Annotated in this window: 41 protein-coding genes, 1 other RNA gene and 1 pseudogene (1 of these 43 running past the window's edge); 22 read left to right on the top strand and 21 right to left on the bottom strand. The window is 41.4% G+C overall.

Annotated features, from left to right (window positions below; genetic code table 11):
- The 5 genes from NE535_RS05475 to NE535_RS05455 form a co-directional block, all read left to right on the top strand.
- On the top strand, positions 1-206 hold the end of the coding sequence (locus NE535_RS05475) for a type IV pilus secretin PilQ (protein ID WP_371931164.1). The gene continues 1,813 nt to the left of window position 1, outside the view; only the last 206 of its 2,019 coding nucleotides appear in the window; its start codon lies off the left edge, out of view; its stop codon occupies positions 204-206.
- A 235-nt stretch (positions 207-441) separates the two neighbouring features.
- Positions 442-957, top strand: a complete 516-nt coding sequence (gene aroK / locus NE535_RS05470; RefSeq protein ID WP_188842299.1) for a shikimate kinase AroK — start codon at positions 442-444, stop codon at positions 955-957.
- Between the two features lie 8 nt (positions 958-965).
- A complete protein-coding gene (gene aroB, locus NE535_RS05465) occupies positions 966-2,042 on the top strand; it encodes a 3-dehydroquinate synthase (protein WP_261297661.1) in 1,077 nt (358 codons plus the stop codon).
- Positions 2,043-2,060: 18 nt separating this feature from the next.
- A complete protein-coding gene (locus NE535_RS05460; protein WP_261297660.1) occupies positions 2,061-3,470 on the top strand; it encodes an AAA family ATPase in 1,410 nt (469 codons plus the stop codon).
- Positions 3,471-3,531: 61 nt separating this feature from the next.
- Positions 3,532-4,374, top strand: coding sequence for a Dam family site-specific DNA-(adenine-N6)-methyltransferase (locus NE535_RS05455; protein ID WP_261297659.1), 843 nt, complete (start codon positions 3,532-3,534; stop codon positions 4,372-4,374).
- Positions 4,375-4,383: 9 nt separating this feature from the next.
- Here the strand turns inward: NE535_RS05455 and NE535_RS05450 are convergent, their stop codons facing one another.
- Together NE535_RS05450 and NE535_RS05445 are read right to left on the bottom strand one after the other, a co-directional pair.
- Positions 4,384-4,563 carry a DUF2970 domain-containing protein gene (locus NE535_RS05450; RefSeq protein WP_261297658.1) on the bottom strand — a complete coding sequence of 60 codons (180 nt, stop codon included), beginning with the start codon at positions 4,561-4,563 and terminating at the stop codon, positions 4,384-4,386.
- Between the two features lie 2 nt (positions 4,564-4,565).
- The gene (locus NE535_RS05445; protein WP_261297657.1) at positions 4,566-4,931 is read right to left on the bottom strand and encodes a hypothetical protein; all 366 of its coding nucleotides are present in this window, start codon (positions 4,929-4,931) and stop codon (positions 4,566-4,568) included.
- A 306-nt stretch (positions 4,932-5,237) separates the two neighbouring features.
- Between NE535_RS05445 and rpe the strand changes: the two genes are divergently transcribed.
- From rpe to trpS, 3 genes are read left to right on the top strand one after another with little or no spacing between them, the layout of a single operon-like run.
- The gene (gene rpe / locus NE535_RS05440; RefSeq protein WP_261297792.1) at positions 5,238-5,906 is read left to right on the top strand and encodes a ribulose-phosphate 3-epimerase; all 669 of its coding nucleotides are present in this window, start codon (positions 5,238-5,240) and stop codon (positions 5,904-5,906) included.
- Positions 5,907-5,947: 41 nt separating this feature from the next.
- Positions 5,948-6,628, top strand: coding sequence for a phosphoglycolate phosphatase (locus tag NE535_RS05435; protein ID WP_261297656.1), 681 nt, complete (start codon positions 5,948-5,950; stop codon positions 6,626-6,628).
- 33 nt (positions 6,629-6,661) lie between these two features.
- Positions 6,662-7,660: a tryptophan--tRNA ligase gene (gene trpS / locus NE535_RS05430; protein WP_261297655.1), complete on the top strand. Its 999-nt coding sequence runs from the start codon at positions 6,662-6,664 to the stop codon at positions 7,658-7,660.
- Between the two features lie 34 nt (positions 7,661-7,694).
- Here trpS and NE535_RS05425 read toward each other — a convergent pair whose 3' ends face one another.
- Positions 7,695-8,594 carry a LysR substrate-binding domain-containing protein gene (locus tag NE535_RS05425; RefSeq protein ID WP_261297654.1) on the bottom strand — a complete coding sequence of 300 codons (900 nt, stop codon included), beginning with the start codon at positions 8,592-8,594 and terminating at the stop codon, positions 7,695-7,697.
- A gap of 228 nt (positions 8,595-8,822) precedes the next feature.
- On the opposite strand from NE535_RS05425, the gene NE535_RS05420 reads away from it, so the two are divergent.
- Positions 8,823-9,725: a DMT family transporter gene (locus NE535_RS05420; protein ID WP_261297653.1), complete on the top strand. Its 903-nt coding sequence runs from the start codon at positions 8,823-8,825 to the stop codon at positions 9,723-9,725.
- A 63-nt stretch (positions 9,726-9,788) separates the two neighbouring features.
- On the opposite strand, the gene NE535_RS05415 is transcribed toward NE535_RS05420, so the two are convergent.
- From NE535_RS05415 to NE535_RS05400, 4 genes are all read right to left on the bottom strand, one after another.
- Positions 9,789-10,370 carry a BON domain-containing protein gene (locus NE535_RS05415; RefSeq protein WP_261297652.1) on the bottom strand — a complete coding sequence of 194 codons (582 nt, stop codon included), beginning with the start codon at positions 10,368-10,370 and terminating at the stop codon, positions 9,789-9,791.
- The gene (locus tag NE535_RS05410) at positions 10,367-10,960 is read right to left on the bottom strand and encodes a phosphoheptose isomerase (RefSeq protein WP_188842316.1); all 594 of its coding nucleotides are present in this window, start codon (positions 10,958-10,960) and stop codon (positions 10,367-10,369) included. The genes NE535_RS05415 and NE535_RS05410 overlap by 4 nt, the downstream gene beginning before the upstream one ends.
- Positions 10,961-11,074: 114 nt before the next feature.
- Entirely contained in the window at positions 11,075-11,401 is a 327-nt protein-coding gene (locus NE535_RS05405; RefSeq protein WP_261297651.1) for a YraN family protein, read from the bottom strand.
- Positions 11,398-13,224, bottom strand: a complete 1,827-nt coding sequence (locus NE535_RS05400; RefSeq protein ID WP_261297650.1) for a penicillin-binding protein activator — start codon at positions 13,222-13,224, stop codon at positions 11,398-11,400. Before NE535_RS05400 ends, NE535_RS05405 begins: the two co-directional genes overlap by 4 nt.
- A gap of 89 nt (positions 13,225-13,313) precedes the next feature.
- Here NE535_RS05400 and rsmI point away from each other — a divergent pair, with 89 nt between their 5' ends.
- The 5 genes from rsmI to NE535_RS05375 all read left to right on the top strand — a co-directional run bounded on the left by rsmI (position 13,314) and on the right by NE535_RS05375 (position 22,399).
- The gene (gene rsmI, locus NE535_RS05395; RefSeq protein ID WP_261297649.1) at positions 13,314-14,156 is read left to right on the top strand and encodes a 16S rRNA (cytidine(1402)-2'-O)-methyltransferase; all 843 of its coding nucleotides are present in this window, start codon (positions 13,314-13,316) and stop codon (positions 14,154-14,156) included.
- Positions 14,157-14,230: 74 nt separating this feature from the next.
- Positions 14,231-14,576, top strand: an RNA gene (gene rnpB, locus NE535_RS05390) — RNase P RNA component class A.
- Between the two features lie 235 nt (positions 14,577-14,811).
- Positions 14,812-19,713: a PAS domain S-box protein gene (locus tag NE535_RS05385; protein ID WP_261297648.1), complete on the top strand. Its 4,902-nt coding sequence runs from the start codon at positions 14,812-14,814 to the stop codon at positions 19,711-19,713.
- A complete protein-coding gene (locus tag NE535_RS05380) occupies positions 19,713-20,648 on the top strand; it encodes a diguanylate cyclase domain-containing protein (RefSeq protein WP_261297647.1) in 936 nt (311 codons plus the stop codon). The genes NE535_RS05385 and NE535_RS05380 overlap by 1 nt, the downstream gene beginning before the upstream one ends.
- 284 nt (positions 20,649-20,932) lie before the next feature.
- Positions 20,933-22,399: a carbon starvation CstA family protein gene (locus NE535_RS05375; RefSeq protein WP_261297646.1), complete on the top strand. Its 1,467-nt coding sequence runs from the start codon at positions 20,933-20,935 to the stop codon at positions 22,397-22,399.
- A gap of 392 nt (positions 22,400-22,791) precedes the next feature.
- On the opposite strand, the gene NE535_RS05370 is transcribed toward NE535_RS05375, so the two are convergent.
- Positions 22,792-24,465: a BamA/TamA family outer membrane protein gene (locus tag NE535_RS05370; RefSeq protein WP_261297645.1), complete on the bottom strand. Its 1,674-nt coding sequence runs from the start codon at positions 24,463-24,465 to the stop codon at positions 22,792-22,794.
- Between the two features lie 240 nt (positions 24,466-24,705).
- On the bottom strand, positions 24,706-25,926 hold the full coding sequence (locus NE535_RS05365) for a threonine/serine exporter family protein (RefSeq protein WP_261297644.1): 1,221 nt from the start codon (positions 25,924-25,926) through the stop codon (positions 24,706-24,708).
- Between the two features lie 315 nt (positions 25,927-26,241).
- Here NE535_RS05365 and NE535_RS05360 point away from each other — a divergent pair, with 315 nt between their 5' ends.
- From NE535_RS05360 to NE535_RS05350, 3 genes are all read left to right on the top strand, one after another.
- On the top strand, positions 26,242-26,637 hold the full coding sequence (locus NE535_RS05360; protein ID WP_261297643.1) for an MAPEG family protein: 396 nt from the start codon (positions 26,242-26,244) through the stop codon (positions 26,635-26,637).
- Positions 26,638-27,194: 557 nt separating this feature from the next.
- The gene (locus NE535_RS05355) at positions 27,195-29,525 is read left to right on the top strand and encodes a YgiQ family radical SAM protein (RefSeq protein ID WP_261297642.1); all 2,331 of its coding nucleotides are present in this window, start codon (positions 27,195-27,197) and stop codon (positions 29,523-29,525) included.
- 175 nt (positions 29,526-29,700) lie between these two features.
- A complete protein-coding gene (locus NE535_RS05350) occupies positions 29,701-30,294 on the top strand; it encodes a hypothetical protein (RefSeq protein WP_261297641.1) in 594 nt (197 codons plus the stop codon).
- 373 nt (positions 30,295-30,667) lie between these two features.
- On the opposite strand, the gene NE535_RS05345 is transcribed toward NE535_RS05350, so the two are convergent.
- On the bottom strand, positions 30,668-31,636 hold the full coding sequence (locus tag NE535_RS05345) for a DUF4862 family protein (RefSeq protein ID WP_261297640.1): 969 nt from the start codon (positions 31,634-31,636) through the stop codon (positions 30,668-30,670).
- A gap of 421 nt (positions 31,637-32,057) precedes the next feature.
- Between NE535_RS05345 and nagA the strand changes: the two genes are divergently transcribed.
- Positions 32,058-33,194 carry an N-acetylglucosamine-6-phosphate deacetylase gene (gene nagA / locus NE535_RS05340; protein WP_261297639.1) on the top strand — a complete coding sequence of 379 codons (1,137 nt, stop codon included), beginning with the start codon at positions 32,058-32,060 and terminating at the stop codon, positions 33,192-33,194.
- 17 nt (positions 33,195-33,211) lie between these two features.
- A complete protein-coding gene (locus NE535_RS05335; RefSeq protein ID WP_261297638.1) occupies positions 33,212-34,144 on the top strand; it encodes a dihydrodipicolinate synthase family protein in 933 nt (310 codons plus the stop codon).
- A gap of 474 nt (positions 34,145-34,618) precedes the next feature.
- Here NE535_RS05335 and NE535_RS05330 read toward each other — a convergent pair whose 3' ends face one another.
- The 4 genes from NE535_RS05330 to NE535_RS05315 all read right to left on the bottom strand — a co-directional run bounded on the left by NE535_RS05330 (position 34,619) and on the right by NE535_RS05315 (position 39,850).
- A complete protein-coding gene (locus NE535_RS05330) occupies positions 34,619-35,491 on the bottom strand; it encodes an ROK family protein (protein WP_261297637.1) in 873 nt (290 codons plus the stop codon).
- A complete protein-coding gene (locus NE535_RS05325; protein ID WP_261297636.1) occupies positions 35,488-36,207 on the bottom strand; it encodes an N-acetylmannosamine-6-phosphate 2-epimerase in 720 nt (239 codons plus the stop codon). The genes NE535_RS05330 and NE535_RS05325 overlap by 4 nt, the downstream gene beginning before the upstream one ends.
- Positions 36,208-36,249: 42 nt before the next feature.
- Positions 36,250-38,934, bottom strand: coding sequence for a sodium:solute symporter (locus tag NE535_RS05320; protein ID WP_261297635.1), 2,685 nt, complete (start codon positions 38,932-38,934; stop codon positions 36,250-36,252).
- 205 nt (positions 38,935-39,139) lie between these two features.
- Complete coding sequence (locus NE535_RS05315) at positions 39,140-39,850, bottom strand: transcriptional regulator NanR (protein ID WP_261297634.1); 711 nt, start codon at positions 39,848-39,850, stop codon at positions 39,140-39,142.
- Between the two features lie 200 nt (positions 39,851-40,050).
- On the opposite strand from NE535_RS05315, the gene NE535_RS05310 reads away from it, so the two are divergent.
- A complete protein-coding gene (locus NE535_RS05310; protein WP_261297633.1) occupies positions 40,051-40,860 on the top strand; it encodes an alpha/beta hydrolase in 810 nt (269 codons plus the stop codon).
- Between the two features lie 125 nt (positions 40,861-40,985).
- On the opposite strand, the gene NE535_RS05305 is transcribed toward NE535_RS05310, so the two are convergent.
- The 3 genes from NE535_RS05305 to NE535_RS05295 all read right to left on the bottom strand — a co-directional run bounded on the left by NE535_RS05305 (position 40,986) and on the right by NE535_RS05295 (position 48,538).
- Positions 40,986-43,844 carry an exo-alpha-sialidase gene (locus tag NE535_RS05305; RefSeq protein WP_261297632.1) on the bottom strand — a complete coding sequence of 953 codons (2,859 nt, stop codon included), beginning with the start codon at positions 43,842-43,844 and terminating at the stop codon, positions 40,986-40,988.
- Positions 43,845-44,297: 453 nt separating this feature from the next.
- Positions 44,298-45,515 (bottom strand): cyclically-permuted mutarotase family protein, encoded by a 1,218-nt coding sequence (locus NE535_RS05300; RefSeq protein ID WP_261297631.1) that lies wholly within the window; start codon positions 45,513-45,515, stop codon positions 44,298-44,300.
- Positions 45,516-45,631: 116 nt separating this feature from the next.
- Positions 45,632-48,538: a TonB-dependent receptor domain-containing protein gene (locus NE535_RS05295; protein WP_261297630.1), complete on the bottom strand. Its 2,907-nt coding sequence runs from the start codon at positions 48,536-48,538 to the stop codon at positions 45,632-45,634.
- Between the two features lie 1,418 nt (positions 48,539-49,956).
- Here NE535_RS05295 and NE535_RS05290 point away from each other — a divergent pair.
- Positions 49,957-52,650, top strand: coding sequence for a TonB-dependent receptor domain-containing protein (locus NE535_RS05290; protein WP_261297629.1), 2,694 nt, complete (start codon positions 49,957-49,959; stop codon positions 52,648-52,650).
- Positions 52,651-52,776: 126 nt separating this feature from the next.
- Here the strand turns inward: NE535_RS05290 and NE535_RS05285 are convergent, their stop codons facing one another.
- The 4 genes from NE535_RS05285 to NE535_RS05270 form a co-directional block, all read right to left on the bottom strand.
- The gene (locus tag NE535_RS05285; protein WP_261297628.1) at positions 52,777-53,355 is read right to left on the bottom strand and encodes a lipid-binding SYLF domain-containing protein; all 579 of its coding nucleotides are present in this window, start codon (positions 53,353-53,355) and stop codon (positions 52,777-52,779) included.
- Between the two features lie 324 nt (positions 53,356-53,679).
- Entirely contained in the window at positions 53,680-55,752 is a 2,073-nt protein-coding gene (locus NE535_RS05280; protein WP_425347442.1) for a S9 family peptidase, read from the bottom strand.
- Between the two features lie 23 nt (positions 55,753-55,775).
- A complete protein-coding gene (locus tag NE535_RS05275) occupies positions 55,776-56,675 on the bottom strand; it encodes a hypothetical protein (protein WP_261297627.1) in 900 nt (299 codons plus the stop codon).
- An 84-nt stretch (positions 56,676-56,759) separates the two neighbouring features.
- Positions 56,760-57,146 (bottom strand): nitrous oxide-stimulated promoter family protein, encoded by a 387-nt coding sequence (locus NE535_RS05270; protein ID WP_261297626.1) that lies wholly within the window; start codon positions 57,144-57,146, stop codon positions 56,760-56,762.
- Positions 57,147-57,466: 320 nt separating this feature from the next.
- Between NE535_RS05270 and NE535_RS05265 the strand changes: the two are divergent.
- Positions 57,467-57,671: pseudogene (locus tag NE535_RS05265) on the top strand (hypothetical protein); the annotation flags it as partial.

The raw sequence follows: 57,671 nt of genomic DNA, 5'->3' as shown, positions 1-57,671 counted from the left end.
TCGGTACTCAAGTATTAGTTGATAATGGCGAAACCATTGTTTTGGGTGGTATCTATCAACAAAACTTAATCAGCAGAGTGAGTAAAGTACCTGTTTTGGGTGATATTCCTCTGGTTGGTTTCTTATTTAGAAACACAACAGACCGAAATGAGCGTCAAGAACTACTGATTTTCGTGACACCAAAGATTATTTCTGAAAAGTTATAATCAATAATCAAATGATAAAGGCCAGCTAAATCAAGCTGGCTTTTGTTTTTGGCGTAAGCTATAACACTTTTATTTAATAAAATTGTTATAAATTGCCAGCATCGCTTGCCAGCAATGGCCCTAAACTGAGATAATCCTCCGTCAAGTCTCAATAGAGCAAGGTAATATTTTAAGCGGTCGGCTGTCTCTTTAGTCGATCAGGCATTCTTTTATATAAGATTCAGACGTATACGAAATGGCTGAAAAACGTAATATTTTTCTAGTAGGCCCTATGGGCGCAGGTAAAAGCACAATTGGCCGTCATTTGGCTCAAATGCTGCATTTAGAATTCCACGATTCTGATCACGAGATCGAGCAAAGAACAGGCGCTGATATCGCTTGGGTGTTCGATGTTGAAGGTGAAGAAGGTTTCCGTCGTCGTGAAGCACAAGTCATTGCTGATCTTTCAGAAAGGCAAGGTATTGTACTCGCAACAGGCGGTGGTTCGGTTCAGAGCAAAGATATTCGCAACTATCTTTCTGCTCGCGGTATCGTGGTGTATTTAGAGACGACTATCGACAAGCAAGTTGCTCGTACGCAACGTGATAAACGTCGTCCATTACTGCAAGTTGATGACCCACGCGAAGTTCTTGAGAACTTAGCAGAATCGCGTAATCCTTTGTACGAAGAGATTGCCGATGTCATCGTTAAAACAGACGAACAAAGTGCGAAAATTGTCGCAAATCAAATAATTGAGCAACTCGGTTTTTAGGTAAAACAATGCAACAAATTCAGGTTGATTTAGGTGATAGAAGTTACCCCATTTATATAGGCCAGAATTTGATGCATGAAAGCGAAATATTTAATCGCTACCTTGCAAACAAGAACGTACTCATCGTTAGCAATGACACTATTGCCCCTTTGTACTTAGCGACATTGGAAAAGGCAATGGTGTCTTGTGCGTCAATTAAAAAAGTTATTCTTCCTGATGGTGAAAAATATAAAACTCTAGAGTATTTAGATGTCATTTTTTCAGCATTATTGGAACATAATTTTGCCAGAGATTCAGTGTTGGTCGCGCTGGGTGGGGGTGTTATCGGTGATATGACCGGTTTCGCTGCTGCATGTTACCAGCGTGGAGTGGATTTTGTGCAAGTACCAACTACATTACTATCTCAAGTAGATTCATCTGTAGGCGGTAAAACGGCAGTAAACCACCCATTGGGTAAAAACATGATTGGGGCATTTTATCAGCCGCAAAGTGTTATTATCGATACCGAATGCCTAAAAACATTACCTGCAAATGAATTTTCAGCAGGTATGGCCGAAGTGATCAAGTATGGCATTATTTGGGACAGTGAGTTTTTTGTTTGGTTAGAGCAAAATGTTGAAGCGTTAAAAGCTCTTGATACACGAGCATTAAGCTACACAATTGCTAAATGTTGCCAAATTAAAGCTGATGTCGTCAATCAAGATGAAACAGAACGAGGAGTGCGTGCGCTACTCAATCTAGGTCATACATTTGGTCATGCAATTGAAGCTGAAATGGGCTATGGTGCATGGTTACATGGTGATGCGGTTGCTGCAGGCACAATTCTTGCTGCAGAAACAGCACATAAGTTAAATTTGATCGATGAGTCAATTGTTTGTCGAATTAGAGACTTGTTTGTAGCTTTTGATTTACCTATTGAAGCTCCTAGCTCAATGGATTTTGATAGCTTTATTAAGCATATGCGGCGCGACAAAAAAGTATTGGCAGGTAAGATTAGATTGATTTTACCTACCGGTTTAGGTCAGGCAGACGTGTTCAGTGATGTCAGTGAAGATCTACTTGAACAGGTGATCAGCCGCGCATAAAGGACGTGTGGTGGATCTTTGACTTCAGCATTATTACTACTTCCAACTCAAGAAGCACTTGTACAGCGTTTACAGCATACGGCCAGTTACAGTGGTCAACTGTTACTGCTATCTGGTCTAAAGGGATCAGGCAAGTCTACCCTGAGTTTGGCTCTAGCAAGCGAGTTAGATGAGCACAATTCTGCTTTAGTTCTGTGCCCGTTGCATGCTGACCCTGCCGAAATTCGCCGAAAAATCTTAGTTCAATTAATTTCATCGCCTATATTTGATGATGAAATGCCCCTTATGGATACCGTTATGCGTATCCAATCAACTCTTACTAAGCCGCTACATATCATTATTGATGATGCACATTTATTGCCTAAATCGCTGTGGGCTGAATGCATTTTATTATCTCAGATGCGCTGTGCAGGTACTAATATTGCAGTGACAATGGCAATAGATTCAGAATATTTAACAAAAGTAATGGCAGAGCTGTCTGAAGAAAGGCAGCAAATGCTATTGCCAATCAGCATTGAACCTTTACCAATCGCAGAACGAGACGGTTTATATCAAAGCTTACTGCTGCGAAGTGGCTGTACCCCCTTTATTCCACGAAGCATAATTCATCAACAACTTGAAAAGCAATCTGGTACACCTGAAGAGGTGGTTGAGCTATTAAATCTTGCTATTGCTGAACCTAAAGATGCACCAACCAAGGGTGCCAAGATGCTCAAATTCGCTATTGCTATGATTAGCTTATTGATAGTTGGTGGCACAGTTTATGGTGTGCTTAACAGTTCTGTATTTAAAGCGAATAATGAACCGCGATTTAGTCAACAACTCACTGCTACGCAACAACAGCAAAAAGATCAGGCTAACGTATTTTTAGCTCAATACGGTAAATTATTAGTGGCGCCTATGCTAACAGCACATAAGCGTTTTTTAGTGTTAGAAGAGGCTATTGATTCGAGGGAATTACCCATTCCGAAGCAACAAGCACCGGCTTTGATAAACACAATTAATGTTAATCAAGCCCAATCAGCGGATGAGAATGTCGCAGAGTCTACCGACATTCAATCCAGTAACACTATCGCGATATCATCTCAATCAGCGTCACTTGTCAAAAGCACTGAACCAATCAGTGTCCCCGCGGATGTGACGTCAAAAGTGACAGAAGTCGTTAAGCCTCAAGGCTATACTTTACAATTGGCAAGTGTGGTCGATAAGCAATCATTGGTTTCAATTACCAACAAATTGGTTCATGAAAAAGATGTCTATATTGCACGTTATAAAAATCGTTATGTCATTTTGTTTGGCCAGTTTGCTTCAACCACACAAGCGCAAAATCAGGCAAATAGACTTCAAGCAGAATTGGGCTTGAGTGAGCCTTGGCTAAGAAAATGGAGCGATTTGAGTGAACACATCATTGAGCAGGAAAATCGATGATAAACATGATTAAACAGAGTACAATCATCAGCTTTAATTTTGGCAGCAAGTAGCTCACTTTATGACAAAAAAACATAGAGCCTTTCTCAAATGGGCGGGTGGAAAGTTTAAACTCGTTGAAGAATTGTCTAAACATTTACCTAAGGGACAGCGCCTCGTTGAACCTTTTGTTGGTGCTGGCTCGGTTTTTTTGAATACAGATTATGACGAATACTTGTTGTGCGATATTAATCAGGATTTAATTAACCTCTATCAAATTGTGCAGCAGCAACCGGAAGCTTATATTACGGCAGCAAAAGCTATGTTTGTTGCAGATATGAATAATAAGGAAGCGTATTACCGCATAAGAGCAGATTTTAATCTAAGCCGAGATCCTTTTACACGCTCAGTGTATTTCTTATATTTAAATCGTTTTGGTTTTAATGGCTTATGCCGCTATAACCGTAAAGGTGGCTTTAATGTCCCTTTTGGTTCATACAAAAAACCTTATTTTCCTGAAGCTGAAATACGATATTTTTCAGAAAAAGCTCAAAAGGCAACATTCAAATGCATCGGGTATGAGGGAGCCTTCGGTTTAGCCAATGACGGTGATGTGATTTATTGCGATCCACCTTATGCCCCATTGTCGACAACCGCAAGCTTTACCACTTATGCCGGACCTGGTTTTAGCCTTGATGACCAAGCATTATTAGCGCGTCATTCACGTCATACTGCCCATAAGCGCAATATTCCAGTATTGATCAGTAATCATGACATTCCACTGACTCGAGAGTTATATCGAGGGGCGAAATTAGCTACGATAGCCGTTCAGCGAAATATCAGCCAAAAAGGATCATCGCGAAATAAAGTGGATGAAATTATGGCACTATACGATCACCATTATTTTGATGATGAAGTTTATTAGCGCAAGGGGCTAACTCAAAACTTGATTAACGATGGCCACAAGTGTCAGCACCAGAAAAACCGTTAGCATTATGCCCATTAGAATGAAAGGAATTGGCGAAGTGGTTTTAAAATCTCTTTGGCGATTTTTATCTGTTTGCACGCCGAAAAATGCCGCTATAGTGCTACTAAATACCTGCCACAAAGACAATTTTAAATTTGCTCAGGTTTTTTAGAGGTAGGTATATCAGTAATAGGCTTATCTTTATGTCCGTATAGCAGTTCAATTAAATCAATAAAGTGAAATTGACTTGAGCGGCTGTTACCTGTAATCCAATTTTTCCAACTGACATCATGCCCTTGAACAGCACAGCGATTATTGGGATGGCTGCTAGGTAAGCTGCTATTGTAATTGACATTTGCTTCGCAGGCACAGGCTTGAGTTGACGCCGTTTCGCCAGTCGTTGAAAACGACAAGCTGATGAACACTACCAAAGATGATGTTGTCACCGTAGCCACAATTGCTTGTAATGGCTTAGTGTTAAAGTATGACAATAAACGATTTGGACGCAGTTCCATGTTGGGGATCCTTTCCATTAATAACGTCAGTATCACAGTGAATACTATTCGCTTTATCTTCATCAACGTTTGATATAACAATATGTTAGTCATTAAAACACAAATAAAATTGCTTAATATCTGACTAAACACGGCGTAAAACTTTGTCGATTATATCAAACTAGTACAGTTTATGAACACCTATTAGTTATTTATTTTCAAAATCAAACTTCTGGCATACCCCTGGGTATTTTTTCATGGTTTGACTAGAGCCAAGCTGTTCCAAAGGGTAAACTACAGCCACACCCATTTTGCTGCGAGACCATGATGCAACCTTATTTAATTGCTCCATCAATCTTATCTGCTGATTTTGCCCGTTTAGGGGACGACGTTAAAGCTGTACTCGATGCCGGTGCAGATGTTGTTCATTTTGATGTAATGGACAATCATTACGTGCCTAACCTGACTATTGGGCCAATGGTTTGTACGGCACTGCGTAATTATGGGATCACTGCAGATATTGATGTGCATTTGATGGTAAAACCGGTAGATAGAATTATTCCCGATTTCGCTAAGGCGGGGGCATCAATTATTACTTTTCACCCAGAAGCTTCTGAGCATGTTGACCGCACATTGCAATTAATTAAAGAGTCGGGTTGTAAAGCTGGCTTGGTATTTAATCCAGCCACACCTCTGCATTATTTAGATCACGTAATGGATAAACTGGATGTCATTTTATTGATGTCGGTGAACCCAGGATTTGGTGGTCAGTCATTTATTCCTTCAACCTTAGATAAATTGCGTCAGGTACGTGAACGCATCGACGCCAGTGGTTATGATATTCGTCTTGAAGTAGACGGTGGTGTAAAGGTTGATAATATTGCTGAAATTGCCGCAGCAGGGGCTGACATGTTTGTGGCGGGTTCAGCTATTTTTAGTCAACCTGATTATAAAACTGTGATCGACGAAATGCGCAGTGAGTTAGCAAAAGTATAATCAATACGCCAACTTCATTAGTAATAGAAAGTAGCTAAACCATGACTAATTTTGACCAAATACGTGCCATAGCCTTTGATTTAGATGGCACTTTAGTTGACAGCGTGCCGGATTTGGCTGCCGCAACCAATGCAACATTACTTGAGTTAGATTTACCGCAAGCAAGTGAAGAGCAGGTAAGAGGCTGGGTGGGTAATGGCGCTAAAATGCTGATGCGACGAGCACTTAGCTTTGCACTAGCAAATGAGGTTGATGAAACGCTATTAATAGATACTATGCCTAAGTTTATGCACCACTATGGTTTGTTTTTAGAAAAACATAGCTGTTTATATCCTAATGTCTTATCGACCTTAACGGCTTTAAAGCAGGCTGGTTACCGTTTAGCTGTGGTTACCAATAAACCTTATCGTTTTACCATACCGTTATTAGAGGCTTTTGGCTTATCGGATTTATTTGATCATGTTCTCGGCGGTGATTCATTAGCCAAAATGAAGCCAGATCCTTTACCGTTAAATCATCTATTACAGCAATGGCAAATAGAGCCACAACAGTTATTGATGATAGGTGACTCTAAGAATGATATCTTAGCGGCTAAATCTGCCAATGTGACGGTTATCGGCTTAACCTATGGTTATAACTACGGTGAGCATATTAGTTTAAGTGAACCGAATGAAGTGTGTGACAACTTTGACCAAATCGGTCAGTTTTTACTTTCTAAATAATTTTAAAATACAGTAATTGGAGCAACAAAACCCATGACTAAACCCATTGTTTTCAGCGGAGCACAGCCATCTGGCGAATTAACCATAGGTAATTATATGGGCGCGCTACGCCAGTGGGTGGCAATGCAAGACACGCATGATTGTATTTATTGTGTGGTAGATTTACATGCAATTACTGTTCGCCAAGACCCAGCAAAACTGCGTGAAGCGTGTCTTGATACCCTAGCGCTGTATTTAGCATGTGGTGTTGACCCAGATAAAAGCACGGTGTTTGTGCAATCACATGTACCACAGCACACCCAATTAAGCTGGGCGTTAAATTGTTATACCCAAATGGGTGAGCTGAATCGTATGACTCAGTTTAAAGATAAATCACAAAAGCACGCTAATAATATTAACGTTGGACTATTTGGTTATCCCGTCTTAATGGCAGCTGATATTTTGTTATATCAAGCGCAATCCGTGCCTGTTGGTCAAGACCAAATGCAGCATCTTGAGCTGACCCGTGACATCGCAACACGTTTTAATAATGCCTATGGTGACACATTTACAGTGCCCCAAGCATTTATTCCAGAACACGGTGCTAAAGTCATGTCGTTGCAGGACCCTTTGAAGAAAATGTCAAAGTCAGACGACAACCGCAATAACGTCATTGGTTTGTTAGAAGAGCCTAAAGCTATTCTAAAGAAAGTGAAAAAAGCCATGACTGACAGCGACGAGCCACCAGTGGTTCGTTTCGATTTTGATAACAAACCGGGCGTGTCTAATTTATTAAGCTTAATGTCTGGTGCGACGGGTAAATCTATTGCTAGTTTAGAAGCGGAATTTGAAGGCAAAATGTATGGCCATTTGAAAGTGGCTACTGGCGAAGCGGTTGTGGCTATGCTTGAGCCATTACAGGAGCGTTTTAAGCAGTATCGTGCTGATGAGGCTTATCTTGAACAAGTGATGAAGCAAGGGGCTGACAAAGCCAAAGCTCGTGCCCAAGAAACCATTGATTTAGTGTATAAAAAGATTGGTATGATCGTTTAATACCCAATGGCTTTCAGCTTAAAAACCAGTATCACTAGATACTGGTTTTTTTATCCTCGTTGGTTTGCTGCAGCAGCCATCGAATAAATGCGGCAATACCTGGTTGTTTTTTCTTTCGGTGTTTACACAAGAAATTAAACCTAAAATCGGTAAATACTGGAGGTAAATCAAGCGCCACCAAACGGCCTGATTTAATATCAGACTCGACCATAAAGTCAGATGCCAGTGCAATGCCTTGTCCGGCGTTAGCCGCTTCAATCGCCAGTAATACGTGACTAAAAACATGCCTTTGCTGAGCTCGATTAAAATGCCATTGATTGTGCTGTCCCCAAAAATCCCAATCAAGACCCAAGCCAGGTTCATCCACTGCTAGCAATGATTGCTTTTCAAACCAATCGGCGTTGAACATCTCCTGTTGTTGAAATAATTCAGGGCTACAAACAGGGATCAACCGTTCGTTATGAAGCGTTGTTTGCCAAAATCCAGTTTGCTCATGTCGACCGCAAATAAACATGTCAGCAACAGAATCACTTAGCATTGGCTCATCCGTGATCATATTAAGGCGAATATTGTATTGAGGATATTGGCGTTTAAAATCACCTAAGCGCGGAATAAGCCATTTAATTGCAAATGAACTGAACACGGCCAATTGTAAATGTTGATTTTGCTCTCCAGTGATCCGCAAACTTAGATCATTTAATTGATTAAAAATTTGCTCAAGTTCATCAAATAGAATGTGGCCTTTTTCAGTTAACTGGAATTGCTTTCCTGAGCGATGAAACAGTGTTTCACCAAAGTAGTTTTCAAGCTGTTTTACCTGATGCGATACCGCGCTTTGGGTGATACATAGCTCTGTTGCAGCAAGCGAAAAATTGAGGTGTCTGGCAGCAGCTTCGAATACATGTAAGCTTCTTAGTGGAGGAAGTTTTCGCATTACTGGGTAGGGCCTTATCGTTGGTTGTAAGCGTTTATTAGCCACTGAATAGGTTATGAGCACAGTGGATAGCTAATTTGCAACAGTGCCAAGGAGGACTTAATTGCGTATTTTAATCTATTCAATATTAACTATTAATTTATCTCATACATGAGTAAAAAACATCATTATTATTCATGTTAGGTGATCGCTATGATGGCGCCTTATTAAATCGTAGTGAGCAAAAACATGCAGCCATCAGTCTTGTTGGGTATAGGATTATTGATTATCGGTAATGTTTTTAGTGCCCTTTATGATGTGTCAGTTAAATGGTTACCATCGAATGCTGATGCCGCCAGTTTTTTACTGATCAGGCAAGTATTGTCAGTGTTGATGATGTTACCGCTATGGTTATATAGCGGTCGCTCACAAACAAGCCATTATAAAATGCATTTTTTTCGCGCCAATATCGGTGCCATTGGTGGCTTGTGTTTTATTATCGGTTTGATGTCTTTGCCTCTCGCCACCGCGGGTGCTTTGTTTTTCTCAGGCCCTATTATGATTATGGTACTGGGGGCGTTATTACTTAAAGAAAAAGTGACTTCATTGCAGTGGATAGCGGTCTTTTTAGGGTTTATAGGTATTGTCATTCTTTTAAGACCAACGCAAATAAATTGGTTTGCTGTCATAGTGTTAGTCAGTGCGCTAACTTTTGCAGTCAGCCAACTGACACTCAAAAAACTGCCATCGACTGAAAACCCTGCATTAACCCTGATGTTGAATAATTTATTCAGTTTACCGCTTGTGTGTTTGATGGTGGTTTTTTTTGGTGAGCTGACAATATCTGTCGACATCATTTTGGTGGCTTTAATGAGTAATATCTTTTTGCTGATATACCAGTGGTTTTGCTTTTGTGCTTATCGAAAGACACAAGCTAGTGATATTGCAATTGCCGAATATACCGGACTACTATTTTGTGTGTTCTTTGGCTGGTTGTGGTTTGACGAATGGCTTGATGGATTAAGCTGGTTAGGTGCGGGATTGATTATTTTACCTTCGTTAGTGCTGCCTTATATCACACACCAGTGGCGCAAGTTGCAAGGCCATAAATTGGCATTAGCTAAAAAATCACACCCAATAATTAGCGGGTAATAGAAAAGAAAAAGCCTCTAAAAATAGAGGCTTTAATATTGTTATTCGCTGTTGAGGTGATGATTAATCTTCTTCTTTAGGCTCAACATATTCGAAGACTTTAATGACCTTACGAACACCTGCAGTGTTGCGGGCGATGTCCACAGCCAGTTCGGCTTGATTGCGTTCGATTAATCCAAGTAAAAAGACTTCACCATTCTCAGTAATTACTTTTACTCGCGTGATGTCTAAATCTTTTTCATTTAGCATCCGCCCTTTTACTTTGGTCGTGACCCAAGTGTCATTGCTGCGGGTGGTAAATGAGGTTGGATTACCAATACGTATCTGATTGTGGATCTTGCCACCAATGTTTAACTCTTGCACCGCTTTGATGGCTTTATCGCGCAACATAGAGTTAGGTGCTTGGCCAATCATGAGTACATTGCTATTCATGACCACACCGGTGATGTTGGTTTGATTGTTAATGTCTTCATGCTTTGACAGTGCACTGGAGATTTCAAAGTCGGCGTTAGTATCGCTTATTTGAGTAGACATACTACGCTCATCATTGGCCATTTTGGCACCACCTACGGCGCCAATCATTACCGCCCCTGCACAACCTTGAAGTAAAACAAGGGCAGAAATGATGGCTACAAGCTTTATCATGCTTGCTCATCCTGTGGGAATAAGGTGCGATCAATGTTGTCGCATAAGCAATGAATGACCAGTAAGTGGACTTCTTGAATACGTGCAGTGACATTTGATGGTACGCGAATTTCAACATCCCCTGCGCTCATTAAGCCTGCCATTGCGCCACCGTCTTTGCCGGTTAACGCCACAATAGTCATGTCACGGCTAAGCGCGGCTTCCATTGCTTTAATCACGTTACCAGAGTTACCACTGGTTGAAATGGCTAATAAAATATCGCCAGGTTGACCCAGTGCTAAAATCTGTTTTGAGAAAATTTCATCATAGCTATAGTCATTTGCAATCGCTGTGATGGTTGAGGTGTCACAGCTTAGCGCGATGGCTGGAAGTGGTGGGCGCTCGATTTCATAGCGGTTCAATAGCTCAGCAGAAAAGTGTTGTGCATCGCCGGCGCTGCCACCATTACCACACGAAAGAATTTTGTTACCGCCAAGTAGACATTGCACCATCATTTCAGCAGCTTTTTCGATTGACTCAGGTAATGCTTCAGCCGCATCAATCTTAGTTTGAATCGACTCAGTGAAACTGTCTTTAATACGTTCTAACATGCAACAATCCTTACGATATAGAATTTTTACTGACGGTACACATATAGGATGTGATCACCGTCAAGTGTGTGTCGATATAATGCCATAAATCAATGCTGTGGTAACTATTGAAGCTCAAAAACATCCCTGAATCCAAGTTATTTGTGCGTTATTATTGGCAATAACGTCAAATCGGCAGGGAGGGTTGATGCCTTGTTGCTGTAAATAGGCTTCAGCACAGCGTCGGATGCGCTGAATTTGTTTAGCGCCCAAAGCATTAATAGCACCGCCAAAGGCTTGCGACTGACGATATTTTACTTCAATGAAAACTAGCGTGTGCTGGTCTTCCATGATGAGGTCAATCTCGCCGAACTTATAACGCACATTTGCAGCAACAAAGTTGAGCCCTTGTTGCTGTAAATATTCTCGGGCCTGCTGTTCGGCAAGTTTGCCATCTATCATAATGGGGTTAATTGGCCTTGTTGGTACTTACCCCACGTTAACTGGCGATCGATCAAACCATTTGGCTGCACTGATAATGCACCGCTGCGGCCATTGAGTTGATATCCAGGAAATGCCTGCATTTGTGCTAAACGATTAACTAATTCAAGTGCATCATAGCCCATCACATATAAACGCTTTTGGCTGTTATTCCAGGTGCCCCATAATGATTCAACCATCCGAGTTTCATTGCTGGATTGCATTAACCAAGGGATATCGCTAATCATCACTTTGTTCAGCTCTTGTGCGGATTGATTGGATTCTTTTTCTAATCGGCCACGGCTAGAGGTATAAAGCGCTACAGGTTCAGCAAAGACACTGAAATTGACATCTAAAAACGCTTTGAGTAATGATAAGTCTTGCGATGCAGATATCATATAAATGGCATCGATATCCTGACGTGAACGAAAATCCGCTTCCAGCTTGCTGCCTAAAATTTCTTTCATACGGGCAATTCTAGCCTGGCTGTCTTTTACGCCTAAGGCTTCTTGCACGGTTAATTTCATCTGATCGCCACGGTCGAAATAATGGATTTCAGCGTTACTTTCGGTCAAAGTCAGCCATGTTTGGTTAAAGCTTTCGGCCATCCGTTTCCCAATAGCATCGTTACTGGTTAACAATAAGGGTAACTTAATGCCATCGGCAAACATTTTTCTGGCGGCATCACTCGCTTCTTGAGCGGGGGATAATGAAAAATAAAATTGATTTGGCTTAGGTTCAAACTGCTCTAATTGGTTCAAATATAGTTGAGGGATCAGCTGCTCTTTGGCTTGATTGGCGCGCTGTAACTCTTCAACTTCATTTGGTAGCAAAGGCCCAATAATAAAATCAGCACCCATATCAGTAGCTTGTTGATAGGCCGGTTGTACGCCTATTTGACTGTCGATAAAGTGAATCGTCACATCATTATCAAACTCAGCCATATAACTGGCTAAAATGCCCATTTTGATCGGTTCAGCAACCGCGGCTCTTGGCCCACTCAAAGGTAATAATACTGCAATATTTTGCGGTCTAAACGGTTTAGCGTTAAGGGCTTTTTCTAAATCAGAAGGTAATTTCATCGCACCTGGGTGATGTGGGTTATTTCGTTGCCATTCCCCTAAATAACGTACTAACTGAGTTGGCTCAATGGCGTAATGCTTGGCAATATAAGCCAACTGCAACCAACCTGAAAATACTGGATTAGCAGGCTCGCGCATAAAGGTTTGAATGGTTTCTTCTTGAAGCGGCTGTAATACCTGCCAAATAACATCATTTACCTGAGTTGATTCAGTTTTAGGCAAGTAGTTACTCAATAAGCTGAGTTGCCTAATTTGGTCAATAGGTTGTTGCAGTGACTTATACAGGCGCGCTTTGTATTGATGATAAGTGGCCATCTGCCAACGAGGTAATTGCCAATGCGGTGGATATTGCAATTTAGTCAGCGCGGCTTGCTTATCTTGCACTTTTTCAGCAATGCGGGCATTTAAATAAATATGCTCAGCCTGAATAGTCGGCACCTTCACCATACTTTTTTGCATTGACACAAGTATGTTGCTAGCAGAGCTATAATTACCGTCATTTATGTACGCGTGCGCAGCGAGCAAAAGGTAGCGATCACGTTTTTCTGGCAGGCTGCTTTTGCTGGCTTCAGACAAATAAGTGCTGGCCGGTTGCTCAACCGACACTAAAGACGTGTTGACAATTGAGTCAGGATCAGTGGTTTTAGTCGCAGCACAACCAATCAATAATGTTGAAAGTGTCAGTGCCGATAGAAATTTAATTGAAATCAGTCTTTTTAACACAGGGCTTCACTCTGGTAAGATATTGGCTTTAGTTTAACCTGCTCTTACGCTGGGCGAAAGTCTTGCACAAAGAGATTATTGAGGTAGTTATGGATCAAGCCGCAGCACTGTATATTGTGCCCACACCCATTGGCAATTTAGCGGATATCAGTAGCCGTGCAATTGAAGTGTTAAATCAAGTCAGCTTAATTGCCTGTGAAGATACTCGCCACAGCGGCAAGTTGTTAAGCCACTTTGGCATTGAAACCCGTAAAACGGCACTTCATGACCATAACGAACGTGATAGAGCACAGTGGATTATTCAAAAACTGAGTAACGGTGAGGCCGTAGCCTTGATATCTGATGCTGGCACGCCGCTGATTTCAGACCCAGGCTATCATCTGGTTAAACAGGTGCGTGAAGCAGGTTTCAATGTGGTGCCATTACCGGGACCATGCGCTGCAATAACCGCATTAAGCGCTTCAGGTTTGCCATCAGATCGATTTTCGTTCGAAGGTTTTTTACCTTCAAAAGAAAAAGGCCGCATCGATAAATTGTTAGCTTTAAAAGAAGATCCAAGAACGTTAATTTTTTATGAATCACCACATCGTATCGTGCACAGCTTAGAATCTATTGTTGCGACTTTAGGTGCTGACCGTGAAATCGTCATGGCCCGTGAAGTGACCAAAACCTTTGAAACGTTTTTATCTGGCGCAGCGGCAGATGTGTTGCAACAGGTAAAAGACGACTTGAATCAACAAAAAGGTGAAATTGTGTTGATGTGCCATGGCCACAGAACTGATAGCGAGTCAGACATTCCTGCTGTCGTGGTCAATACATTAAAACTGTTATGCCAAGAGCTACCCTTGAAAAAAGCATCAGCATTGGCGGGTGAAATTCACGGTATTAAAAAGAATGCACTTTATAAATACGGCTTGGAAATTGGTCTATAGATTCAATTTCATCGGTTTGCGCTAAAGTCATATTTTAGATGGTTTGTTGCAGTAGCTTACGCTATAATCCGCGCCGAGTTGGCCAGACAGTTGCCGCGTACGTAAGTACGGGGAGGAAAGTCCGGGCTTCAAAGAGCGGGGTACCAGGTAACGCCTGGGCGGTGTGAACCGACGACAAGTGCAACAGAGAGAAGACCGCCAATCTTCGGATTGGTAAGGGTGAAAGGGTGCGGTAAGAGCGCACCGTGCGGCTAGCAATAGTCCGTAGCAAGGTAAACTCTACCCGAAGCAAGACCAAATAGGGTCCCGTATGGCGCTGCTCGCGTTGGGACCGGGTAGGTCGCTTGAGCCTGTGAGCGATTGCAGGCCTAGATGAATAACTGTCCACGACAGGACCCGGCTTATCGGCCAACTCAAACCTTTCTATTAGAAGGCCTCACAGCGATGTGAGGCCTTTTATGTTTCCGCCTCGAACTCACTTTTTAGCATGATTAAGCCTAGTCAGTATCATTTCATCCAACCACTTGTTGTTTTGTGTCTTATCGCTTTTTACTTTTGTATGACGATGTTTTATTTATTGTTAGTTATTCGGCTGGCGAAATCTTGCTGACTAGTCCAAAATCATAACTCTATGATTTTAAGAAATTTGGCGATTATGAATTTGTCTTTTGGCTTTAAAAAAGCAGCTAAATTAGGCTCAGGTGTGTTGATTATTGGCTTAGTCATCAGCGTAGGGCTAACGTGGTGGATCAATGAAGCCAATGATTTGGCTATAAAAAAGGCACTTCAGTCAACGTCAGAACACATTAGCCGAAATGTTTTAGAACGTATTACCTTGTATCAATATGGCTTACGAGGTGCAAGAGGCATGATTACCACGGCAGGTGAACATCATGTGTCGCGTGAAGGGTTTATTCGTTATAGCTTAACCCGTGAAGTAGATAAAGAGTTTCCTGGTGCGCGTGGATTTGGTTTTATCCGCAGAGTCTTGCCTGAGCAAGAAGCCGAGTTTATTGAAAAAGCTCAGCAAGATGGTTGGCCTGTTTTTGGCATTCGTCAGCTTGCTCCCCATGATGATGAGCGATATGTTATTCAATACATTGAACCTGTAGAGCGTAACTATTCTGCTGTTGGTTTGGATATAGGCTCAGAAAAACAGCGCCGTGATGCTGCCGAGGCTGCGATGTTGTCGGGTGAGGTGACCTTATCTGGACCAATCACCTTAGTGCAAGCTACCGGAAAACCATTGCAATCTTTTTTGATTCTCATGCCAATTTATCGCAATGGAACCACACCAACGACCACTGAAGCGCGCGAAGCAGAGGCATTCGGCTGGAGCTATGCTCCTCTGGTCACGAATGAGGTTTTGATCGGATTAGATTTATATCAAAAAACGACTAAGTTGCAGTTAAGTGATATCACCCAGCTGAATAATCCGATCCCATTTTATAAAACCGACGCAGAAGATACCCATATTCATTCCCCGTACCAGTACACCATTAATAAAGAAGTGTTTGGCCGTAAATGGCAATTTAAAATTACCGCTTATCCTGAATTTATTCATGCATTACACCTTAATCGTCCAAGTTTAATTTTTTCCTATACTGCGGTATTCAGTCTTTTATTGGCCGCATTGGCCTCTTTATGGTCGTTAGGAATACAACGTAAACAACAGATGCTAGCTGAGCAGGCTCGACGGGCTAACATGCTGGAGCATTCGCTTGATGGCATTATTAGTTATGATCTTGATGGCAGGGTGACGAGTTGGAATAAAGGGGCTGAGTTGCTATTTGGTTATAGTGAATCAGAAGCGATGGGGTCCGACAGCGCAACGCTTATTGTGCCTAAAGAAAAAGTACACCATGAGAAAGCGGCATTTCGTAAAGTGTTAATCGGTGAAACGGTTTTAAATCAGGTGTCTAAGCATCAATGTAAAGATGGTAAATTAGTCTCTACCTCAATGACAGCTTTACCCATTATAGATGGGCAAGGGGATATTGTAGGTATAAGCCAAACACTTCGCGATATCACCGCTCAACAAGATGCGGAACTACGCATTATTAAATCAAATGAAAGTTTAGAGTTAAAGGTTGCCGAGCGAACCACTGAATTACTACAAGCTGTTTCAGAAAACAAAGCGTTGCTGAAATCGATAAACAATCAACTAGTGTCAACTGTCACCGATACAGATGGGATTATTCTAGAGGTTAATGACTATTTTTGCCGCATGAGTGGTTACTCTCGTGAAGAGCTAATAGGTAAAAATCATTCTATTTTAAAGTCGGGTGAGCATGATGATGTCTTCTGGCAAACGATGTGGGCTCAAATTAAATCAGGTGAGTCATGGCATGGTGAAATTTGTAATTGCGATAAACAGGGCAATATTCATTGGTTTGACACAGTCATTGGTCCAGTGATGGATGAAAATGGCAATATCGAACGTTTTATTGCCTTAAGTACTGATATTACTGAGCGTAAATTTACTCAAATTGAGAAAGCGCAACTGAGTTCGTTGCTCTCTAGTGTGTTGGATGCAGCGTCGGAAATATCGATTATTGCCACGGATGAAAATGGCCTAATCACCATATTTAATCGCGGTGCAGAGTTGTTATTAGGTTATGAAGCCAGTGAGTTAGTCGGTATTACTAGCCCAGCGTGTTTGCATTTACATGAAGAAGTACAGGCCAGATCAATAGCGCTATCAGCCGAATATGGCTTTAGCATTGAAGGGTTTGATACATTTGTTTATAAAGCGAAAACAGAAGGGCCTGAAACTCGTAATTGGACTTATGTTCGTAAAGATGGCTCACAGTGTCAGGTATCGTTATCGGTCACGGCTATGCGCGATAGTGCAGGGAACATATTAGGTTACTTAGGTATCGGGGTAGACATTACCCAAACGTTACTACAACAAGAAGCCCTATTAACTGCCAGCAACCATTTGAGCAAGGCCTCCGATGTGGCCAAACTGGGTATTTGGACCTTTAACATACAAGATAATAGTTTAGAGTGGAATGATCGTATGTTTGCTATTTACGATCAGCCGTTAACATTGCGTGATGAAGGGTTGGAGTATCAACACTGGTTGGCAAAAGTTCATCCGGATGATACTGAGATGGCAGAGCGCAAACTGCAAGATGCCATAGCGGGGCATGGCACCTATGATCTGGTATTTAGAGTATTGAAGTCAAATGGTGGAGTTCGCTATGTGCAGGCCGCTGCGCAAATTGAGCGGGATAAACATGGTAATGCGGTAAGAGTGATAGGTATTAACCTTGATGTGACTGAGCAGCGTGAAATTGAAGTCACCTTACGTGAAGCTAAACAGCAGGCCGATGAAGCGAATGCGGCAAAATCGGCATTTTTAGCTAATATGAGCCATGAAATTCGCACCCCGATGAATGCGGTACTGGGTATGTTGCAATTGATGCTACACACGACGATGTCTGCCCAACAACAGGACTATATTACCAAAACCCAAACCGCGGCTAAATCCTTATTAGGTTTGTTAAACGACATTCTCGATTTTTCTAAAATTGAAGCGGGTAAGTTACTGTTAGATCCACAACCTTGCGAAATTGAAATGCTAATGCGCGATCTTGCGGTAGTATTGTCGGGCAATTTAGGTAACCAAGATGTGGAAGTGATCTTTAATCTTGATCCTAACATTCCATCTTGGCTACTTATCGATAAACTAAGGCTGCAACAAGTATTAATAAACCTTGCGGGTAATGCGCTTAAATTTACCCACAGTGGACAGGTGATTGTTGGCATTGAATGTTTAGAAGCAACAGAACACAACAGAACGTTGCGTTTTTCTATCACAGATACTGGTATAGGTATCAGTGAAGAACAAATGGGGCGTATTTTTACCGGTTTTGAGCAAGCAGAATCTTCTACCTCAAGACGTTTTGGCGGTACAGGGTTAGGGCTTGCTATTAGTAAGCGTTTAGTGGAGTTAATGGGGGGCGATCTTCTTGTTACCAGTGAGCTAGGGCAAGGTAGTTGTTTCTGGTTTGATTTGGTTCTGCCTGCATTACCGACCGCAACAGAAGTGAACATTGATATTCAAGGTAAACGTATTTTAGTGGTGGATGATAATCACACAACTACAGATATTCTGGCCAAAATTTTGCTGGATTTTGGTTGTGAAGTTCAATGTGTTTATAGTGGTGTAGAGGCGATAGCACAATATGAGCAAGCCAGTGGCATGCAAACACCGTTTGATATTGTACTGATGGATTGGAATATGCCAGTTCTCAATGGCGTTGAAACGGCGCAGCAATTACAACAGCTTGCTTTAGCACAACAAATCGCTACTCCCGCAGTGATTATGTTAACTGCTTACAGTGAAGAGGTATTAAGCAGTCCCTCTTCTGAAGCGCTTTCACCTTTTGTGCATTTTTTAACAAAACCTGTTACATCGCAATTACTCGCAGAGTCCATTAATCTGGTACTAACAGGCAAGGTCGCGTCGTCCCCAGTGCAAATGCTGTCACAAAAGCGCTTACAAGGATTAACCATCTTAGTGGTGGAAGATAATCAGCTAAATAGACAAGTTGTTGACGAGCTGTTGACCCTTGAGGGGGCTAAAGTGGTATTGGCAAAAGGTGGCATAGAGGGCGTTGCGTTTGTCACCCAGAGCCAACAGACATTTGATATTGTGATTATGGATGTGCAGATGCCTGATATGGATGGGCTTGAAGCAACACGACTTATTCGATCTGATAACCGTTTTGAGTTATTACCTATTCTTGCCATGACAGCGAACGCATCTCAGTCCGATAGGCTTGATTGTATCGCTGCAGGGATGAATGATCATATTGGTAAGCCAATTGATATGCCAAAACTTATCCCGAGCATACTAGCCTTGGTGGGGCGTGAGTTTAATCATTCTGTGTACGACAATTCCGTAGTTGAATTAGGTAGCTCAGTTGTTGAAACGCCCGCAGAAAATGAGTCGTTATTTGACAGCCTAGAACAAACCCTCAGCCGTTTTGGTGGCAACGAAGCCTTTTTCAACAAGATGGCTCATGAGTTTGAAATCGAATTGAATAAACAATTACAACAACTTCATGATGCCGTTGCCAAAGAAAATAAGGCTCAGGTAGCCGCAATAAGTCATGGGTTAAAAGGGTTTTCAAGTAACTTTGGTGCTAAGGCCTTAGCTAACTTTACCGCCTATATAGAAGCACAATGCAAACAAGGCGAGCCGAATGCACAGCAATTGAATGAGTGGACTGATAGGTTATGCGATTTAGCGCAAGAAAGCGTGCAGCACCTTAACGATTACCTTGCTGAATCGTCCCCTAATGAGACTAATGTAGTGCTTCAAACCAACGCTAACAGTTCAATTGGTGCGGGAGAGCATGACACCATCATGTTATTAAAACAGATGTTGCAGCAGAGTAATCTTGAAGCGATGACGATTATTGAAGATACAGCATGTGTCTTATCTCACCACCGACGATGGCCAGAATTATATTCACATGTTCAAGCGCTAGAGTTTGATAAAGCGTTAGAGGTACTCACTATGATTGAAACGGAGGTGAGTTAATGTTGCAAACTCAATTATTGGATTTAGCCGATGATGTAAAAGGGAAGATTTTGCTGGTGGATGATCAACCCACCAACATTAAAATTCTACATCAATTGTTTAATAAAGAATTCGATATGTACATGGCAACAACAGGAAAACAGGCGCTTGAAGTGTGTAATAACGTACATCCTGATGTGGTTTTACTGGATATTGAAATGCCAGGCATGAATGGTTTTGAGGTATGTGAAGCACTAAAGTCGGATCCAAGGACCGCAAATACTGCGATTATTTTTATCACGGCTCATTTTGATGAAGAGCAAGAGGTCAAAGGATTTCAATTAGGCGCGGTAGATTTTATTCATAAACCAATTAACAGCATCATTACCACCGCAAGAGTGCAAAATCAGTTTTTGTTAAAGCGACACTCTGATTTACTTAGGGCCATAGCGCTACAGGATAGTTTGACCGGAGTGGCTAATCGACGTCAGTTTGAACGCTCTTTGCCTGATTCTTGGCGTCATTGCATTCGTCACCATCAGCCAATGTCTTTGGTTATGTTGGATGTCGACTTTTTTAAGCGCTATAACGATAAATATGGCCATCAACAAGGTGATGATTGCCTGCGCTCGGTGGCTCAAGCTATTCGTGGTGTAGCGGGGCGTCCATATGATCTTGTTGCGCGATATGGTGGCGAAGAATTTGTGTGTATTTTACCTGATACTAACCTTGATGGAGCGTTATCGATAGCCCAAAAAATGATATCTGCGGTGCAGGACTTAGCGATAGAGCATGCAGAATCAACTATCTCAGATTCAGTGACCATTAGTGCAGGGGTGTCGACCATTTTTCCTAAGCTTGATTCTTCATGGGAACATGTGTTGAATGAGGCCGATAAACAGCTTTATTTGGCTAAAAAGGACGGTAGAAATCAAGTGAAAGGCACCTCATTGTAAATGGGCCATTTTTGTTGCACCACACTCCAACGCTGCTATGAGATGATTGGCCGGGGCCGCCATTTTTAGGGCTGTGGCACTTCATTTTTAGGACAATGGTACTAACAGTCACTTGCAATGAGGAAACAATATGCCTGGTCAATAAATCGGCAAGGTTAAGTGGGGAAATGTGAACCTAGCACCCCTATATTAGACCTTAGTATAAGGTTATCTACCTTGACCTAGCAGGGTAAGTCGTTGACACTGCACAGTACTATAACTGCCTACCTAAATGGACAATCTCTATGCTGATCTTTTTCATATGTATTGCATTGCTCGTGCTTGCATATAAATTCTATAGCCCCTTTGTAGAACGCCAAGCCGGAATCGACCCAACAGCCAAAACACCACAAACTCGTTTTAGCGACGGCGTTGATTATGTTGAAGTGCATCCTGTTAAAGCTTACTTAATTCAATTTTTAAACGTGGCCGGCGTCGGTCCAATTTTCGGTCCTATTTTGGGGGCCTTATATGGTCCAATCGCGCTAGTGTGGATTGTGATTGGCAACATCTTAGGCGGCGCGGTTCATGATTACTTCTCAGGTGTATTAAGCATTAAAGAAGACGGTAAAAGTTTGCCTGAAATTGCAGGGCATTACTTTAACGTGTTCTTTAAAGGCGTGATGCTGGTATTTACTGCAATGCTACTGTTTTTTGTGGGTGTTGTATTCATTATGAGCCCAGCTGGTTTATTAAGTAATTTAAGCTATTTTGAAGGGACATTCTTAAGCGGCAATACCTTTTGGGTGTTGGTGATTTTAGGATATTACTTTCTAGCTACCATGCTACCGATTGATAAAATCATCACTAAATTATATCCAGTATTTGGCTTGTTAATGATAGTCATGACCCTTTCATTAGCGGTGGCATTATTAATGAACGCGCCACATTTACCGATGGCTGATGACTTTTTAGCGTATTTTGATCATAGCCACTACAACAATGATTTACTTGAGCCAAACCCAAATGGCTTGCCTGTGTGGCCATTACTGTTTGTTACCATTACCTGCGGTGCAATCAGTGGTTTCCATTCGACTCAAGCACCGATTATGGCGCGTTGTTTAACCAACGAGAAGTATGTTCGTCCGGTTTACTTTGGTGCGATGATGTCTGAGGGTATTGTTGCGTGTGTATGGGCTACAGCCGGTATTGCAGCGTTCCCAGGTGGATATGTTGAACTTAAAGAGATCCTTGATCAAGGTGGTCCAGGATTAGTGGTGAACCAGGTAGCAACCAGCTACTTAGGGGTAATGGGTGGCATTATGGCGATTATTGCTGTGGCGATTTTCCCCATCACGTCTGGTGATACGGCATTCCGTTCATTACGTTTAACCATTATTGACGCCTTTAACATTCCGCAAAGTATGCGCAATCGTTTATTACTGGCAGTGCCTATTTTAACCATCGCTTATTTTATGACTAAGATTGATTTCACCTTAATCTGGCGTTATTTCGCATTCTCTAACATGTTGTTATCAACCAGCGTGTTGTGGTTAGCGACTAAGTACCTATTTGATCGCGGTACATTCCATTGGATTGTGAGCATTCCAGCGATTATCGGCACAAGCATTACCGTGTCTTATATCATGACGGCAGGTATTGGTTTAGGTCTACCTATGGAGTTAAGTCAGCCCGTGGGTATTGCTGTCGGTGTGGTGTCATTGATTGCGTTAATCATTGCGCACCAAAAGCGTAAGCCTGTCGCAGCATAAGTCTGTTCTGGCAATAAAAGGCCTTGCTTATGCAAGGTCTTTTTTTGACTAGCATTGAAGTTTACATTCATTAGCAACCTATAACCTTAACTTACTTCTACGGCTCAACATTCTTTGAGTGATGCTAATTAACCTTCCTTTATAACGCTTACCGCGACAATTGAGTCACTGCCGGTTCCGAGAATTTAACAATATTCGATAGCCTTTGCTTAGCATAAATAAATAGCTGTCATAGCAGTGGTGTGCTTGCATGGGAGAGGGAAAGTTCCTGCTTGGGCGGTTAATATTATGGAATGAATCGTTTAACAAGCACCAGTTGCGTACGGATGTTGATGACTATCAAGCGAAAAATGCAGCATCACATGTACCTTTGCAAAGGCAAAGGCAAAGGGTTAGAAGTGGTCTTTAATCTGGAATCTAAATTCCCAGTCATTAACATCTTGGCCTGAGGTGAAGGGCTTGGCGATATCAATATGAGCTATATTGCCGTAGCTAGATTTAGATGAGTAAATTCGCGCACCAATGCCTATGCTACCTATAGGATTGTTAGTTTCATTAAACTCATCTGTGCCACCAAATGCTTGGCCGACATCGGAAAAAAGTGCCCAGCCTAAATCAGCTAATTGATATAAATTGATATTGGGATAGTTTCTTAATTCTGCGGTAAATGTCCATTGATTATCGCCATGTTGATAGTCATTTGGATAACCACGAATACCTGTTTCATCACCTAAGGCGAAGGTGCGATCAAGATAGTTATTATTTGACGAAGCAATGCTTGCCTTCGCAAAAGCAGTCCATTTGTCAGTGATGTTATAAAAGTATTCAGAGGCTAGCGAAACATTATAAAAATCAGCTTGGCTGGTAGCGATATCCGCTTCACCGGTTAGCTTAAGTAAAAAAAGATGTGCATCGGACTGCCATCCACGGCTACTTAACACATTAAGGTGGTAACCTAGGTTTGAACCATCAGCAATATCGTTAGTTTCTAAGCCAAGCTTAATTGTATGGTGCCAACCTAAATTAAAGTCTTCATTATTACCGATTAAATGAATGTTATTCAAAACGGTAAAATCTTCTTGTAAATATTCAAATCCTGCCCAAGGATAGATAAAGTCACGGTCAAAAGGTAAGTCAGTTTGCGGGTAAGTTTCAATATTTTCAAATTGATGCTTATCTTGAGTAATACCAAAAGTAAAGCGTGTTAATTCATCGGCCTCTTTACTCAATAACCAGCCATAACCTAATGTGGCGTAATTTAAGTTATGCTCAAACTCATTAACGTCGATACCATTTTGTCTTAAAGTATCAATACGTTTATCATTTGACCATGCCGCCACATACATATTTTGGGTGTTTAGGGCATAAAAGGGTTTATAAAAAGCCAATGAAGTGGCTTGCCCATCACTATTATCATAAAAATCTGCGGCAACATAAGCATGTTTGATCACTTTAACTGGTGCGCTAAAAGCAAATTTATAGCCGGTTCTATCTTCATCGGATTGGTATTTTATACGGGTGTTGATCCCCAAGCCCAGTAAGTTATCCTCTTTTACACCAAACGAGTACTTAGTGTTACCGCCACTTGAACTCAAGCTGACAGTAGGTAACAGCGACCAGTTGTCCCATGTTTCTACTAAAATAGTTTGGTCTGTTTCGGCATCGGCATCTGGAGCTTTTTGTGCGACAGTAATTTTTGCATCACGGATATAGGATTCTGAACGCAATAAACGCTGGGCTTCTTCTAAATCTCGTTGAGAAACCTCCTCACCCACCTCAAAGCTTAAATTATCTATAATAGTGGCATCGGTAGTATTAATGTGCAGGTAGTTTGCCCAGCGATGAATAAAGAATGATTCAGGGTCCGACTCATCGAAAATAGGGTGACTTTGAATGACAATTTTACTGACTTTTACCCTTGAAGGGGCATCTGAACCCGCAGCTTTTGTGGTGTCTGTATCGTCTTTAATTTGTGATGAATCGACAGTGTTTGAAACAGTAGCTGATACCGATAATGGGATTAATAATAAGGCGACACTAAGTGCTGTACAACAAACTTTGGTCATAGGTGATCCTTATCATTCTTATTATTTGGGTACGATAGAAATAAAAAAATGTTGTAATATTTCTGTTAATTCGTAGAAGTAATAACACACCTGAATCGTTTTATAGTCAAGTGTTTAAACGTTTTTATCTGTATTGCTTTTTGATGTGTTGCTGGAGATCAGTTTTAGCTGATTTTATCTTGCGGTAAAGGATTAAGGCAGCATTGTCTGCTGCCTTAAACATGAGGTATTTAGACAACATTATAACGAACGTCGAGGCGGTACCACTACGTTGGCAAAAATTAATCCTGCAATCAGTGACATGAATATTAAAAATATTTGCGAGCCTAGATGAGCTTGATTCAACATGGTCTCTCCCGATATCAGAGCATTAAGCCCTATATAGGTTTTGCTGCCGGGTACTAAAATGACAATCCCTTGCAACAAAGCAATAGATACGGGTGCTTTCATCCAGCGGGCATATAAATTGGAGTAAATTCCTACAGCCAGTGCTCCCACAAAAATACCGATAGATTCGCCTAAATAAATGCCACCTAACATAGCTGAGAAAAACGCCACAATACCGGCAAATACTCCCCATGGCGAATCTTTTAATCGTGCTTTGAAGATGATCACTAATGACATAGACAACATGGGGACAGCAGACCAAATCGCCCATCTAGGTAACGGTTCGGGCTCGATATAAATCGCGTCACCAAAAATGGCTTTACCTATGGTCATGCCAAGTACAGCGCCAAAATACAGTTTAAATAACTGCATTACCGCATCCATAATTCTAGCTGTACCTGATATCAAGTCCCGCGCGGCTAATTCTGCTAGCCCGAGTGTCAGTGCCAGACCGGGAATGAAGATAATAATGCCTGATAAAATGGTGACAGGCAGATTGATGCTGGCATCAAATTGGGCAATAGCACAAGCTAAAATAGCCACAACGACAGCGGCCAAGGGTTCTAGCATTTCTGCGACTCGTTTTGAATGTTCAGCCCAAAACACCAAACCATAAACAATTAAGCCTAACATGGCAGACCAAAAAACATCATGCCAACCCGTGCCCATTAACATTGCGAAAGCACCTGCACTACTTCCAAAAGCTAATAAAGTTAATTTATGACCGTAAGGGTTAGGTTTGTTGGCAATTTCTTCTAATCTATCGAGCGCTTCCTGTAGGGTCCGCTGGCCTGAGCTGAGCTCTTCGACGAGCTCAAAAGTGCGCGCTAATGAGCCTAAATCTAAATCGCCGGGTTTAACCCTTGCCACATGGTTATATTCTTGTTCGGTGTCATGTTGTAAAACAAACGTCATCGAGGTGGGCGATATCAGGAAGTAACCCTCGATACCTAAGGTGTGAGACACAGTTTGTAAATGCGATTCAAGGCGATAAGCTGGCGTACCAAACTTATGTAAAGCTTTACCTAATTTTATGATAAATCTACGCTTTTCGATAAAGTCTTGATTATCCACTGGTCGTCAGTCACTCTTAATTTTGGGTGGGTTAATAATGCAGCGAATAGTAACTGATCCTTAACGATTAATCGATAAAGTATTTACCTTTTGCTTGGCTAGTTGCTTATTTGTGAGCGCTTTCATTTTTAGTTCCGGCTGTATGGTTAACGACTTTATTTCAGTCTCAGCTTTGCTGAACGTTAAAACAGACAGCCGTCGTGGTAGTAAATAAATATAGTCAGTGCAAGAGTCGGTTAACATCAGATTTATTCCACTAGAATAGTGTATGCATATATCGTTATCATGATGTGACAATAATATTAAGGATCACACATGACATTATTCATCACAGGTTTATACGCCAGCTTAACAGCATTATTGATCATTGCACTTGCCTACAGAGTCGTTAAGTTTCGACGCTTAAATGCGGTCGGGATTGGCAATGGCGATAATAAAGATTTAGCTCTAGCGGTCAGAGTGCACGGTAATTTAGTTGAAAATGCGCCTATTGTATTAATCCTACTTGCCGTAGCTGAAACCCATAATATGCCCGAATATCTGTTGCATTGTTTTGGCTCTCTTTGGGTGTTCGCACGGCTAATTCATGCTATTGGGTTAACTCAAGGTAAAGGTGGATATCACTGGGGACGTTTTTGGGGGGTGTTATTAACCTGGATTATTCTATTAAGCCTAGCAGTAAGCAATATAGGTTTCTTTTTAGGTTTTTAGCATAAATAGTGGCTGTATCGCCGATTTTCGTGGTCAACATGTGCTGTAGGTAAGCGTTTTTTGTTGATATAAGCCTGCAGCATAAGCAAGATAGGGTGGTTTACTATTTTAAAAGCTGATTCTGAAACCAGCCCAAATGGCTTAGTTGACCTTTTGTTACGGCACTCTCGTCACTGTGTTAGCGCGAATTTATGTAACATCACAACATGTGGTAGTTGCGCATAGCAGAAAATAGCTATCCTAAGCGTTCGGCTCATGCTGTATTCTTGTTGAATGGCTTTAGTTTAGAGGACTTGGTATTAATTCATTTTCCTCAATTAACATGTTTTAACTCAATTGAAATTCAACCTGCAAAGCTTAGCCACCTCCAATAAGCTCTAACTACATAAAAAAGTGGAACTTTGTTATTTCCACTTATTTTATAAGGGTTTTATCGATACTAAAGACGCAAAAATATTTCACATCTGCTGCTTTTTTAGTCACACTTACCCCTTACCAACTGATATACTCCGCGTCCGCTTATATTGGCGTATTTTTCAATTTTTTAGGTCATACACATGCAAGTTGAGTCGACATTATTTAGTTATCCCAAGTTTTGGGCCGAAAGCTTTGGCACGGCACCATTTCTGCCTATGTCTCGTAAAGAAATGAACAAGCTGGGATGGGATAGTTGCGACATTATTATTGTAACGGGTGATGCATATGTGGATCACCCCAGTTTTGGTATGGCCGTTATTGGGCGCATGTTAGAAGCTCAGGGTTATCGTGTTGGGATTATTTCTCAGCCAGATTGGTCAAGCAAAGAAGATTTTATGCAATTGGGTAGGCCCAATCTCTTTTTCGGTGTGACAGCTGGCAACATGGATTCGATGATCAATCGTTATACCGCTGACCGTAAATTACGCCATGATGATGCATACACTGCTGGTGATATTGGCGGTAAGCGCCCAGACAGAGCGGTCACTGTGTACACTCAACGCTGTAAAGAAGCATTCAAAGATGTGCCTGTTGTTATTGGTGGTATTGAAGCCAGCTTACGCCGTATTGCCCACTATGATTACTGGTCAGATAAAGTCCGTCGCAGTGTTATTTTTGATGCCAAAGCCGATATTTTAGTTTACGGCAACGCTGAGCGTCCGTTAATGGAAGTTGCTCGCCGCATCGCAAGTGGTGAAGCCATTAGTGACATTGACGATGTTCGCGGTACCGCCGTCATGCGCAAAGAGGCTATGCCAGGTTGGCGTGGTATGGACTCGCGTAAAATAGATCAGCTGCATAAAATTGACCCCATTCCTAATCCCTATGGCGCAGATGATGTTGGTTGTGAAAAATTATCTGGCCCAAGCGACAAGAAAATTTTTGATAACGATGCGCCCAAAGCAATCAGCATTCAGCCACCACGCCCTAAGCCGTGGGAAAAAACCTACGTGTTATTACCTGCTTACGACAAAGTCGCCGGTGATAAATATCTATATGCCCATGCCTCACGTATTTTGCATCAAGAGCAAAACCCAGGTTGTGCCAGAGCATTATTTCAGCCCCATGACGCTAACCGCGGGGTGTGGGTTAATCCGCCGGCATGGCCATTAAATACCGACGAAATGGACGCCGTTTTTGACTTGCCGTATCAGCGAGTGCCGCATCCGGTCTATGGCAAAGAAAAAATCCCCGCGTATGACATGATCAAAACTTCGATTAACATCATGCGAGGCTGTTTTGGTGGTTGTTCGTTCTGTTCGATTACAGAGCACGAAGGGCGGATTATTCAAAGTCGTTCACAAGAATCAATTATTAAAGAAATTAAAGACATTCAAGACAAAGTCCCTGGATTTACTGGGGTGATCTCTGATCTTGGTGGCCCAACAGCCAACATGTACCGTTTAGGCTGTACCAGCGTAAAAGCAGAAACAACCTGCCGACGTTTATCTTGTGTGTATCCTTCTATTTGTGGCCATTTAGGCACAGATCATAAACACACCATTGATTTATATCGCGCCGCGCGTGATGTGCCGGGCATTAAAAAAGTGCTTATCGCTTCGGGTGTGCGTTATGACTTAGCCATTGAAGACCCAGACTACATCAGAGAATTGGCCAAGCATCACGTGGGTGGCTATTTAAAAATTGCCCCAGAACATACAGAAGAAGGCCCATTAAGTAAAATGATGAAGCCGGGAATGGGCACTTACGACAAGTTTAAAGAGTTGTTTGATAAGTTCTCTAAAGAAGCCGGTAAAGAGCAATTTTTAATTCCGTATTTTATCTCGGCGCATCCAGGTACCACCGACGAAGATATGGTCAATTTGGCATTATGGCTTAAAGGGCAAAAATTCAAATTAGATCAGGTGCAAAACTTTTATCCATCACCCATGGCAAACGCGACCACGATTTATCACACTGAGCTGAATTCACTTAAAAACGTGAAACACACCAGTGAGCAAGTCAGTGTGCCTAAAAAAGGTCGCCAACGTAAATTGCATAAATTCTTGTTACGTTATCACGATCCAGCAGGTTGGCCGATGATCCGTGAGGCGTTAATTGCAATGGGTAAAGAGTCACTCATCGGCAATAGTCCGCATTGTTTAGTGCCGCCAGAAACGCGTAATGAACAAAATCGCCCTAAATGGGGACAAAAACCAAAGGCTGCAGCGAATAAGCAAACAGGTCAAAAAGCGATGACACGATTTTCGTCAAATCAATTTGATGACCGTAAAGGTGGTGACGATAACGCAGCGGGAAAAACCAACGCCAAAGCGTCTTCTAAGCCAAAAGCGACGTCTCAGGCTAACGCAAGTCAGAATCAGAGCAAGCCGTCTCGTAAACCGGCAAGCAATAAAAGTGGTTCAGGCAAAACAAATGGCTGGGCGACACCGTCAAAGCATAAGCGCTAAGCTATCACGTTAAGTGTTTGGACCATTAAAGCCGTGCCGTTAAGTGCACGGCTTTTTATTACTTGTATGTTGGCCTCATCCTAATGAAGCAGCTTTGTTTGGCAGCACTTATTCAGGTTCAATTCAAAAAAAACTGCTATGGTTGCCATTCTTATCCATATTAATAGGCATAATAATGACAATAACTCCTATCAACACCGCCATATCAGTATCAATACTCGCCAGCTCATTGTTGTCTTTTTCAAGCCTTGCGGCAGATGATATTCAAAATCAATATTTTGATGCTTTATCCGCCCACTGTGGCAAAGCATATGAAGGCGTTGTTACCGCAGGTAGCAGTGCTGATGATGGTTTTAGCGGCAAAAAATTGGTGATGCACGTTCGTGAGTGTAGTGACACCGAATTAAAAGTGCCTTTTCATGTGGGCGATGATCACTCGCGTACTTGGGTGATCACCAAAACGGATAACGGTTTACGTTTAAAGCATGATCATCGCCATCAAGATGGCACAGAAGATAAAGTCACTATGTACGGTGGTGATACTGCAGATTCCGGTACTGTTACCCAACAGTCGTTTCCGGTTGATGCTGAGTCGATTGCTAACTTCAAAGAGAATGGCTTAGACCAGTCAGTCACCAATGTATGGCACATGTATATTGAGCCGAATACGTTTACCTATCGCCTGACGCGCGAATCACGCGATTTCAGAGTCGACTTTGACTTAACTAAACCCGTCGCATTACCGCCAACGCCGTGGGGGCATGAGTAACCAAGCAAAGTCATATTTATTTTACACGGGTGACCTGCCGAATAGGCAGCTATAAAACGCGAATCTTGTGTTTTTCGAGTTGATTTAGACATATCTGCCGAAAAGGCAGTGAAACCTGTAGTGGCATAGTTATTTTGGCCATCTAAATAGAGGTAATATTATTGCCTCATAGATGACTTTAGGTTAAGCGCTAAAAATGCACTTTAATAAACATTAAAGTGCATATCTTTCATGAAATCAGCAATGTGTTATTTTATCTATATAACTTCAATCACGCGGGCTATTTTTTACGGACTACTAAAAAAAAGCCATTATCGAGTGAGGATTTTGAAAATGTCTTATGTCATTAGTCTTGTTTATGACCGTTTGATTATTATTGAACTTCAAATACGTGATCGAGCAATGCTGTTATGCTTTTAATATAAGCAATTCGTTGAGCAACACTTGCCTCATTTGGGCTTAAGGAGATTTTTGCACCAATGTAGTCTAGTTGCTGGTAATTACACTGTTGAATAGATTTCTTTATTTGTTCCATCGTTAATAGTGAGTTTTCTGCATAGCAGGGAAGAAATAGAGCTTGTGCTGGTGGCATATGGGTATCCTTCCATTGCCCATAAGGGCCGATTTTGTCCGAGGCGCCAGAAAAGATAATCCCTTTTAACAACCCGTTAAGATAAGCTTGCTTGATATGTTGTAAGGGGCCATCAGTGTCACGAGCTTCAATGGCTGAACGCCCCCAATTTATACTGATCCCAATATCACTATTCAGTTTAGCGTTAACCTGTTTAACCGCCGCTATCTCATCTTCTAAGCGCATAAAACCTTTTTCAGCCTCTTGCCCCGGAATATATGCATCGCAATGTTCGATGACAAGTTTTGCACCATACCAGTTCCAAGATTGCATGGTTTCAAGCGATGTTATTAAAGCTTGAATTGATGACTGAGTGTGTGTGGTTATCTTTGGTGCTGTGTGTATTTTTACGTGACTAACAGCCTCTTTTTTTAAGTAACTGTTTAATTTTAATATAGCTTGTTGTGCTTTTTGGTAAAAAACCAAGGCTGCCTGCCTGCCTGCTTCATTGGTGGAGGCTATGCCAAAATGTGGGTCGCGTGCAAGCTGCCCCATCACGCCGGGAATTGAAGTGAAAATAAATTGCCAATTACAATCGATATTCTTAAGAAACCATTCATCGTCATAAGGGTGCAGTTGTCCAACGAAAGGATGTTCTAAGCCTATGATATTACTCAGTGACTTTAGTTCTTGGTAGTAGTTATGCTCTAATTCTTGATCCCAATATTGGGTAGAAGGTGCCGTAGCATAAGCGCCAATCATATATTCCATTAAGTATCAGCCTTGGTAATTGGTTAACGTTATTTAGGTATACCTATTACACCACCAAGGGATTGTTATTGCAATCTAGCTTGTTGATTATTGTTAGGCAAGATGAATGTGATGGCGACATATTGCTAGTTAATAGGTGGAGTATTAGCGAATTTTTAAGTTTCAAAGTTGCTGTGTGATTATCAAGTTACTAAATGATGGTTCTAAAATTTTTGATGAAAATTTAATTTCAATTAGTTAAATAATTGAAATGGTCCTTGTTGTCATATTTTTTATTTTGACAAAAAAATATCAACAGGTATATTGGTATGACAGGCTGATAGTGTACCTGTTTTTAATTGTTGGTATTTGGAACACTTTGGATTAGATCCTTGTAGGGTAAGCCAAGCATTTTTATGAAGCAACGTAAAGTCGAGAAGTCATGATTACAACCGTAATAGCAGATCAAGTATTTGATGGGAAAAACATCTTTCATTCCCAAGCTATCAGTTTTGAGGATGGCAAAATTGTCGCTTTTGATTTCGTTGAAAACTCACAGGTAATAAAAGTACCAGGGCTGCTGGCGCCGGGATTTATTGACGTACAGGTTAATGGCGGTGGCGGCTATTTATTTAACCAGGATGTGAGTTTATCGGCACTTAGAGCAATGGTGGAAGCACACAGTAAATATGGAACAACGGGATTGCTACCGACATTGATCACCAGCGATTTAGCAACGCTTAGTGCTGCTGCCGATACAGTTGCTCTTGCAATTAAACAAAAGCTGCCGGGAGTTATTGGTGTTCATTTTGAAGGGCCTCATATCAGTGAACCGAAGAAAGGCATACATAGCAGTCAATATATCAGACCGTTAAGCAAGCAGGAGATGGCAATTTATTGTCGTGATGATTTGGGGATAAAAGTGGTCACTTTGGCCCCAGAGCATGTGACCATTGACCAGATCCAGCAGTTAACTCAGCACAATGTAAAAGTGTGTTTGGGCCACTCCAATGCCAGTTTTGAGTTGACTCAAACAGCATTGACAGCAGGGGCGTCAGGTTTTACGCATTTATTCAATGCGATGTCCCCGCTGACATCTCGTGAGCCGAATATGGTGGGTAAAGCCCTACTCGATGAACACAGTTGGTGTGGATTAATACTTGATGGTCACCATGTTCATCCTGCAACGGCGATGTTGGCTACTAAGGTCAAACCTACAGGAAAAATGATGTTAGTTACCGACGCTATGTCAACCATTAGTAGCAGTCAAACCGCTTTTGAATTTGATGAACATTACATCGTACTCGAAGACGATAGGTTGATGAGCCAAACAGGGCAGTTAGCGGGTTCTGCTTTAGACATGATCACCGCAGTGAATAATGCTCAATCCATGCTAGGTGTCTCACTTGAGGAGGCGCTAAGAATGGCGAGTTTATACCCAGCAAATTTTCTTGGAATAAATAACAATTCACCCCAACTTACCATAGGTGCTAATGCTGATTTTATCGTTCTTGAATGCGCTAAAAATTCAGCTTTGTCTGTCAGTCATACATGGATTGGCGGCAAAAAAATATTTTAAAATTATGGAGATAAAGAATGCAAAAATTGACTGGATTAATTTCAGCCCCTCATACCCCATTTAATCGTGACGGTGAAGTCAATCTGCCTGTCATCGATAGCATTGCTGAACTGCTTATTCGTCAGGGCGTAAAAGGGGTTTATATATGTGGCACCACTGGCGAAGGCCTTAATTGTTCTGTAGCAGAAAGAAAAGCGGTAGCCGAACGTTGGGTTTTAGCCGCGCAGGGAAAGCTCAGTATTACAGTACATACAGGTGCTTTATCGATTGTTGATACGCTGGAGTTAACAAGACATGCTGAAACTCTCGATATTTTTGCTACTTCGATAATTGCGCCTTGTTTTTTTAAACCAAGTTCAGTCGATTGTCTTGTTAATTACTGTGCCACCATTGCAGCTGAAGCACCAACAAAAAGGTTTTATTATTATCACTCAGGTATGACAGGAGTGATGTTTGACATGGAGCAGTTCCTTATCAAAGCGGACAAGGTCATTCCCAACCTAGCAGGTATTAAATTTAACCATGTAGACCTATATGAATATCAACGTTGCACACGTGTTTGTGATGGAAAATTTGATATTCCATTTGGGGTGGATGAGTTTCTGCCTGCAGGTCTTGCCGTTGGTGCGATAGGCGCTGTGGGGAGTACGTATAATTACGCAGCACCACTCTATTTAGATATTATAGCAGCGTTTAATAATGGGGACCAACAGACAGTGTGGGCCTTGATGGATAAGGTTATTGCACTTATTCGCCCACTTGTACAATACGGGGGAGTTGCTGCCGGTAAAGCCGCAATGTTGCTACATGGTATTGACGTCGGTGATCCTCGTTTGCCAATTAGAGCCTTGTCGAACGAAGAGAAAACAGATGTGCTTGCTAAAATGACTGCGGCAGGTTTTATGCAACACACCTTTAGTGTAAGCAATGACGATTTATTTGTTGATTAGTAATTTATCAATATTTTTTTATAGTGTTAGAGGATCATATTCATTGTTTGACATGAGAGCTTAGGAATATAGGAAAATGAACTAAAGCGCTAAAGTATTGTTGATATTCTTAGTGCTGTTACAGTTAGGTCGCTGTTAATTCACCATATATCCAACCATCAACAATTTGTTGGTGGTTTTTTTATGTCCAAAATATGAGACTAATCGTTGAAAAATGGGTTCAAATGCTTTGCTTAGCTTACAGGTATTTAATTCATAAGGGGGTAGATGTATTTAAGCTAGAACTTACTAATGTCACTTCTGCATTGATTAATGAATATTTAACAGATTCAATATCAGTTAGCCTTAGTGAGTTGCTAGATAAATATTCCTCAGACTTGGTTAGTTTTTAATTGCTGTTAGTTTAGAGTTTAATTCTTGTTCTAATAGATAAGCTCGAGATTGATTCATTACAGTTAATATATTCATTTTTTTCTATGTAAAACCATGAATCGTTTGAGCAAACAAGGCTGCGCCGATAAGGTCTGCGTGCTCTCCAGTTATTGGTGAAACTAAATTAACCTGATAAATTTTGGGTAATTTGGTTATTTTTTCTATAACTCTTTCTCTAAAAGGTGATGCCGAACCAACGCTTCCTCCTAAGACAACTACTGCTGTACCTGTCAGCGCTTTAATATTTGCAATTAAATCGACTAATGCATCGGTGGACTGCTCTAGCAGAGTGGCTATTTCTGGGTGAGAAAGATGTTGTTCGAAGACTGTTTTACAGTTTACTTGATAGTTCAACATTTGAGAGGCTTGTTTTGCAATTGATGTGCCCGAGGAAATAGCTTCTACACAATTGATTCTACCGCAGTGACATTGAATATGTGGGAGGCTTGGTCGACTTACTGACATATGGCCAATATGTGCACAAAAGCCATCATTTGCAGTGATCAACTGGCCATTTTGGATAATGCCACCGCCAATTCCCGTCGAAACTGTAATATAAACTAAGGTATTGTCTTGTCTTTTGGGTCCCAGACAATATTCTGCCCATGCGGCCGCCGCAGCATCATTTAACATCACCACAGGTAAATTAAATCCGGTTTTGAGTTGTTGCTTTAAGGGTAAGGTTTGCTTGGCAGATAAAAAGTGCACGTGGTTTGTTCCTACTTGGCCGGTACAAGCGACAGCAACTAAATGTGCTTTGTCAATCCAGCCCTGACATAACTGAATTACATAGTTGGCCAAATTATTAAGATCATGATGAATAATCGAATCGGTCTTTCTTGATTCTATGATTTTATTATCATTCATCAGTGCGGCAGATATTTTTGTGCCACCAATATCGATTGCAATTATCATATTGATACTTCCTTTGAAAGCACTACATTTGCGATACTCGCCGCGAACCATTGGGTGATATGTTCAACGCGGGTGATTGCCGATCCAACTGTGACCGAGAAAGCCCCAAGTTCAATTGCTTTAGCGGCTCTTTCAGGGGAGTGATAACGACCTTCTGCAATCACATGTATTCCTTGGCTAACCCAACGAGTGACTAGGTCATAATCAGGACCATCGGGGGTGGGGTACATATCGGTATAACCAGACATTGTACTGCCAATAAAAGTACAGCCGTGTTGTGCCAACATTAGGCCTGTTTCATAATCAGCGCAATCAGCCATCGCAATACAGCCTGAGCTATGAATAGCTTCAAGTAACGCTAACATAGCCACCGGTCTTTTTCTTTGTGTACCGTCAAACGCTATAATACTCGCTCCAGCTTTAGCTAAGTCTATTACATCATCAATAAATGGAGTTATGCGTATTGGACTATCGATTAAGTCCCTTTTAACAATGCCTACGATTGGCATGTTCGTTGCCTTAGCTACTGCGTTAACATTTTTTACGCCTTCTATTCTTAGTCCTTTAGCACCACCATCCACGGCAGCCAACGCCATGGCCAATATATGCTCGACTTTATCCATAGGTCCATGATCAACCGGTTGGCAAGAAACAATTAATGAATGCTTTAATGATGCTAGTAGTTGTTCTTCTTTTTCTTTATTTACGGGTGTCATACATGTTTCCTAAGAACTATATTGATACTTGGGTTGATTTTTCTAGGCTGAGCGCATGGTATATAAAGTCAACCCAGTTAGATCTTTGTTCGAGCTATTGGCTGTTTGCGTTAAAAGGCTGGCAATATACCCCACCACTAAACACGATATGATTCCGATAGTGGCGTAAAGGTAACCATCGGCCCAGCCAAGTTGCCATGCCGATACCATAGTGGTTACACCTGCCAAAATACCTGATATAGCGCCAAAAGAGTTGGCCTTTTTGGTTAATGCGCCTAATACAAACAGGCCACCTAGAGCACCCATAAACATACCTATGACTTTAAAATACGCTTCCATCAAAGAGCGGATTTCAGGGTCGATAAAGATCAGTCCAGCAAGGGTTCCGAGGATACCCATAATAAAGGTGAGCCAGCGAGCAGCATTCATATACCCTTTTTCGGTTTTGACTATGTTAAATGGGCGAATAAAGTCAGTTACTACTGTCGTAGCGATCGAGTTCATGCTGGTAGATACCGTTGATTGCGCTGCAGCAAAAATTCCTGCGACAATTAGACCCGCGATACCTATTGGCAGTTCGGTAGCAATAAAAGTTGGAAAGATTTGATCGATTTGAATGCTAGGGTCTAACTTTTCAGGATGTGTTTGATAAAAGGCATAGAGTGCAGTACCAATGCAGAAGAATAGCAACGCGCTTGGTGCTGCAATTATAGCGTTTGCCCAGATAGATTTTCTTGCGTCGCTTGGATTTTTGGTCACCATATATCTCTGCACTACAGCCTGATCTGCAGTGTAGCTTGATAAATTTTGACCAATCCCCCCAATCACAATCACCCAAATTGATAGTGTAGTCATGCTATCTAAGCTGAAATCAACATTTACCATAGTAAATTTATCATCGCGTAATCCAATGCTAATAAATTCAGCAAATCCGCCATCTAAACCTGCCACAATGATGACAAAACAGGCTATTGCGCCAAGAATGAGTACAAAGGTTTGTAAGGTGTCTGTCCAAATGACGGCCTCGATGCCACCCATGGTGCAATAAATCAAACATAAGCCGCCCATAATCAATACACTATCGCTCGCCGATAGTGGCGTTACAGCAGATAAAGATAATGCTGTTAGTGCCATGACGATACCCATTCGACCAAGGTGAAATAGTGTAAATAGGCCACTGGCAAATAGTCTTACACTCATATTGAAACGTTTTGATAAGTACTCGTAAGCGCTAGTGGCATCAATTTGGCGAAAAAATGGCATAGCTACATAAATGGCGAGCGGCGCTACGGCAACAATCATCCAAATACCAATCAGTAACACCCAGTTACTTTGGTAAACCACAGCTGGCAGAGCGACATAAGTCAATGAACTTAACATGGTGGCATATATGGAGCAGGCAGCAGCCCACCATGGGATAGATTGTCCACCACGAAAATAATCATCGGTATTTCTGTTTTTGAATACAAAAAATAGCCCAAGCAATACTACACAAATTAAATATGTCACTAAAACTGTCATATTGACCCAACCAAAATTCTTTTCTGGTTGAATGAGTGATACTTGCCAGAGGCGCAATGAACGAGTGTTATCGGTACTGTGATTTAGTGCGTAGATAACGCCATTATCTGAGATGATATTTTCACTAACGTATTGAATTTTTTTTGTGTTTTCACGTATCAGGATATCACCAGATTTGTCCGCTAAGTACTTTGTCCATGTGCTAGTAATAGCATTAAATGACAGGGTATTACCTTGATCTGTAAATGCTAATATATGCGATTGACCAAATGAGATCAGGCTGCTTATGCGTTCATTAGCAGCTTGGTCAGTAGTTTGATTAGCTTTCTTATTAGGTAATGTGACAGTACCGATACTTTGCCATTGATTTGCGTTAATATTGCCTTTGGGATCAAACTTCCATTGGCTGGTTAACCCCAAAAAAGTCTTTGTTGAATCAATTTTATTAATGGGTAGTTGATAACCTCCAATGGCAAATATTTTTTCCCCGGCACCATCGTTCTGTACCGCGAGTTTAATCCCATTTTGGTAAGGCATATTTGAGCTGGCTAAGGGCAGTGAAGCTAGCGTTTTCCATGAATTTATACGGGTGTATTTGTTGACAGCATTTTCACTGCCGAACAGTTGCCCCTCTGTGTTGATTAGACCATTGAGATCCAATGCATAGAATTGGTTATTAGCATCCGTACTTGTCAAAACATAGAGTACATTATCAAAGACTACAGAAGAAGGCGAGGTAGCAGTGTTAGGTAAAGCAGGAAGTGGATAGCTATGAAGTGTCTTTGACCTGCCATCCCACATAAGAAGGTTAACTAAATTTGTTGCTTTGTGCTTTGCAAGGCCACCAGTAACAAGGGTTGCACCTTGAAAGCTAGTTACAGCAGCAAAGGCTCGGTTTCCTTGCTCTGCTGACAAGCTTGTGGCAGTTACATTGCTATCATCTACAATGTAAATGACTTCAGACTGAACGTTGCTATCGCGGATCTGTTCTGCAATAACAGGATCTTGTTTTGCGGCTAAATCCCTGATACCAGGAGATATAAGTAAGCTATTACTTTGATGGCTTATGAAGGAACCGTAACCAATATTAATTTTGTCAGCTGATGTTACATTTATCTCTTGCCATTGGATTGATGTTTGAGCATGGATGAGAAATGGTGTCATCAACGTCAAAATAAATGCTGACTTTAATATCTTGTTAATCATATGTAACCAAATAATGTTATCTCACTGTATACCTGTTATACCACCTGTGTTGCGGTAATGCTATGAAAATATCAGGTCGATTTGAGAATTGTTAGTCTGGTTATATCGAATTGAATGCTGAGATAGCAGCTACTGTGTGGTGTTTTGTAAAAAAGGCTACCTATCGATAGGTAGCCTTTGTTTCAAATGACGCATTTAATAGGTGTTATTTTTGTGCGTAGTACTTGTCGAAAACATATTGGATATGCTGGGTTAGTTTTTTATCTGCGCCCTCAACATCATGATTTTTAATACAAGCCAAAATTTCTAAATGATCTTGGTGGCTTCTAGTGTTGAGTTCTTGGATATTCGTTTTTGCAGGGCGAGCATCAATTACCCAATCAACCAGAGCCTGATGTATGGCTAAAAAAATTGGGTTACCAGGGATTGATGCTATTACTCGATGAAAATAAATATCTGTCTTTTTAAATTGGTTTTCATTATTGATAGCCTTGCCGTTTAGCTCAACCGCCTTTTCTAACTCTTTAATTTGTTCAGGTGTTGCGAATTCAGCGGCGTGACGTACTAAGCTTGATTCAAAAAAACTTCTTAATTGATCAAAGTATTGCAAACCATTAGGCTGAGACAAAAAGTCTTTTGACATCCCCGATAATTCAGAAATTATAGCTTCAGGAGAAGGTCTGGTAACGCGGGTTCTTTCACCACTACTAATTTTGACTAAACCTTTACGCGCTAATGCAGATAATGCATCGCGAATAGAAGGTCTACCTACACCAAACGCAGCCATGAGCTCTCTTTCTGAGGGCAGGGCATCACCTTCGGCTATTTCTCCTTGACGTATCATCAGTTCCAATTCTTCTTCAACTGTTTCTGATAGCTTTTTGCGTTCAACAGGACGTTTAATCGTAATTGGCATAATGAATTCCTTTAGTATGCGATTGGTTATGTATCACCTATTGAGCTATTGTACCAATGCGTGACAGAAAGTATACGAAATTATCAGTATTGATTAACGTTTAGCCATAATAGCTAGCCTATGTTTAACCCTAAAAATGTTGAGTTAATGGTGTACCTATTATACCTTTGTGAAAGGTAATCTATTAATTTTATGTGCATATGAAATATCATCAGAAAAAAAAGATTTATTATGGTATCGAAAGTCAGCAGTTCGGACATCTTTATACTCCTTGCAACTCATCAATTAGGCCAGTGGTTATCGTAGTTCATGGTGGCTACTGGAAAGATAATCATAGCCTTGAAACTTACGCCACTTTCGCTATTGTTGATTATTTACAATCATTTGATGTTGCGATATGGAATATAGAATATCGGCGTATGAACGCGGAAGGTGAAAATATAAATGCACCCTGGCCAACCATCTTTAAGGATGTTGCTGCTGCCATTGATCATCTGGGTTGTATTCAACATAGTGAAAGCTTAGATTTAGATCGAATTTTGATCATCGGCCATTCAGCTGGAGGCCACTTGGCTACTTGGGTTGCTTCAAGAGAAAGCATTGCTGTTGATAGTGAACTTTATCCTCATGTGCCATTGAAAATACACAGAGCATTATCCATTGCGGGGATTCTAGATCTTGCATCGGTGAATGATGTTGACCAACCAGAACAAATATATCGACTGATGGGCGGGGAGCGAGACACTCATCCTGAGCGCTACCATGCGTGTAATCCAAGTATTCTATATCACTCCCAAATGGTTTTAACTTTGGTGCATGGTGAGCTAGATACTTGTGTTAACGTTTCACAGACGAGGCTGTTTTGCGAACAAAGCCAAGCTAAAGTAAGGAAAATTATTTTGCCTTCTTGCGATCATTTTTCAATGCTACCTCATGATGGTAAATGGTCTGACGAACTCTGGCTGCAAATGCAGCAATTAATTGCAGAGGAAATAAAAGCTTTAGGCTAGAAGAGGATCTTAGGGAACAAAATAAGACTATTTAATGCGATAGGTTTCATTTTATTACATCATCGATATAAGACTTATTGGCTGTGTCATTACCAATAAGTCTTTTTATTAGATTAAAAATAGTGCTATTTCGGCTGAGTGACAGCCAGTTCGAAATTTATATACTTCAATAAAGTACTCCCTGTAGCTTCGTAGATAATTCCGATTGAACCATCATGCAGCCTTAAAATATCTGAGTAGGCGCTTATGCCATACACTAGCTGGTAGGGAGTGCCAAACGTATGTCCTTCGTCGATACTGGACCAGATCCCTAAGTTATTGCGGCTCGGGCCAGATGATGTGCCTATTGGTGCCGACACAATTATTCGGTCTTCTGTATCGCCAGAACGAACAGCTGAATAGCGAGTTAAACCAATATCAACCTTTGATATCACTAAGTCGTGACTGATTTGAGTCCATGTAATACCTGCGTCGCTGCTTAAAAAGTGATATCGAGTTCCTGCAGCAGTGCCATCATTTCGAGCTGATAACAAGAGTGTACCATCAGTAAGCTCCACCATATCAGCTTCAGTTGGGCCTGATATGGGTGTAAATTGTCCTTTTTGCCAGCTTATACCACCATCATCACTGAATACAGTTGCCACATAGAAATTACTATTTCCTGCACGGATAATGGCTGGAAAGATCATTCTGCCGTTGTGGTTTCCTTGCGCTTGGGTTTGCCATTGCAACTGAATACCTTGCCCTGGTCCTGGATTAATTGATCGCCAAGTTGGGTCTTTGACTTGAGATGTAACATCTACTGCATCCGACCATGTTAAACCATTGTCTGTACTCTTACGATAAAGTAGGTAGTTCGCATCGTTTGGACCCACGCAGTTACCATTTTGGGCGCATAAATCAGGCCATTGAACATAAAATACGTATACAGTATTTGTTGCTTTATCAACAAATGGACGAGGGTCTGAATAGTCATATAAGGGATTTTGATGAATAATTTGTACGGGTAACCAAGTACGGCCCATATCAATAGAACGTTTTAATGAAATATTAATTTGTCCTGCTTGGCCAGGGTCGGCACCATTTGGGCGACCTTCTATAAATGCGAGTAAGGTATTATTTGCAGACTGCACTATGGAAGGGATCCGGTAGTTACTCATACCATCAACACCTTCTTGGCCGCCCTGAAACACAATACTTTCAAAGATAGGCGGTGTACTCCCGAAGGTCTCAAAGCTAACGTGGCGATAATTGGCAATGCCATTAGTCCCAGATGAGCCATTTCCCCACACTATTACATTTTGACTACTAGCCTTACCAGCCCATGTTTCAATTGCGGTTCCATCAAAACTGAATGTGGCTAAGCCTGATTGCGCATCGTAAATCATTTCATAAGTATGGTATTGCTGGGCCCCCGTAGACATAACTAAGGTATGACTGCCACCACCCTCTAGGTTTGCGACTAAATCGCCGTTAGCATTAATACTTAATAAAGCTAAAAAACGTTTAGTCCCATTGGCATAGTAGTCTGAGATCGCTCCTCCTGATACCACACGGCTTATGGTAGTCATTTTCCAGCCTAGGGAATTAGCGTCATGATTAATTTGAGCGCTCGGTCGGACTTCCCATTCGGCACGTCCGCTAGTACCGTTTGCCTGCCAAACTGGTTGATCTTGTTCTGTGATTAAGCTGCCGCTGGCAGATCCTGCACTATCATTTATCCAGCCAGCATTTACCGGATCTGTATGCTGTTTGTTATCAAACCTAGCGACAATCGTCGATAGCCTTGTTAGCTCTTCAGCTTGTTTTGCCGTCATTACGTTGTCATAAATGCGGGTGTCATAGATGCTGCCTTTGAAATACCATTGTCCACCGCTGCTATCGTAGTTTCGTCCTATATTCATACTGTCTAGTTGTGTGACTGCACTCAAAAAATGAGTTGCATTCCCTGTGTATGCTAAATGACCATCTACATAAATTTTAGTCCCCTCATTGTTGACCATAATCAAGGCTTTATGCTCTTGATTATTGTTATATGTGATCGTAGTTTTTGAATCATTAATGAAGCTGCCATTTTCTCTGGCATGGACTCGTAATGTGCCATCAGTATTGATGAGTACAGCAAACTCACTAGAACCATCTACAGAGCTTGATGCGCTAAAAAGTGTTGCAGTCGTGTCAGTTGCTTTAAATTGAGTGAAAATACTACCTTGAGATAAGTGTTGCACAGCAGCTAAATCGTTATCAATTGTTAAATATTGGCTAGAACCATCAAACACTACTTCAGCTGTATTCCATTGAGCAACCAGTTGAGCTTCGGCTGGAGAGTTTAAACCTAAGGCAGAAAATGCCACATTTTTATAATAGGCTACGCCATTAATATTTGATGAACCATTACCCCACGCAATCATATTTTGATTGCTACTTTCACCAATCCAATCTGATTCAATAACAACACCATCAAAGCTAAAGGTTGCTAACTGTGTGTTAGCATTAAATTCAATCGCATAGTCGTGATATGAGTCAGAGCCTGAAGCTGTAATAAGTGTATATGTACCAGCACCGGCAAGAGATACTACTAAATCACCGCTCTCGTTAATACTTAATATGGGCAGAAAACGTTTCTCGCCATTTGAATAGTAATCAGTGACATAAGCCCCTGACTCTATACGACTTCGCCATGTCATTGTCCAGCCATAGGTATTCGCTTGACTATTAATCGCTGCGGTTGGTATGACGTTCCACTGAGCTCGACCTGAAATTCCGCTAGTTTTCCAGCTAGGTGTGCCTAGGTCTTGTACTATGGAACCGGTAGCTTGTCCGTTGGTAAAGTTGTTCCAACCTTGTGCACTTGGACTGCTAGAATTACTTGCGTCGAAGCTAGCCACAAGGGTATTTGCCTCTGCATAGTTTTCATATCCGCTACTGAATGCTAAGGTGCATGAAGTAACAAACAAGAAGAATAGTTGACTGATTCTTTGCATAATAAATCTCACCATTTTTTAGAATTAATGTTCTTTGTTCCAAAATCAACAATGTTATTTTAAATAAAAGGTGTTGTTTACATACGTTAATTAACTGCTCTCTTCCGGATAGAGAATGATCCACGTTACCGACATCCCTGACACCTTGTATTTAGCGTGTTGTTGTGGTTGCTCGTATAGCTTATAAAAACCTTCCTGATCCTATCAAGCTGTCATGCATTCGCCTGTTACACCACTCAATAAGAGCATGTTAACAAGTAATTCACAAGTTATTTGTGGTATAACAGTATAAATACATAATTTGTTTTAAGGTTGATTTGATCAAGGGCAGGTCGGCAGTTCATAACCTTTTGAGTTTAGATAGCAGAGGGGGCTTCAGTGGGAACCAGACTGTCCCCCACTGTTATAATTAGATTGCCATCCATCTATGATCGATAGTCACCTCAGGTTATGTTAATTACTTAACATTACCGTACCTTGATAGATGTTGGGGGTTCTGATAACGGGTTTAATTTCACCTGAAATCCAATAGATTTTATTTTCTCGCTGAGTGATTGTGAGTGGGCCCGCTCCGCCAGAAAATGGCACTTTATTATTTAGCGCAGACCACTTATTTTGGTTGATATGATAAATCATCTGTTGACGACTAAAATTAATGTCTTGTTCGCTTAGGCTAAAATATTGCTGTTTAAATGCAGCTAAAGCACCATTTGTTTTCGTGCTTAATTGAAAGACTGCCTCATTAAAAATAGTGCGATTGACTCCGCCTAGTAACACTAATTGATCGTTATTCATCACAGCGGCACCGCCACCGCTGACAGAAAAAGGTTGCTTGTTAAAAGTGATCGGTGCCAGAGTTGTCCAATCCTGGTTATTAAAATCAAACGCATAGGCATCGGTGTGCACATAATTATCTTTATCAGCTAACAAATTTAAACCGCCAAAAATGTAAAATTTACCCTGATGATGAATAGCTGGAAAATCCGTACGGTTAGCACCAGGTACGGCAGGTATTATTTCACTATTGACGCACGATTTACTGGCTAGCGAATACTGACAGACTTGGTTATTCACCATGCCATCTTGCTCTCCGGCAAAGATATAGATGTTGCCGTTTTGCCAAGCCGCGGCTCCTGAATGCCACGTAAAGGGTAAATGATCGACTACGTCAGTGGTGGGATTATTATTTATATCTAAAGTTAACTTTATAATTGAATCAAATGCTTGATCATTATTTTTACCTCCGATCAAGTACAGGCTGTTATCAACAACCAAGGTTGCCCCATGTCCTGCTTTAATCGGCAAATGTCCGTGTGCCACTAAATTAACGCTATCATTTTGGGTATCGAAGACAAAAATATCACTATAAAATTGTTTTTTTCCCTGTTCAAAAAATGGGTGTCCATTAGGAAAGTTTGCACCACCTGCCACGATGAGATAATTACCTATAAAACCACTATATGCGGCTGAAATACCAATCGATGTAACAAAGCTATCTGGATTTGGGAGTTGGCCTACCTTTATCCATGATATGGCTGAAATTTTTCCTAATGATGAATCATGTTGAAGAATATAATCCACGTGATCAGTAGCATTGGTATCAGTAGCATAGGTATTAAAGGCTAACAATACCGATGAGATTAATAAAAGCAGCAACTTAGTCAGTTTCAAGATACTCTCCTAGGTGGTCATTAAAAAGAAAACCTAATCAGTTTTGATTAGGTTTTACGGCACTCAAATTGACGTGCCAAGCATGTTTCGGCTAATAACGAGCATGTTGCTAGTGATTAGAATTTCATCTTAACACCAGCAAAGAGTTGGCGACCAATAACATCATAAGCTTGAGGTGTGGTATTGGTTCCCACCGCAGCACTGGTTGCCTGAATATCTGGTTGCTGATCGAATAAGTTATTTGAACCAATATACACATTTACGGCGTCATTAATTTGGTAACTTGCTCTCACATCTGCATAGTAAACGGCATCCATACTGTTCAGATCATCAGACAAAGTCGTTTCACCTAGTACTCCTTTTGTTTCAGCACGATATGTCATTTGTGCAAATAAGTTAAAGTCTTCAGTAATGTCATATGAAGCATTTATTGTATATCGATATTCGGGAAATAATGTAGTTCCTAAGTTATCGATTGGGCCTGAAAGCGTATCAATTTCATATTCAGCTAGATAGTTAGCAATAAGGTTTACGGTCAGGTTGTCGAGATAATATGCCACTTCTAAATCAACACCGCTCGTTGAAATAGTATTGGCATTAATTGAAGTTGAATAAATATTTAGGATCGGACCATCTTGCACATCTCTGAGTACTCGACCTCCACAGGTTGGATCAAATTGTGATGGATCAACATCGTAACAACGTTTCACCATAGTATCCGGAGTGATAGTTGTAATGCCATCTTCAATTTCGATACCATAATAATCGACTGAAACGGATAAGTTATCTAGCGGAGTTAACACAAATCCGAGAGTAAATGAATCTGCAGTTTCTGCTTTTAAATCAGGAGAGCCACTTTGAGACACTAAGGTATTATTTGTCTCAGAACCGACTAAGATGTATTGGCCGTTTGCATCGGTATCCATGCGATCAGAAATAGCCGAAATAGAAGTACAATTTATATCAGTATTAGAGGTGCCACTATTTGAAGTTCCATTACAGACATCGATTGTTGGGTTGGCGACGCTGGTAGTACCCGTTGAGAAAATATCATTGATATTTGGGGCGCGTACTGAGCTTGACTGGCTTGCACGGATACGGAACATATCATGGATAGGCGCATCAATACCTAAACGGTAAGTTGAGGTTGTGCCTATGGTTGAATAATCACCAAATCGAGCAGCCAAACTAAGATTAAGCCAATCAGCAACAGGGACATAGAGCTCACCAAATACTTCAGCGACATCAAAACTGCCATCGATTGGTTGGACAGGGCCTTCACGGGTAATGCCTAATTGGCGGAAACTATCTGGGTTTTCAACGGCAGACTCTTTGCGGTATTCAACACCTGCGGCGAAACCTAAGTTGTCATGCCCTAACGTAAAATCTAATTCGCCAGAAACAACACTGTTAACGACAAACTGTTCAACCTTTCCTGTTTGTCCTGTGTTTACAGCAAGGTATTTAAGCGCTTCTTCTGAAAAACCAGTGATACCCGCTTGACCAGCTAAGCTATCAGTTGTTCCAAATGGGTTTACTGGTACACAGCCATACGTTCTAGCAATTACATCAGCACATTGGTACCCGCCGTTACCATCTTCTTCAATAGTCAATGCTTGCTGCATATTAGGGATACTAAAATCACCACTGTTTTGCTGTGTCTGTGAGGTTATGCCGTAAGTTACGCCCGTTTGCCAATCCATACCATTATCTAAAAAGTAAGTATAGTTACTGGCTACGCGAAAAGTATCGCGCTGGTTATCAGTTAGACGATTACCAAATTCAAAGGTACGTCTATTTGTTGTGACGCCATCTAGAGATGTATTAGACCCCATCGCAGCTAGAAGTTGTTGGCCGGCACTACTACCTACAAAATATGGACTATTGGCAACATCTATTCCGGTTGTGCCGCCATTGCCTTTTCTGAATACATTATTAACAACATCTATTGGTGCTTCTTCTAAGTTCACACTAGCTTGTGTTTGTGCGTAGTTTAATTCAACTTCTAATGATGATTTGTCAGATAAGTCGAAAGAGATCCCTGAAGCTATGTTGAATCGTTGATATGGTAACACTAATGTCCGATTTGAGTGCTGATTGTCCCAGTCTGAATCACTGGTAGGTTGGTAATTACTATCTAATAATGGTTGATTGGTGTTAAATGGATCGCCATTTCCAAAAATTTTTAAATCGCCATAACCAAGTAAAGCGCCATCAACGTGCCCTGGTCCATCTCGTCTTGCGATCGTATCTCTAATGCCATCACCATTAGTATCAACAAAGCGCATTTCATATCGAGAGAAGTCTCTTGCTGAAGAATTCAACACTTCTTGATTAGCATATCCAGCTGAAACCCAAGCATTGCCTGAATCAAAGTTTTTACCGTAGGTAAAATCAATATTTTGTCGCTCTGCACCACCTTCGGATGAATCCGCAGCGAAAGCATTGATTTCAGCACCATCAAAATTTCTTTTGGTGATAATGTTAATCACACCTGCAATGGCATCTGAACCGTAAATTGCTGATTGACCACCTGTTAATACATCAACACGTTCAATAATCGCGGTCGGGATTGAGTTTAAGTCAACACCGTATCCAGTATTAGCAGAAACACCTGAGACATAACGACGACCATTAACTAAAACTAAAGTACGCGCAGAACCCAAATTACGAAGTGATGTTGTGGAGACTCCAACGTTACTGCCTGCACCACCAAGAGATACGTTGTCACTTGAACCATTAATCGCAGAGGTGACAGAAGGTATATTGTTTAACACATCCCCAATAGAGATTGCCGCAACGCCCTCTATCATCTCTTTACCTATTTCGGTGATAGGTGCAGATGATGAAACGTTAGCACTGCCTTTAAAAATGTTTGAGCCAGTGACAGCGATACGTTCAACACTTTTGGGGGCTTGTTCAGTTTCAGTATTTGCATCAGCGGCTAACACTGTTGGGCTGAATAAAGCTGCAATACATAATGACAACGCAGTACGGCTAAATTTTCTTTGATTGGTGTTCATAGCTTCCCTCTTTGAGTTTTATAGTTTTAATGTCATGTTCAACTGTTTTTGGTGTAACGAATCTTTCTATTGATCGGGTTATAATGCTTGTTTTTGTGTTATGCAGTTAACCTATCATACCAGTATTGGCTCGGCAATATAAATTACCCAAAATACACACTTATTCTTTACATTTTTACAACCTTTCTGGGGGGGATTTTCTTAAAGTCATTAGTTTTTTTGTATAAAATGTTTAAATTCAGTTCATTAGTGTTTTTATTGAAGTGTGAATAAGCAGTTTTTTGGGGGTAATAGAGGTTAGATGGTCTTTTTAGCTCGTAGAAGTCGATGACTTGTTTAAAAAAGCTAACAGCACAAGCTTATATATGCAGTGATGCGATGAATTTGCCCCTGTTTAGAGACTGATCATTTTCGGCCTTGTTTTCGATACGCACAGCCGTAACTATACTGGGTCATTTTATCTCTTCGATTTAACTTCATTTTTTATAATTTATGATTTGAAAGCTAGTTTGATTTTGCCCCAAGGTTAGTTTGGATTATGGCCTTTGGCCCTAAACGTCGTGGTGCTTCGCCCACACCAGACCAAAGGGGCAAAATGCTTGCGCCCCTTTGGAAACCCTCAGCGCCCCAGACGAAAAATGCAGAAAAACGCATAATTTTCGATGGGGAACGATCCAGCTTTAAACTTCATCTGTAATCGGCTTCGGCCATTGTCAAAAAGCCCTAACACTTCCGATGGGCCGCCCATGGCCCAACGAAAGCTAGCGTGGCATCCATGCCAAGCTCACAGCCTTTTTTCTATGGCCTCAATTCAAATTGAGTCTGCAAGTTTTAAATTGTACTTTGTCGGCCTTTAATGCTTTTACTTTTAGCTATATAAAATATTCAATCGAAGAGGCGAAAATGGCGGGTGTAAGCGCGGCGGTGACTACTGACCGTCATGGATGGTGGGAATGTCAAAATTTGTCAGGAACAAATTTGACCATGACATGGATGTCATGGCCGGGCTTTCAGGGATGAACTTGTAGCGTGTCACCGTCGTGCTACACACTTGCACAAGGCGATAGATTAGATTCAAGCACGTTTCCCTTCGAACTCTGACCCTATGTAATAAAATTTACACATAAACGTAATTTTATTTAAATGATTATTTAATCATCGGTCGTTGTTTTGGTTAATCACTTTGTGTTTAAAAAACAGAGTAGTAATTCTACCTCATATCCAAGTGCGAACATATTTTGACTAATAAAGCAATTTAATTGCAATTGTATTCGCACACTCAAATCTTTGTATATTGCATACAATATATAATATATGTTAAATGTGTTGCTGCTTTGTAGCGTTACGATTAATACGGCTGCGATATAGAAGCAATGAACATATAAAACCTATAAAAAGAGACTTGGGAGAACGGAAGCATGAAGTTTAATAAAATAGCTAAACTGGTGAGTTTGGCTTGTGGTGGTATCGTCGCATTATCTATGCCTGCATATGCGGTAGAGGCTGATACTGACAACAATGTGGAACGCATCGAAGTAACAGGCTCACGTCTAAAGCGTGTCGATATGGAAGGGGCAACTCCTGTTACAACCATTACTGCTGACGATATGGCTACCGCTGGTTTTTCTACCGTGGGTGATGCACTAAGGGCATCGACATTAAACTCGTTTGGTTCTTATGGCGGTACGTCGAACAATAGCTGGTCATCACAGGCTACGATTCAGCTAAAAGGTGCAGATGCAAGTCACACTCTCACCTTGCTTAACGGTAAGCGTATGGCTAAGTCACCTGTTTTAGGTGGTGGTGCGACAAATATTAATACCATTCCAACAGCCGCAGTTGAGCGTATCGAGATTTTATCGGATGGGGCCTCAGCCATTTACGGTACTGATGCGATAGCGGGCGTAATTAACATTATTTTGAAGAAAGACTTTGAAGGTGTTGAAGTGAAATTACGCGCCGAAGAACCTGATGCCGAGGGTGGTGGCGACAATCATTCAGCCTCATTTACGGGTGGGTTAAGCTCTGACAAGGGTCACTTGATGTTCACTATCGAGCATTTCAAAAAGTCAGGTATTTTATTTTCTGAGCGCCCTTATACCGCAGCGCATGTTAAAGATGGTGAAGATCCGCGTGATTTCAGAAGCTGGATTGGTTTAAGTCAAACTGGGCGTACTATTGATATGGGGCCAAATGGTGGTTGGGAATATCAAACGCCATTTACTAATGCGGATTTAGACTGTAAAGATGTTTATGGTGACAACTTTAAAGGTCCGCTAAATGATAGTAACTATGCCGGAGAGAAATCCTGTGCTTACGACTACACTAAAGCAGCTTACAATGATGTCGATCAAGAACGCACCTCAACACTGATTAATTACAATTATGATCTAAGCGATGATATTCAGTTAACGGCTCGAGCTTACTGGGCATCAAATACGACAACAGATGTTTCAGCACCTATTCCAGGATATATTCAATTTCCACAAGCGATGCCTGCGTACACGACTGCAGAGGGGTTAGATTTACGAGCTGTTCCAGAAGGCGGTGCAATGCTTTACCGTTTCGACACAGCGGGTAATCGCGTTCGTGAAAGTACAGACAACATTTATGACTTCCTTGTCGGGCTAGACGGTACGACCGACAGCTTTGATTGGAATGCCTCTGTGTCATATAACAAATATGATGTCTTTAAATGGGGAACGGGTTATCAGTTAAAAGGTGCAACAACCGATCTTGTCGGTGCGTGGAATGATACCACTAATACCTTCGACGGTTGGGATCCACGAGATCCTAATTCAGACATGCCAAGCGGTGCCACGGCTAACTCAGATGCGCGTTTAACAAGTAGCGCTTTAGAGATTGATGGTGGTTTGAGTTTTGAACTATTTGATCTTGCGGGCGGTTCAACAGGTTTATATGTCGGTGCCTCTTACCGTGAAGAGAAGTTAGATTCTCAAGTTGATGCGCTAGATGCCGCAGGGCTGATAGCCGGAGGTAGTGGTGGTGCTGGTGGTAGTGGTGATCGTGATGTGACAGCGGTATTTATGGAGATGGCTTTCCCTATTCTTGATAATCTAGAGCTTAACCTTGCAGCACGTTACGATGATTACTCAGATTTCGGTGGGACTTTCAATCCACAATTCTCGATTCGATATAATGTGTTCGAACCCTTGTTGTTACGTGCATCCTACGGAACAGGCTTTAGAGCGCCAACATTAGAAGACCTTAATCAGTCAACCAGCGTTGGCTATCTCAATGTGACCAACTACCTCAAATGTTATGAAGACGGTTTAGGTATCGATGGGTGCAGTATTATCGATAACGTTCCTGTGTCTACTGAACGTAATGAGAATTTGGGGCCTGAAGAGTCAGAAAGTTATAACTTTGGTATGGTGTGGGATATCGCTGATAATTTCAATATGACCATGGATTACTGGTCACTTGAAACGACAGGGCTAATCGGCTCAGTGAACAACAGCGAAATAACTCGAACGCAAGCTGTATTGTGGAAGGCTGCCGACGAGGCAGGTCAACCGCGCCCCGATGTCAGCGCGATTTATCCTGGTACTTCAATATCGCAAAATGGTGCCGGTAAGCTCACTTCGATGACCAACGTATTGCAAAATATTGGCTTGAGTACGCGTGAGGGTATTGATACTAAGTTTGCTGCGACATTTGACTCTGAAATTGGTGAATTCAAGCTAGGTCTTGCTTGGTCTCATTACTTAAAATACACCGATTCTAGCCCTGAAGGCGGAGTACAAACGATTTCACGCAACTGGAGCGGTACACAAGACTACCCTGATGACCGGATTAACTTTTCGGCCAATTACTTGGTCGGCGATCATAGTGTCTATTATCAAGCTGACTATGTAGATAATCAGTCAACAACCGATATCAATGATGATGGTGGCAGCTACGAAATTGACTCTTTGATTTATCATACCTTGAGCTATTCTTATGCGACGCCATGGAATAGTACAGTTTCAGCGGGTATCAACAACCTGACTGATGAAGAGCCAAGCTTTGATGCTTACGGTAGTTATAACGGCAGTATTTATGACATTATCGGTCGTTCATATTGGATGTCATACACCCAAGCTTTCTAAGCCAGTTGAGTCAATGAGCACGACTAAAAAGGCCGCATAAGCGGCCTTTTTTAGTCTCTTAATATCGTGCGGTCAGAGCAAGATTTTAAAATAGATTGAAGCTAAATAAACGCTAGGTCATTAGGGTTACTTGGCATCAAAGGTAAATGATTGACCCGCTAAAGCCGCTTCATACATTAATCCGCCTTTGGCTGCGGTAAAGATCGCCATGCCATTCATATATACTGCTTTAGCAGCATGATTGCTGCCTGCTTGTCCGGCTCCTGCTGAGTTACCTGTAGTGCCGACTTGAGCGCTGGCCCCCAAATTAATTGCAACAGCTGATGCTTGAGCACTGAACTCAAAACTGCCGCTGGTAAAGTCGTTGTATGCTTCGGCATTTTTGAAGAAAATGATCTCGCTATATGCCTGTCCACCTAATTGAAAACCAATCGAAACCTGAGTTAAGCTTGAGTCTCCAGTGTGCATGCCACCTTTGTAAACCCTACCTTTACCGTAAGCACCGCCGATGAGCATGCCGCCTTTACCGACAGTGGGAAAGAGTGCATAGCCATAGGCGGTATTGAAAAATGCTTGGGTTTCTGGCGCTTTTTGAAAATTAGTGATCGCGTTGCTGTAACTGGAGTCATCAGCAAAACTTATTGGGCTAAACAACACAGATAAGCTAACAATAGCTGCGCTGCATAATGCAAGAAAACGGTTCATAAACACCTCAATGTGTAGCATTAGTAATAATGCGTTTTAGTTAACCTCAACTTGGGGTAATAAACGCTTACCAAACAATCATTTGTCTTGCTAACTGCGTTTTATTAACGTGCAATAGGCCTGCTATTGACGTGTTTATGTGCCTTGTTTGCAAAACAAATGACAAGTTGGCTACAAAATTAGCTAAATCTGTTGAATTCAGCTTATTGAGCCCATCTATTAACCCGAGTTGAAGTTAAGTTAGCATATTGTGGTTGTTTCGTACCGCTAAAGATGAAGATTAATTTAACAATATTGCTGCATTATTTTGCATACTCTGTTTTGCTAGATTGGCTCTTGCTTCAGCACATAGTGTTCAAACCATTTTTTATCCCATTCCATCTTAGCCTTGCGGTGTTGATAATGGCTTAAACCGTGTCCTTCACCAGGATAAACAATCAGCTCCACAGGCACATTTAAATAGTGCTTTAAGCTGCGATAAAGTCCTTGAGCGTGACCGACAGGCACACGATGATCCTTCTCACCAATATGAATCAAGGTAGGAGTTGTAATTTTGTTGGCATAGGTCAGTGATGAAGCTTTGTCATAGGCTTGAGGTTGCTCCCACGGTAAACCTTGCATAAAGTTCAGCACATGGCCTGGCGTATCTTCAAGCATCCACTGAAGACGTTGATCGAACACCCCCGCACCTGAACTCGCTGCTTTAAAGCGATCTGTGGTGCTGATCAGCGCATTAGTAAGATAGCCGCCGTTACTCCATCCCATTACGGCCATTTTGTCGCCATCTACTATGCCATCAGCAATCAGCTTATCGACTCCAGCCATAATATCGGCAACTTCAATTTGATGTTCATTACCGATAAGGTCAGTTAAAAATTTATCGCCATAGCCGGTTGAACCTCTATAGTTTGGCGATAATAACGCCCAACCGTTGGCCGCAAATGTGGTGCGTCCATATGAGCGGTGCTGTAATGAATAAGGGGTGGCTGACGTTGGGCCGCCATGAATTTGTACCACTAAAGGTAATTTACCATTGCCCGCTTTATAACCATAAGGCAGTTCTAAAATGCCCTCAACGGTTGTGCCGTCAGGGGCTTGCCAGCTTACTAATGATATTTGCGGTAATTGCCAGCTATCGACCTGAGGATTAATGTTACTTAACCGCTTAAATTGGCTGCGCCTATGGTCTGCATCGGCAATAAATAAGTCATGAAAATGGTTTAAGCCATTATGGCTAAAAGCGACTTGCTTACCTGAGGCATTAAAGCTGTAACTGCCCACAACGGTATCACCCGCTAAGACATTGCGGGTATTACCTACCGTGCCTTTATTGATTTGGCTGCACAGCAGTTTAGTGCGCGCGACTTGTGCGCCCAGATAACATATTTCATTACTTTTAGGACGCCATTGAATGTCACCACCCTGAAAAGTGGTATTACCCACAGGTTTTACTTCTAATATAGGCGTTGATAATTGAGTGTTAGCGATAAATAATTTGCCAGGATAACCATCAAAATCAATCCGAAAGGCCAGTTGTTGGTTATCTTGATGCCAATCTAAGCCTAACAACCAGCCGTAAGGCGATGGGGCATTCTGGCGCCAAAGTTGATCATCAAGCACGGTATTGCTGGCAGTGTTAACATCATAAACTTCAATGTCAGACCAACCTTCTAAAAATATCAGTTCGTTATCGCTGGTGGTGATACGAGCGATTTTGCTGCCGCTGCCATTAACGTTAAATTCCCACACCACTTTGTCATCATCAATGAGTGTGCGTTGTTTAAAGCTACTTAAACTGAGTACTTTTAAGGGATTAGTGTCACGTTTGCCATGGGCATACTGTGGCGTAGCATGGCTAGCGCGCATATCGGCCCAAATATCGGTGTCGACAGACTGTTTGTTACCCAAAAAATACAGTGATTTACTGTCTGCGCTTAATTGGAATGCATTCACACCTAAGTCTTCAGCTGTTATTGGCTGAATGGCGAAGTTGTTTAATGCAATTCGAAATACCTGATTTTTGCCATTAAACGGGGCTTTAGCCTCTTCCTTTTGTTGAGACGACAAAAAGTAAATAAAGCGGCTATCGTGGCTCCACGCGGGGCTTGATTCATTTTCGTGGCTGAAGGTTAATCGCTGGGTTTGCTTATCTTGAGTGTTGATTAGCCATAAATCAGACTGTGCTTTATCAAGAGCTTTATCCCAACGACTTTCTAGCCATACCGCATGTTTACCATCTGGGCTGATAGCGACATTTTGCATTTGACCAATATCGAAAAAATCATCAATGGTAATCGCATGTGAGCGAGGCGGTTTAGGGCTTGCCGCTTGTACATGGTGAGCCAGTGGACTTGAAAGCATGATGGCGAGCATGCCGATATAAGAGTGAATGCGCATGGGGTTCCTTGGTATTTATCGTTTTAATCTTTATGTTTATCAGGGGATTCGTTAGCAATGACATCTTGCAGATAACTCATTTCATCTGCATCTAAAATAGGTGTTTTGGTTGATTTCTGGGTATTAATATTTGCTTGTGTCGCTAGCCCTTTTAAATAGGCTGTGCGAGTCACCTGGTGTAAGCCATAAAAGGCCAAAGCATAAATGGTGACCAGTAAACTTAAGCGAGTAATAGCTTGTTGTTGAAGTAAAAATGTCGAATCACCAAAATAAAAGGGTAAATAGATAAGTGCCAGTCTGAGTATCCAATTTAATAAGAGTGCGCTACAAAGAATACAAATCCAGCGAAAATTAATATCGAGAACTGCAGGGGGATTTGTGAGTTTATTTTGCTTGTGTGTATTAATGAGTAGTTTGTAAATTAACACAAAATAAATGATGGTTTGCAGCAAAATAAAACACGGTAAGACTAGGGCGAAAATATTAATGTGGCTCAAATCTGCTAGCGTGGTGATGGCATCATCACTGGTATTAGGCTTAATGCCGATGCGAAATAATATCGCCGAGCTGGTAATCATTGCGATTAACAACGCAGGAATAAAGTGTTTTAAGTAGTTTGCCTGATATCGCTCAGTATACAAACTTTGTTTACTATAGATGTATAACAAAGGCATCAGCAAAAAATAGATAGGGTAGAACAGGGTTAACATGAGGTGAACGGGAATTGGAGAGGACTCTTTAGTGAAGATCCCCGTTAAAAAGTAAAAACCAATTAACGCAAATACTCCAGCAAGTGACTTATGGTTGGCATTGGGACTTTGATGCAAAACACGAATATACAACGCCACGCCAAAGCAATGGACTCCGCCGAGTAAAGATAGCCACCAGTAGGCTTGAATAAAAATATCTTTGTATTCTGTCATTTTCACTCTCAATGTTGAAAGCGAATCTTACCCTAAAATGCATAATCGAAGCTAATAAACTCTTGAAGATAGCATTTTAGATTATTAGCTTAATTTGCGTAGATGTCGGTTACTCACACCTTCAGGTGGTTTTCCAGGAGCGGGTTGGCGCTCTGCTAGTAAATGTTTGATCGCCATAATGGGGTGCGGCAGTAGCATTCTAGGGCCAGAATAAAGCATTATTTCGCGAGCTTTTTGTTTCATATGGGGTTTGTAACAGTGCACTGGGCACTTGTTGCAAGTGGGCTTACCTTGGCCATAGGGGCAGCGATCAAGGCGGGTTTCTGCATAGGTGAGAAACTCCTGACAAGAAACACACACACCTTTGCTGGGTTTTAACGGGTGATGGGCACGACAATATATTTCGACCATAGCGCCAATGGTGCGAAACTCATACAGTAACTTTCCCGACAGTAATTCAGAAACCGCCATATGATACCTTAGTATTTTACTCAACTATTAAGAGTGTAAGTCGCCACATCAAGCTAAACAAGTTGAGTTATGAAGCGCGTGATGGGCTGCAAAAAAATATCAAATTTACATTATCAATCACATAAAATGGGCTCCTGAGCACAAACTGAATGCTTTGTTACAGTTAAATCCTTTAAATACTTGATTTGTTGATGGTGATTAGATTACTAATAACCTTGTGTGCTCAAAAAAACAGCGTTAAATTTATGCTATAACTAGAGACATGCAAACGAGCAAAATAACTACTACGCGGTAAATCGCGTTATGACAAGGTATATTGAATGAAAGTGATTATAGTTATTATTCTAGTTGCGATAGGGGTCTATTTATTTTATCGCGCCAAAGAGACCGCGCAGCAAGAGACGTCTGAGAATGAATCTTCAGCACCACTAAATCGCACCGATGCAGAAATTAATGCATTAGATGAAGCCGAAAAATCTGTTACGAAAGACATTGACCCAACGCCAGCGTCAGTGGTTACTCCCC

It is taken from the genome of Shewanella holmiensis, from assembly GCF_025370255.1.
Taxonomy (GTDB): domain Bacteria; phylum Pseudomonadota; class Gammaproteobacteria; order Enterobacterales; family Shewanellaceae; genus Shewanella; species Shewanella holmiensis.
Note: the sequence above shows the minus strand (reverse complement) of the source record. Positions and strands in the feature narration are given on the sequence as shown.

Excerpts from the sequence above, each read along its gene's own strand:
- rpe (WP_261297792.1), top strand. The coding sequence starts at position 5,238 with ATGCAACCTTATTTAATTGCTCCATCAATCTTATCTGCTGATTTTGCC.
- nagA (WP_261297639.1), top strand. The coding sequence starts at position 32,058 with ATGATTACAACCGTAATAGCAGATCAAGTATTTGATGGGAAAAACATC.
- NE535_RS05335 (WP_261297638.1), top strand. The coding sequence starts at position 33,212 with ATGCAAAAATTGACTGGATTAATTTCAGCCCCTCATACCCCATTTAAT.
- NE535_RS05385 (WP_261297648.1), top strand. The coding sequence starts at position 14,812 with ATGAATTTGTCTTTTGGCTTTAAAAAAGCAGCTAAATTAGGCTCAGGT.
- NE535_RS05425 (WP_261297654.1), bottom strand. The coding sequence starts at position 8,594 with ATGCGAAAACTTCCTCCACTAAGAAGCTTACATGTATTCGAAGCTGCT.
- aroK (WP_188842299.1), top strand. The coding sequence starts at position 442 with ATGGCTGAAAAACGTAATATTTTTCTAGTAGGCCCTATGGGCGCAGGT.
- NE535_RS05295 (WP_261297630.1), bottom strand. The coding sequence starts at position 48,538 with ATGAACACCAATCAAAGAAAATTTAGCCGTACTGCGTTGTCATTATGT.
- NE535_RS05380 (WP_261297647.1), top strand. The coding sequence starts at position 19,713 with ATGTTGCAAACTCAATTATTGGATTTAGCCGATGATGTAAAAGGGAAG.
- NE535_RS05445 (WP_261297657.1), bottom strand. The coding sequence starts at position 4,931 with ATGGAACTGCGTCCAAATCGTTTATTGTCATACTTTAACACTAAGCCA.
- NE535_RS05330 (WP_261297637.1), bottom strand. The coding sequence starts at position 35,491 with ATGATAATTGCAATCGATATTGGTGGCACAAAAATATCTGCCGCACTG.
- NE535_RS05315 (WP_261297634.1), bottom strand. The coding sequence starts at position 39,850 with ATGCCAATTACGATTAAACGTCCTGTTGAACGCAAAAAGCTATCAGAA.
- NE535_RS05455 (WP_261297659.1), top strand. The coding sequence starts at position 3,532 with ATGACAAAAAAACATAGAGCCTTTCTCAAATGGGCGGGTGGAAAGTTT.
- NE535_RS05370 (WP_261297645.1), bottom strand. The coding sequence starts at position 24,465 with ATGACCAAAGTTTGTTGTACAGCACTTAGTGTCGCCTTATTATTAATC.
- NE535_RS05405 (WP_261297651.1), bottom strand. The coding sequence starts at position 11,401 with ATGATAGATGGCAAACTTGCCGAACAGCAGGCCCGAGAATATTTACAG.
- NE535_RS05420 (WP_261297653.1), top strand. The coding sequence starts at position 8,823 with ATGCAGCCATCAGTCTTGTTGGGTATAGGATTATTGATTATCGGTAAT.
- NE535_RS05415 (WP_261297652.1), bottom strand. The coding sequence starts at position 10,370 with ATGATAAAGCTTGTAGCCATCATTTCTGCCCTTGTTTTACTTCAAGGT.
- NE535_RS05320 (WP_261297635.1), bottom strand. The coding sequence starts at position 38,934 with ATGATTAACAAGATATTAAAGTCAGCATTTATTTTGACGTTGATGACA.
- rsmI (WP_261297649.1), top strand. The coding sequence starts at position 13,314 with ATGGATCAAGCCGCAGCACTGTATATTGTGCCCACACCCATTGGCAAT.
- NE535_RS05290 (WP_261297629.1), top strand. The coding sequence starts at position 49,957 with ATGAAGTTTAATAAAATAGCTAAACTGGTGAGTTTGGCTTGTGGTGGT.
- NE535_RS05345 (WP_261297640.1), bottom strand. The coding sequence starts at position 31,636 with ATGGAATATATGATTGGCGCTTATGCTACGGCACCTTCTACCCAATAT.
- NE535_RS05360 (WP_261297643.1), top strand. The coding sequence starts at position 26,242 with ATGACATTATTCATCACAGGTTTATACGCCAGCTTAACAGCATTATTG.
- NE535_RS05325 (WP_261297636.1), bottom strand. The coding sequence starts at position 36,207 with ATGACACCCGTAAATAAAGAAAAAGAAGAACAACTACTAGCATCATTA.
- aroB (WP_261297661.1), top strand. The coding sequence starts at position 966 with ATGCAACAAATTCAGGTTGATTTAGGTGATAGAAGTTACCCCATTTAT.
- NE535_RS05285 (WP_261297628.1), bottom strand. The coding sequence starts at position 53,355 with ATGAACCGTTTTCTTGCATTATGCAGCGCAGCTATTGTTAGCTTATCT.
- NE535_RS05305 (WP_261297632.1), bottom strand. The coding sequence starts at position 43,844 with ATGCAAAGAATCAGTCAACTATTCTTCTTGTTTGTTACTTCATGCACC.
- NE535_RS05270 (WP_261297626.1), bottom strand. The coding sequence starts at position 57,146 with ATGGCGGTTTCTGAATTACTGTCGGGAAAGTTACTGTATGAGTTTCGC.
- NE535_RS05375 (WP_261297646.1), top strand. The coding sequence starts at position 20,933 with ATGCTGATCTTTTTCATATGTATTGCATTGCTCGTGCTTGCATATAAA.
- NE535_RS05280 (WP_425347442.1), bottom strand. The coding sequence starts at position 55,752 with ATGCGCATTCACTCTTATATCGGCATGCTCGCCATCATGCTTTCAAGT.
- NE535_RS05355 (WP_261297642.1), top strand. The coding sequence starts at position 27,195 with ATGCAAGTTGAGTCGACATTATTTAGTTATCCCAAGTTTTGGGCCGAA.
- NE535_RS05310 (WP_261297633.1), top strand. The coding sequence starts at position 40,051 with ATGAAATATCATCAGAAAAAAAAGATTTATTATGGTATCGAAAGTCAG.
- NE535_RS05410 (WP_188842316.1), bottom strand. The coding sequence starts at position 10,960 with ATGTTAGAACGTATTAAAGACAGTTTCACTGAGTCGATTCAAACTAAG.
- NE535_RS05350 (WP_261297641.1), top strand. The coding sequence starts at position 29,701 with ATGACAATAACTCCTATCAACACCGCCATATCAGTATCAATACTCGCC.
- NE535_RS05435 (WP_261297656.1), top strand. The coding sequence starts at position 5,948 with ATGACTAATTTTGACCAAATACGTGCCATAGCCTTTGATTTAGATGGC.
- NE535_RS05275 (WP_261297627.1), bottom strand. The coding sequence starts at position 56,675 with ATGACAGAATACAAAGATATTTTTATTCAAGCCTACTGGTGGCTATCT.
- trpS (WP_261297655.1), top strand. The coding sequence starts at position 6,662 with ATGACTAAACCCATTGTTTTCAGCGGAGCACAGCCATCTGGCGAATTA.